Annotated in this window: 56 protein-coding genes and 1 pseudogene (2 of these 57 running past the window's edge); 32 read left to right on the top strand and 25 right to left on the bottom strand. The window is 68.5% G+C overall.

Annotated elements, in window-relative coordinates; all coding sequences use genetic code 11:
- Positions 1-123, bottom strand: partial view of a 1-phosphofructokinase family hexose kinase gene (locus tag QM721_RS03985; RefSeq protein WP_415119209.1) — the 5' portion only. The gene continues 837 nt to the left of window position 1, outside the view; only the first 123 of its 960 coding nucleotides appear in the window; the start codon lies at positions 121-123; the stop codon falls past the left edge of the window.
- Entirely contained in the window at positions 120-890 is a 771-nt protein-coding gene (locus QM721_RS03980) for a DeoR/GlpR family DNA-binding transcription regulator (protein WP_415120108.1), read from the bottom strand. Before QM721_RS03980 ends, QM721_RS03985 begins: the two co-directional genes overlap by 4 nt.
- A 224-nt stretch (positions 891-1114) precedes the next feature.
- Here QM721_RS03980 and QM721_RS03975 point away from each other — a divergent pair, with 224 nt between their 5' ends.
- Positions 1115-1612, top strand: a complete 498-nt coding sequence (locus QM721_RS03975; RefSeq protein WP_415119207.1) for a hypothetical protein — start codon at positions 1115-1117, stop codon at positions 1610-1612.
- A 6-nt stretch (positions 1613-1618) separates the two neighbouring features.
- Here QM721_RS03975 and QM721_RS03970 read toward each other — a convergent pair whose 3' ends face one another.
- Positions 1619-2296, bottom strand: a complete 678-nt coding sequence (locus QM721_RS03970) for a response regulator (protein WP_415119205.1) — start codon at positions 2294-2296, stop codon at positions 1619-1621.
- Positions 2293-3447, bottom strand: a complete 1155-nt coding sequence (locus tag QM721_RS03965; RefSeq protein ID WP_415119203.1) for a sensor histidine kinase — start codon at positions 3445-3447, stop codon at positions 2293-2295. Before QM721_RS03965 ends, QM721_RS03970 begins: the two co-directional genes overlap by 4 nt.
- A 176-nt stretch (positions 3448-3623) precedes the next feature.
- Between QM721_RS03965 and phoU the strand changes: the two genes are divergently transcribed.
- Positions 3624-4289, top strand: a complete 666-nt coding sequence (phoU, locus tag QM721_RS03960) for a phosphate signaling complex protein PhoU (RefSeq protein ID WP_415119201.1) — start codon at positions 3624-3626, stop codon at positions 4287-4289.
- Positions 4290-4470: 181 nt separating this feature from the next.
- On the opposite strand, the gene QM721_RS03955 is transcribed toward phoU, so the two are convergent.
- The 8 genes from QM721_RS03955 to QM721_RS03920 form a co-directional block, all read right to left on the bottom strand.
- Complete coding sequence (locus QM721_RS03955) at positions 4471-5223, bottom strand: phosphoglyceromutase (protein ID WP_415119199.1); 753 nt, start codon at positions 5221-5223, stop codon at positions 4471-4473.
- Positions 5224-5407: 184 nt separating this feature from the next.
- The gene (locus tag QM721_RS03950; protein ID WP_415119197.1) at positions 5408-5611 is read right to left on the bottom strand and encodes a hypothetical protein; all 204 of its coding nucleotides are present in this window, start codon (positions 5609-5611) and stop codon (positions 5408-5410) included.
- Positions 5612-5615: 4 nt separating this feature from the next.
- The gene (locus QM721_RS03945; RefSeq protein ID WP_415119195.1) at positions 5616-5975 is read right to left on the bottom strand and encodes a biotin/lipoyl-containing protein; all 360 of its coding nucleotides are present in this window, start codon (positions 5973-5975) and stop codon (positions 5616-5618) included.
- Positions 5976-5986: 11 nt separating this feature from the next.
- Positions 5987-6253, bottom strand: a complete 267-nt coding sequence (locus QM721_RS03940) for a hypothetical protein (RefSeq protein ID WP_415119193.1) — start codon at positions 6251-6253, stop codon at positions 5987-5989.
- Positions 6254-6263: 10 nt separating this feature from the next.
- Complete coding sequence (locus QM721_RS03935) at positions 6264-7820, bottom strand: acyl-CoA carboxylase subunit beta (RefSeq protein WP_415119191.1); 1557 nt, start codon at positions 7818-7820, stop codon at positions 6264-6266.
- A gap of 5 nt (positions 7821-7825) precedes the next feature.
- Positions 7826-9322 (bottom strand): methylmalonyl-CoA carboxytransferase subunit 5S, encoded by a 1497-nt coding sequence (locus QM721_RS03930; protein ID WP_415119189.1) that lies wholly within the window; start codon positions 9320-9322, stop codon positions 7826-7828.
- Between the two features lie 98 nt (positions 9323-9420).
- Positions 9421-10785, bottom strand: coding sequence for an L-serine ammonia-lyase (locus QM721_RS03925; RefSeq protein WP_415119187.1), 1365 nt, complete (start codon positions 10783-10785; stop codon positions 9421-9423).
- A gap of 34 nt (positions 10786-10819) precedes the next feature.
- Positions 10820-11947: a GTPase family protein gene (locus tag QM721_RS03920; RefSeq protein ID WP_415119185.1), complete on the bottom strand. Its 1128-nt coding sequence runs from the start codon at positions 11945-11947 to the stop codon at positions 10820-10822.
- 107 nt (positions 11948-12054) lie between these two features.
- Between QM721_RS03920 and QM721_RS03915 the strand changes: the two genes are divergently transcribed.
- Together QM721_RS03915 and QM721_RS03910 are read left to right on the top strand one after the other, a co-directional pair.
- Complete coding sequence (locus QM721_RS03915) at positions 12055-13578, top strand: amino acid permease (RefSeq protein WP_415119183.1); 1524 nt, start codon at positions 12055-12057, stop codon at positions 13576-13578.
- 7 nt (positions 13579-13585) lie between these two features.
- Positions 13586-14419 carry an EamA family transporter gene (locus tag QM721_RS03910; RefSeq protein ID WP_415120106.1) on the top strand — a complete coding sequence of 278 codons (834 nt, stop codon included), beginning with the start codon at positions 13586-13588 and terminating at the stop codon, positions 14417-14419.
- A gap of 3 nt (positions 14420-14422) precedes the next feature.
- Here the strand turns inward: QM721_RS03910 and QM721_RS03905 are convergent.
- From QM721_RS03905 to QM721_RS03885, 5 genes and pseudogenes are all read right to left on the bottom strand, one after another.
- Positions 14423-14767, bottom strand: a pseudogene (locus tag QM721_RS03905) (ATP-binding cassette domain-containing protein); the annotation flags it as partial.
- A 42-nt stretch (positions 14768-14809) separates the two neighbouring features.
- Positions 14810-16552, bottom strand: a complete 1743-nt coding sequence (locus QM721_RS03900; protein WP_415119181.1) for a DEAD/DEAH box helicase — start codon at positions 16550-16552, stop codon at positions 14810-14812.
- 602 nt (positions 16553-17154) lie between these two features.
- Positions 17155-17394: a hypothetical protein gene (locus QM721_RS03895; RefSeq protein ID WP_415119179.1), complete on the bottom strand. Its 240-nt coding sequence runs from the start codon at positions 17392-17394 to the stop codon at positions 17155-17157.
- A gap of 174 nt (positions 17395-17568) precedes the next feature.
- A complete protein-coding gene (locus QM721_RS03890) occupies positions 17569-17982 on the bottom strand; it encodes a type II toxin-antitoxin system VapC family toxin (protein WP_415119177.1) in 414 nt (137 codons plus the stop codon).
- The gene (locus tag QM721_RS03885) at positions 17979-18212 is read right to left on the bottom strand and encodes a type II toxin-antitoxin system Phd/YefM family antitoxin (protein WP_415119175.1); all 234 of its coding nucleotides are present in this window, start codon (positions 18210-18212) and stop codon (positions 17979-17981) included. Before QM721_RS03885 ends, QM721_RS03890 begins: the two co-directional genes overlap by 4 nt.
- Before the next feature lie 142 nt (positions 18213-18354).
- Here QM721_RS03885 and typA point away from each other — a divergent pair, with 142 nt between their 5' ends.
- From typA to QM721_RS03865, 4 genes are all read left to right on the top strand, one after another.
- Complete coding sequence (typA, locus tag QM721_RS03880; protein ID WP_415119173.1) at positions 18355-20217, top strand: translational GTPase TypA; 1863 nt, start codon at positions 18355-18357, stop codon at positions 20215-20217.
- Positions 20218-20609: 392 nt separating this feature from the next.
- Entirely contained in the window at positions 20610-20855 is a 246-nt protein-coding gene (locus tag QM721_RS03875) for a CopG family transcriptional regulator (RefSeq protein WP_415119171.1), read from the top strand.
- A complete protein-coding gene (locus QM721_RS03870) occupies positions 20845-21273 on the top strand; it encodes a TA system VapC family ribonuclease toxin (protein WP_415119169.1) in 429 nt (142 codons plus the stop codon). Before QM721_RS03875 ends, QM721_RS03870 begins: the two co-directional genes overlap by 11 nt.
- 73 nt (positions 21274-21346) lie before the next feature.
- Positions 21347-22549 (top strand): arginine deiminase, encoded by a 1203-nt coding sequence (locus QM721_RS03865; protein WP_415119167.1) that lies wholly within the window; start codon positions 21347-21349, stop codon positions 22547-22549.
- A gap of 224 nt (positions 22550-22773) precedes the next feature.
- Here the strand turns inward: QM721_RS03865 and QM721_RS03860 are convergent, their stop codons facing one another.
- A complete protein-coding gene (locus QM721_RS03860) occupies positions 22774-23862 on the bottom strand; it encodes a branched-chain amino acid aminotransferase (RefSeq protein WP_415119165.1) in 1089 nt (362 codons plus the stop codon).
- Positions 23863-24087: 225 nt separating this feature from the next.
- On the opposite strand from QM721_RS03860, the gene QM721_RS03855 reads away from it, so the two are divergent.
- The 7 genes from QM721_RS03855 to QM721_RS03825 all read left to right on the top strand — a co-directional run bounded on the left by QM721_RS03855 (position 24088) and on the right by QM721_RS03825 (position 32579).
- Positions 24088-26121, top strand: a complete 2034-nt coding sequence (locus tag QM721_RS03855; protein WP_415119163.1) for a CHAT domain-containing protein — start codon at positions 24088-24090, stop codon at positions 26119-26121.
- Positions 26121-27623, top strand: coding sequence for an esterase/lipase family protein (locus tag QM721_RS03850; protein WP_415119161.1), 1503 nt, complete (start codon positions 26121-26123; stop codon positions 27621-27623). The genes QM721_RS03855 and QM721_RS03850 overlap by 1 nt, the downstream gene beginning before the upstream one ends.
- An 8-nt stretch (positions 27624-27631) precedes the next feature.
- Positions 27632-29512 carry a CHAT domain-containing protein gene (locus QM721_RS03845; protein WP_415119159.1) on the top strand — a complete coding sequence of 627 codons (1881 nt, stop codon included), beginning with the start codon at positions 27632-27634 and terminating at the stop codon, positions 29510-29512.
- Positions 29457-29759 (top strand): hypothetical protein, encoded by a 303-nt coding sequence (locus QM721_RS03840; protein WP_415119157.1) that lies wholly within the window; start codon positions 29457-29459, stop codon positions 29757-29759. The genes QM721_RS03845 and QM721_RS03840 overlap by 56 nt, the downstream gene beginning before the upstream one ends.
- A 228-nt stretch (positions 29760-29987) precedes the next feature.
- Positions 29988-31193: a DUF480 domain-containing protein gene (locus QM721_RS03835; RefSeq protein ID WP_415119155.1), complete on the top strand. Its 1206-nt coding sequence runs from the start codon at positions 29988-29990 to the stop codon at positions 31191-31193.
- A 95-nt stretch (positions 31194-31288) separates the two neighbouring features.
- A complete protein-coding gene (locus QM721_RS03830) occupies positions 31289-32254 on the top strand; it encodes a hypothetical protein (protein WP_415119153.1) in 966 nt (321 codons plus the stop codon).
- A complete protein-coding gene (locus tag QM721_RS03825; protein ID WP_415119151.1) occupies positions 32247-32579 on the top strand; it encodes a hypothetical protein in 333 nt (110 codons plus the stop codon). The genes QM721_RS03830 and QM721_RS03825 overlap by 8 nt, the downstream gene beginning before the upstream one ends.
- Here the strand turns inward: QM721_RS03825 and QM721_RS03820 are convergent.
- From QM721_RS03820 to QM721_RS03810, 3 genes are read right to left on the bottom strand one after another with little or no spacing between them, the layout of a single operon-like run.
- The gene (locus QM721_RS03820; RefSeq protein ID WP_415119149.1) at positions 32529-33497 is read right to left on the bottom strand and encodes a YgfZ/GcvT domain-containing protein; all 969 of its coding nucleotides are present in this window, start codon (positions 33495-33497) and stop codon (positions 32529-32531) included. The genes QM721_RS03825 and QM721_RS03820 overlap by 51 nt on opposite strands.
- On the bottom strand, positions 33494-33991 hold the full coding sequence (locus QM721_RS03815) for an FABP family protein (protein WP_415119147.1): 498 nt from the start codon (positions 33989-33991) through the stop codon (positions 33494-33496). The genes QM721_RS03820 and QM721_RS03815 overlap by 4 nt, the downstream gene beginning before the upstream one ends.
- A complete protein-coding gene (locus QM721_RS03810) occupies positions 33988-34119 on the bottom strand; it encodes a hypothetical protein (protein ID WP_415119145.1) in 132 nt (43 codons plus the stop codon). The genes QM721_RS03815 and QM721_RS03810 overlap by 4 nt, the downstream gene beginning before the upstream one ends.
- A 63-nt stretch (positions 34120-34182) precedes the next feature.
- Here QM721_RS03810 and dtd point away from each other — a divergent pair, with 63 nt between their 5' ends.
- The 17 genes from dtd to QM721_RS03725 all read left to right on the top strand — a co-directional run bounded on the left by dtd (position 34183) and on the right by QM721_RS03725 (position 51869).
- Positions 34183-34608 carry a D-aminoacyl-tRNA deacylase gene (dtd, locus tag QM721_RS03805; protein ID WP_415119143.1) on the top strand — a complete coding sequence of 142 codons (426 nt, stop codon included), beginning with the start codon at positions 34183-34185 and terminating at the stop codon, positions 34606-34608.
- A 72-nt stretch (positions 34609-34680) separates the two neighbouring features.
- Positions 34681-35340: a winged helix-turn-helix transcriptional regulator gene (locus tag QM721_RS03800; RefSeq protein WP_415119141.1), complete on the top strand. Its 660-nt coding sequence runs from the start codon at positions 34681-34683 to the stop codon at positions 35338-35340.
- 23 nt (positions 35341-35363) lie between these two features.
- Positions 35364-36200: a mycothiol synthase gene (gene mshD, locus QM721_RS03795; protein WP_415119139.1), complete on the top strand. Its 837-nt coding sequence runs from the start codon at positions 35364-35366 to the stop codon at positions 36198-36200.
- Entirely contained in the window at positions 36197-38296 is a 2100-nt protein-coding gene (locus QM721_RS03790; protein ID WP_415119137.1) for an RNA degradosome polyphosphate kinase, read from the top strand. The genes mshD and QM721_RS03790 overlap by 4 nt, the downstream gene beginning before the upstream one ends.
- The gene (locus tag QM721_RS03785) at positions 38296-39180 is read left to right on the top strand and encodes an NUDIX hydrolase (protein ID WP_415119135.1); all 885 of its coding nucleotides are present in this window, start codon (positions 38296-38298) and stop codon (positions 39178-39180) included. The genes QM721_RS03790 and QM721_RS03785 overlap by 1 nt, the downstream gene beginning before the upstream one ends.
- Positions 39181-39584: 404 nt before the next feature.
- Positions 39585-40517 (top strand): extracellular solute-binding protein, encoded by a 933-nt coding sequence (locus tag QM721_RS03780; RefSeq protein ID WP_415119133.1) that lies wholly within the window; start codon positions 39585-39587, stop codon positions 40515-40517.
- Positions 40518-40577: 60 nt separating this feature from the next.
- Positions 40578-42296 (top strand): ABC transporter permease, encoded by a 1719-nt coding sequence (locus QM721_RS03775; protein ID WP_415119131.1) that lies wholly within the window; start codon positions 40578-40580, stop codon positions 42294-42296.
- Positions 42293-43438 carry an ABC transporter ATP-binding protein gene (locus QM721_RS03770; RefSeq protein WP_415119129.1) on the top strand — a complete coding sequence of 382 codons (1146 nt, stop codon included), beginning with the start codon at positions 42293-42295 and terminating at the stop codon, positions 43436-43438. Before QM721_RS03775 ends, QM721_RS03770 begins: the two co-directional genes overlap by 4 nt.
- On the top strand, positions 43439-44047 hold the full coding sequence (locus QM721_RS03765; RefSeq protein ID WP_415119127.1) for a 2'-5' RNA ligase family protein: 609 nt from the start codon (positions 43439-43441) through the stop codon (positions 44045-44047).
- A 38-nt stretch (positions 44048-44085) separates the two neighbouring features.
- Entirely contained in the window at positions 44086-45099 is a 1014-nt protein-coding gene (locus tag QM721_RS03760; protein WP_415119125.1) for a LacI family DNA-binding transcriptional regulator, read from the top strand.
- A gap of 182 nt (positions 45100-45281) precedes the next feature.
- A complete protein-coding gene (locus QM721_RS03755; protein ID WP_415119123.1) occupies positions 45282-46421 on the top strand; it encodes a C39 family peptidase in 1140 nt (379 codons plus the stop codon).
- Complete coding sequence (locus QM721_RS03750) at positions 46421-46849, top strand: hypothetical protein (RefSeq protein WP_415119121.1); 429 nt, start codon at positions 46421-46423, stop codon at positions 46847-46849. The genes QM721_RS03755 and QM721_RS03750 overlap by 1 nt, the downstream gene beginning before the upstream one ends.
- A 96-nt stretch (positions 46850-46945) precedes the next feature.
- Complete coding sequence (gene pstS / locus QM721_RS03745) at positions 46946-48037, top strand: phosphate ABC transporter substrate-binding protein PstS (RefSeq protein ID WP_415119119.1); 1092 nt, start codon at positions 46946-46948, stop codon at positions 48035-48037.
- A gap of 82 nt (positions 48038-48119) precedes the next feature.
- Positions 48120-49103 carry a phosphate ABC transporter permease subunit PstC gene (pstC, locus tag QM721_RS03740; RefSeq protein WP_415119117.1) on the top strand — a complete coding sequence of 328 codons (984 nt, stop codon included), beginning with the start codon at positions 48120-48122 and terminating at the stop codon, positions 49101-49103.
- Positions 49103-50161 carry a phosphate ABC transporter permease PstA gene (gene pstA / locus QM721_RS03735; protein ID WP_415119115.1) on the top strand — a complete coding sequence of 353 codons (1059 nt, stop codon included), beginning with the start codon at positions 49103-49105 and terminating at the stop codon, positions 50159-50161. The genes pstC and pstA overlap by 1 nt, the downstream gene beginning before the upstream one ends.
- A 15-nt stretch (positions 50162-50176) precedes the next feature.
- Complete coding sequence (pstB, locus tag QM721_RS03730; protein ID WP_415119113.1) at positions 50177-50956, top strand: phosphate ABC transporter ATP-binding protein PstB; 780 nt, start codon at positions 50177-50179, stop codon at positions 50954-50956.
- 31 nt (positions 50957-50987) lie between these two features.
- Positions 50988-51869 (top strand): DUF2510 domain-containing protein, encoded by an 882-nt coding sequence (locus tag QM721_RS03725; protein ID WP_415119111.1) that lies wholly within the window; start codon positions 50988-50990, stop codon positions 51867-51869.
- 7 nt (positions 51870-51876) lie between these two features.
- Here the strand turns inward: QM721_RS03725 and QM721_RS03720 are convergent, their stop codons facing one another.
- From QM721_RS03720 to QM721_RS03705, 4 genes are all read right to left on the bottom strand, one after another.
- Complete coding sequence (locus QM721_RS03720) at positions 51877-53052, bottom strand: glycoside hydrolase family 3 N-terminal domain-containing protein (RefSeq protein ID WP_415119109.1); 1176 nt, start codon at positions 53050-53052, stop codon at positions 51877-51879.
- Positions 53049-54434 (bottom strand): mycothione reductase, encoded by a 1386-nt coding sequence (locus tag QM721_RS03715; RefSeq protein WP_415119107.1) that lies wholly within the window; start codon positions 54432-54434, stop codon positions 53049-53051. The genes QM721_RS03720 and QM721_RS03715 overlap by 4 nt, the downstream gene beginning before the upstream one ends.
- A gap of 123 nt (positions 54435-54557) precedes the next feature.
- Entirely contained in the window at positions 54558-55547 is a 990-nt protein-coding gene (ccsB, locus tag QM721_RS03710; RefSeq protein WP_415120104.1) for a c-type cytochrome biogenesis protein CcsB, read from the bottom strand.
- Positions 55544-56826: the 3' portion of a cytochrome c biogenesis protein ResB gene (locus tag QM721_RS03705; RefSeq protein ID WP_415119105.1), read on the bottom strand. It continues 325 nt past the right edge of the window; 1283 of the gene's 1608 nt are visible here — the last part of the coding sequence; the start codon falls outside the window, past its right edge — the gene reads right to left on this strand; the stop codon is at positions 55544-55546. The genes ccsB and QM721_RS03705 overlap by 4 nt, the downstream gene beginning before the upstream one ends.

The raw sequence follows: 56826 nt of genomic DNA, 5'->3' as shown, positions 1-56826 counted from the left end.
GACCCCCTTGCCACCGGGCTCGACAGTGACCCCACTGACCCGCTGCACCTGGCCGCGCGCCAGGGGCGCGTCGAGGGTGGCAGTGCGGTCGAGGCTAGGGTTCGCGGTGAGCGTGATGATCATGCGACGACTACCTCCAATCCTGCATTGACAAGCTGTTGTCTGTCAGCTTCGGGCAAACCCGAGTCTGTGACCAGTACATCGACCTCATTGAGCGCGGCGAAGCTGATCAACAGCGTGGCGCCGACCTTCGACGAATCCGCCAGCACGACCTTGCGGCGGGCCGAGCGCACCATCGCTCGCTTCACCGCGGCCTCGTCGGGGTCGGGCGTCGAGAGCCCGTGCCGCGGGGTGATGCCATTGGTGCCCAGAAAGACCACGTCGCAGTGCAACCGGCCGAGCGCCTCGACGGTCTCGCCGCCGACGGTGGCCTGGGTGATGCCCCGGACCCGCCCACCGAGCAGGTGCACGGGGCTGTTCTGCAACTGGGCCAACTGCGACGCGATCGGCACCGAGTTGGTGACCACGGTGTGCTGCTGTGCGGCCCCCATCGCCGCGGCCAGGCGTGCGGTGGTGGTGCCGGAGTCGATCAGCACCGTCGAGCCGGAGCCTGCGGGCAGGAAGGCGAGTGCGGCCTGGCCGATACGGCTCTTCTGAGCTGAGAAGGCGGGTTCGCGTTCGGCCACCGCGGTCTCGACCAGCCGGACGTTCTCGGCCGGCACCGCACCGCCGTGTACCCGGCGCAGAATGCCCCGGCGGTTCAGCACGTCGAGATCGCGCCGAACGGTTTCGGTGGTGACGTCGAAGCGCTGGGCCAACTCGGTGACGGCGACCCGGTCGTGGCGCATCGCCAGGTTGACGATCGTCCGCTGGCGTTCTTCGGCGTACATCGGCGCGATCACCCTCTCCCTCGTTGGATTATGTGGAGTATTGCGCCACTCCAGAGCGCTGTCAACGCAAATCAACACATCTTCAACTGAATCCATATGTAGATGGCTGTCACTGGTTGTGCCGGTGCAGGGATGACGGCAACGGCAGGCAACGGGAGCGCGCCAAAACGAGGCACCATTCGTTAGGCTGACCACCACGAACCGGGCGACCACAAGGAGTTCAGATGGCCAGCACCCTGCAACGACTCGGAGCCACCCTGTGCGTGCCGTTGGCGCTGGCCATGAGTGGTTGCGTGGCGTCGTTCCAGACGACGCAGCCGTACACGCCCGCCGAAGGGGTTAACACCCAGGTCGACGCCATGAAGGTGCGCAATCTGCTGGTGATCGCCGACCCGACCGGCAAGGGGGTGATCAGCGCCTCGCTGGTGAGCTACGCCGACGACACCCTGACCGCCGTTGCGGGCACCCCGCTGAAGACCGACGGCACCCCCGGCAGTGCCCTGACGGTGACCTCGACCGGCCTGCCGCTGACCTTGCCGGCCAACACCCTGTTCGTGCTGACCGATCCGCCCACCCGCATCGCGGTGAGTTCGCCCGATCTCGAGGCGGGGCTGCTCGCCAAGCTGACGCTGACCTTCGCCAAGGCCGGCCCGGTCACGATCGTGGCGCCGGTGCGACCGTCGTCCGACCCCGAGTTCTCCGGCATCGTCGTGGGCGGCTGACCCGGCTCACGCCTCGAGCTTGTACCCCAGGCCGCGCACCGTGACCAGCAGGCGCGGCTCGGTCGGGTCGGTCTCGACCTTGGCCCGCAGCCGCTTCACGTGCACGTCGAGGGTTTTGGTGTCGCCTACGTAGTCGGCCCCCCAGATGCGGTCGATCAACTGTCCGCGAGTCATCACCCGGCCGGCGTTGCGTAGCAGGATCTCAAGAAGTTCGAATTCCTTCAGGGCCAGCTTGACCGGCACGCCCCGCACCCACACTTCGTGCCGCTCCACGTCCATCCGCACGTCATCGATCTCGAGCACGTCCGGTTCGAACTCGAAGTCCTGGCCGCGACGCAGCACGGCCCGAATCCGGGCCACCAGTTCACGGTGACTGAACGGCTTGGTCACGTAGTCGTCGGCGCCCAGTTCGAGGCCGACCACCTTGTCGATCTCGTCGTCGCGGGCGGTGACCATGATCACCGGCACCGAGCTGCGGGCCCGCAGCCGTCGGCACACCTCGGTACCGGGCAGCCCGGGCATCATCAGGTCGAGCAGCACGATGTCGGCGCCACCGCGGTCGAACTCGGCCAGGCCGATGGTGCCGTCGGCGGCCTCGACCACGTCGAAGCCCTCCTTGCGCAGCAGATAGCCGACGGTCTCGCGGTAGGCGTCCTCGTCTTCGATCAACAAAACCCGGGTCATCCGGCCGTCCCTTCGGATTGGTGGTCTGACAGTTGGGCGGGCAGCCGCAGGGTGAAGGTCGAGCCCTGACCCAACCGGCTCCACAAGGTGACTGTGCCGCCGTGGGCCGAGGCGACGTGCTTGACGATCGACAGCCCCAGACCGGTGCCGCCGTTGGCCCGGCTGCGCCCGTAGTCGACCCGAAAGAAGCGTTCGAAGACCCGCGGCTGGTCGGCCTCGGCGATGCCGATGCCGTTGTCTGACACGGCGATCTCAGCCCAGTCACCGGTGCTGTCGTGCAGCACCCTGGTGGTCACCACCACTCGCGCCCCGGCGTCGGAGTAGGCGATGGCGTTCTGAATCAGGTTGCGCAGGGCCGCCTCGATGTGGTTGCGGTCACCGCGTACCACCGCGGCCACGGACGGCTGGTGGGTCAGCGTGACCCGCCGGTTGTCGGCCTGGGCCCGGGCCTGGTCGAGCATGTCGTCGATCACGCTGTCGACCTCGATCGGCACCGCGGCCAGCAACGGGTCGGTGGACTGCAGCCGCGACAACGCGATGATCTGAGCGATCAGCTCGTTCAGCCTGGCCGCCTCGGTGGTCATTCGCCCGGCGAAGTGCCGGACCGCCGCGGCGTCGTCGGTCGAGTCGGCGATGGCCTCGGCGAGCAACGAGATGGCCCCGATCGGCGTCTTCAGCTCGTGGGTGATGTTGGCCACGAAGTCGCGCCGGGTCTCGTCCACCCGCAGCGCCTCGGACCGGTCGTCGGCCACCAACAGCACCAGGCCGTCACCGAGCGGGGCCACCCGCACCGCCAGCGGCCGGTTCGGCAAGCCCAGCGCGCCCGGCACCTCGATGTTCAGCACCCCCGGCTCGTCGTCGCGGCGGGCATCGCGCACCAGTTGCAGCACCTCGGGCTGGGCGATCCGGCTGCCGCGCAGCACCCCCGAGGCCGCGGCACTGATCGACTCGGCCAACAGCTCGTCGTGCGGCCCGAACACGGCGGCCGGGCCGCGCAGATGCTCCACCGTGGTGCGCAACTGGGAGGGCATTAGGGGAATGGGTTCGCCGCCCTGTGCCGGGGCGCTCCGGGCACGCACGACAGTGATCACGAGCAGTGTGATCAAGGCGCCGAGCGCGGCACCCAGAACACTGGCGACGAGCGGGCTCACCTCTCGGATCATAGGCGCAGCCGGTCGTTCGTTTCGGCACTCGGTGCTCCGAGCCGCGAGAGAGTTCACCGACTGTTCACCTCATCTTCGCCGGGTCGGGGCAATCGCTCACCGGCCCGGCATAGGGTGGACGCGCCGTCAGGACCGCCGCCGGGCGAGGCTGAAAGAAGGAGAGCATGCGCGAGAACTACCGCGAAGACCTGAACAGCGTTGTCGAAGACCTGGTGCTGATGACCGAACGGGTGGGTGCCGCCGTCCGGCTGAGCACCAAGGCGCTGCTGGAGGCCGACCTCTCGGTGGCCGAACGGGTGATCGGCGACGACGCCCAGCTCGATGCCCAGCACGACGAACTGGAGGCCCGCTGTTTCGTGCTGCTGGCGCGCCAGGCACCCGTGGCCGGCGAGTTGCGCACGATCGTTGCCGCCATGCGCATGGTCGCCGACCTGGTGCGCATGGGCGACCTGGCCTGCCACGTCGCCAAGATCGCCCGGCTGCGCTACCCCACCAAGGCCGTGCCCGAGGGCCTGGTGCCCAACTTCGAGTTGATGGCCCGGGTGGCCGAAGAGATGGTCGCCACCGCCGGACGAGCCCTCAATGACCGCAATGCTCACGACGCCGCGAAGCTGGCCGACAGCGACGAAGAGATGGACGAGCTGCGCAAGAGCCAGTTCCGCATTCTGCTCGGCAGCGAGTGGCCGTACTCGGTCGAGGCCGCCGTCGACGTGGCACTGCTGGGCCGCTACTACGAGCGCATCGCCGACCATGCGGTGATCATGGCCGGCCGGGTGATCTACGTGGTGACCGGCACCCACCCCGAGGGCGAGAACTGGACCTACGCCTGAGCGTCGACCTTCGTCGGTCGAGCGTGTCGAGACCTGGATCGGCACAAGGGTTTCGACAGGCTCAACCAGCGACAGGCTCAACCACCGCCAGGCTCAACCACCGGCGGGCGCGAGTCCCCGAAACGCCGAAACCCTCGCGGCAGTCCGATCGAATCGGACTGCCGCGAGGGAATGATCGGTGTTACTTCTTCTTACCCTGGTTCTTGACCGCCTCAATGGCCGCCTTGGCGGCGTCCGGATCGAGGTAGGTGCCGCCCGGGGTGACCGGACGCAGGTCGTCGTCCAGCTCGTAGTGCAGCGGAATGCCGGTGGGAATGTTCAGCCCGGCGATGGCCTCGTCAGAGATCGTGTCGAGGTGCTTCACCAGGGCGCGCAGCGAGTTGCCGTGAGCGGTCACCAGCACAGTCTTGCCGGCGCGCAGGTCGGGCACGATCGAGTCGTACCAGTAGGGCAGCATCCGGATCACCACGTCTTTGAGGCACTCGGTCTTGGGCCGGGCCTCCGGCGGCAGAAAAGCGTACCGCGGGTCGTCGAACTGGGTGTTGGGGTTGTCGTCGGCGATCGGCGGCGGCGGGGTGTCGTAGGAGCGGCGCCAGAGCATGAACATCTCCTCGCCGTACTGCTGCAGCGTCTCGGCCTTGTTCTTGCCCTGCAGGTCGCCGTAGTGGCGCTCGTTGAGCCGCCAACTACGCCGAACCGGAACCCAGGTACGGCCGCAGTTGTGCAGCGCCAACTCGGCGGTGTGGATGGCCCGCAACTGCAGCGAGGTGTGCAGCACATCCGGCAGCAGGCCGCTGCTCTTCAGCAGGGCACCGCCGCGCTTGGCCTCGCCGACCCCCTTTTCGTTGATGTCGACATCGACCCAACCGGTGAACTGGTTCAGGGCATTCCATTCGCTCTCGCCGTGGCGGAGCAGGATCAGGTTCGCACTCATGAGGGGAGCCTAGCGGCGGAAACCCTCGCCGGGCAGGCGTCGCGACGATTCGATCCGGTCATTGGGACGGGCGGTGAGCCGGCCCCGGACGCAGGCCCTGACCCAACCGTTCAGCGCCGAAGGGCCCCGAACCCACGACCGGTCTCGACACGCTCGACCGGCAGTGGTTGAGCGTGTCGAAACCTCAGCTCTTGTCGCTCGGCGGCAGCCGAAAGTTGAAGAAGGCCCGGCCGAAGGCCCAGACCGCCAGCAGCGCGATCGGAGCGAACAGCCAGCCGCCGGGCGGCCCCGACGCGCTCTGGGTGAAGTGACCCGACTGAATCAGCCAGAAGCAGGTGACCGCGGCGACCACCGCGACCATGAACCAGGGCCAGTTGGGTTTGGGCACGGGTTCAGGCTAGCTCGATCAGCGCCTCACCACCGGCCACCGCGTCGCGGGTGCCGACCAGAACTCTGGCCACCGTGCCGGCGTGCGGCGCGGTGATCTCGGTTTCCATCTTCATCGCCTCAAGCACCAGCAGCACTTGACCCTCGGTGATCTCGTCGCCCTCGGCGACCAGAATGCGAGCGACCGCCCCCGACAAGGGCGCTACCACGGCGTTGGCCGAGGCCGCCTGCACCGAGGCGGTGGTGGGGGCTGCGGTCGAGCTGCCGCCGCCGATGACCAGCGAGCCGAGCGTCGGACGCTCCCGCTCCTCGACCTCGACCTCGATGTCATAGGCAATGCCGTTGACGGTGACCTTCAGTTTCATGTTCGTGTTCCTCAGGCTTTGCGCAGGTGCAGCGGGTCGTGGGCGTGCTGCCGGCGGCGGGTGCCGCTCTGCCAGATCGCGGAGTTGGAGAAGGACGCCTGGCGCCGCTTCGCGCGGTGACCCAGGTAGGCGGCCACGGCGGCGGCAATGGCCACCATGGTCTCTTCGGGCACCTCGGCGTTGAGCAGCCGCAGGTGCGTGATCTCGACCTCCATGGCGGTGACCCGGTCGGTCAGCGCCTGCACCATCGAGAGCAGTTCGGCGTTCTGGTCGCTCATCGTGACTGCCTCACACCGGGCCGAGGCCGTGCTTCTTGGCCGGCCGCAATTGTCGCTTCGCGGTCAGCAGTTCGAGCGCCATGGCGACCTTGCGCCGGGTGTCGCCGGGGTCGATCACGTCGTCGACCAGGCCGCGGGCCGCGGCCACGAAGGGCGTCGAGAAGGTGTTGCGGTACTCCTCGACCAGCTCGGCGCGGCGGGCGTCCGGGTCGTCGGCTGCGGCGATCTCACGCCGGAACACCACCGACGCGGCACCCTCGGCACCCATCACCGCGATCTCGGCCGTGGGCCAGGCGAAGACCTGATCGGCACCCAGGTCTTTTGCCGACATGGCGATGTAGGCACCGCCGTAGGCCTTGCGCAGCACCACCGTGATCTTCGGCACGGTCGCCGCGGCGTAGGCGTAGAGCATCTTGGCGCCGTGCCTGATGATGCCGCCGTGCTCCTGGGCGACGCCGGGCAGAAAGCCGGGAACGTCGACGAAGGTGACGATCGGAATGTTGAAGGCGTTGCAGAACCGGACGAACTTCGACCCCTTGTCGCTGGCGTTGATGTCGAGCACCCCGGCCATCACACTGGGCTGGTTGGCGACGAACCCGACGCTGTGCCCGTTGACCCGGCCGAAGCCGACCACCAGGTTCTGCGCGTAGCCGGCCTGGACTTCGAGAAAGTCGGCGTGGTCGACCACCCGGCCGATCACCTCACGAATGTCGTAGCCCTTGGTGCCCTCGGCCGGAACGATGTCGTGCAACGACGGGTCGTACTCGACGTAGGGGTCGGGGTCGAGGACCGGCGGATCCTCGGTGTTGTTCTGCGGCAGAAAACTGAGCAGCTTCTTGGCGATCAGAATCGCCTGTTCGTCGTCGTCGGCCACGAAGTGGTTGACCCCCGACACGCCCATGTGCGCATCGGCGCCGCCCAGGGCGTCCTGGCTCACCTTCTCGCCGGTGACCTGCTCAATCACGTTGGGCCCGGTGATGAACATGTGCGCCTTGCGGGTCTGGATGACGAAGTCGGTCAGCGCCGGGCTGTAGGCCGCGCCGCCGGCGCACGGCCCGGCGATGATCGAGATCTGCGGCACTGCGCCCGACAGCAGCACGTTGGCGTAGAACACCTGGCCGTAGCCCGACAGCGAGTCGATGCCCTCTTGCACCCGGGCGCCGCCGGAGTCGTTGATGAAGACGAACGGGGTGCCGCACTTCAGCGCGGACTCCATCATCTCGACGACCTTCTTGCTGTGCGTCTCGCCCGCGGACCCACCGGCCACGGTGAAGTCCTGGCTGGCGATATGCACCGGACGCCCCAGCACCGTCCCGGTGCCGGTGACCACGCCGTCGGCCGGCATGTCGGCGACGTCCATGCCGAAGGCGACGGTGCGGTTGCGCCGAAACAGCCCGATCTCTTGAAAGCTGTCCTCGTCGATCAGGGCGTCGATCCGCTCACGGGCGCTGAGCTTGCCCTGCGCGTGCTGCTTCTCCAACCGCTTCTCGCCGCCGCCGGCCCGGGTGACGAGGCGCTTGTCGAGCAGTTCGTCGACCCGCTGCTTCATGTCCTTGGTTTTCGCCATGTCGTTCATGCCCTCTCGACGGTCACGCGGTGCTGGCGCCCGCCCATGCTGACCTGGTAGGTGATCGGCCCGGTGACCGCGTTGCCCGAATCGGACGTGGCCTCCGCCTCGGCCTTCAACTGGGCCTCGGTCTTGCCCACGTTCTTCGGACCCTCGGCCCGGGTGCTGAAGAAGCCCGGCGCCACGCCCGGGAACATGGCGTAGGTGAGCACATCGGTGTCGGTGCCGTCGAAGCCGTCGAGCGCGGCGGCGTCCGCGCTCAGCGTGCTCCACTCGGGTTGCAGCAGATCGGCCGGACGTACCGTGATCGGGTCCTTCTTGGCCTGCGCCTGAGCGATGGCGACCACCTCGGGGTTGCGCTCGCCCATGCATTCGCCGTAGTAGCCGAGCATCAGGTCGGCGAACTCGCCGGTCAGCACCTTGTAGCGGCCCATCAGCGTGTTGAACACGGCCTGGGTTCCGACGATCTGGCTGGAGGGCGTGACCAGCGGCGGGTGCCCGGCATCGGCCTTGACCAGCGGCACCTCGGCCATCACCTCTTTGATCCGGTCGCCGGCGCCCTGCGCCTTCAACTGGCTCTCCATATTCGACAGCATGCCGCCGGGAATCTGGCTGGCGAAGATGTCGGTGTCGACCAGCGTGGCCGACTCGAAGCCGGCGTATTTGGGCCGCACCGTGGCGAAGTGATCGCGAATTCGGATCAGCCGCTCGGCGTCGAGCTCGGTGGTGTAGGGCGTGCCCTCGAGCATGGCCACCAGCGACTCGGTCGGGTTGTGCCCGGGGCCCAGTGACATCGAACTGATCGCGGTGTCGACCACGTCGGCACCGGCCTCGATGGCCTTCATCAGGGTGACCAGGGTGACCCCGGTGGTGGCGTGGCAGTGCACGTTGACCTGGGTGTCTTCGCCGTAGGTCTGCTTGATCCCGCGAATGATGTCGTAGGCGGGCTGCGGTTGCAGCAGCGCGGCCATGTCTTTGAGTGCCAGCGACTGCGCGCCCATGTCGAGCAATTGGCCGGCGAGCTTCACGAAGCCATCAACGGTGTGCAGCGGCGAGATCGTGTAGCAGATGGTGCCCTGGGCGTGCTTGCCGGTGTCGTTCACCGCCTGCATCGCGACCGCCATGTTGCGGGGGTCGTTCAGGGCGTCGAACACCCGAAAGACGTCCATGCCGTTCTCGGCCGAAGCGTCGACGAACCGCCGCACGACGTCGTCTTCGTAGTGCCGGTAGCCGAGCAGGTTCTGGCCACGCAGCAGCATCTGCAGCCGGCTGTTGGGCAGCAGCTCGCGAAAGGTTCGCAGCCGGGCCCAGGGGTCTTCGTTCAGAAAGCGGATGCAGGCGTCGTAGGTGGCCCCGCCCCAGCACTCGACCGACCAGTAGCCGGCCGCGTCGATGTCGGCACAGGCATCCACCATGTCTTCGAGCGCCATGCGGGTGGCCATCAAAGACTGGTGGGCATCGCGCAGAGCGACCTCGGTCACCCCAACGGTTCGCTGACTCATGAGAGCAATCTTGTCACCCGACTACTACTCCATGTCGTAGTTCGGTGAAATCCTGCTGACTGAGATCGGTTTTCTTGCGACCTGGGACGACCTGCCGATCAGCACTCGATCACGTTGACCGCCAGGCCGCCGCGCGAGGTCTCTTTGTACTTGGTCATCATGTCGGCGCCGGTGTCACGCATGGTCTTGACCACCGTGTCGAGCGAGACCAGGTGGTTGCCGTCGAAGTGCAAAGCCGTACGGGCGGCCGCCACCGCCTTGACCGCGGCGATCGCGTTGCGTTCGATGCAGGGCACCTGCACCAGTCCGCCGACCGGGTCGCAGGTCAGCCCGAGGTTGTGCTCCATGCCGATCTCGGCCGCGTTCTCGATCTGCCGCGGCGTGCCGCCCATCACCGCGGCCATCCCGGCCGCGGCCATCGCGCAGGCCGAGCCGACCTCGCCCTGGCAGCCCACCTCGGCACCTGAGATCGACGCGGTGGTCTTGATGATCACGCCGATTGCGGTCGCGGTGAGCAGAAAGCGGACGATGCCGTCGTCGTCGGCGCCCGGCATGTGACTGCGGTAGTAGTGCAGCACGGCTGGAATGACCCCGGCGGCACCGTTGGTGGGGGCGGTCACCACCCGCCCGCCGGCGGCGTTCTCTTCGTTGACCGCCAGGGCGTAGGCGATGATCCAGTCCATGTCGGTGAGCGCGTCCGACGCAGCGACGGTCAGTTGCCGGTGCAGCAACGGTGCCCGGCGCAGCACGTTCAGCCCGCCGGGCAGGCGCCCGTTCGTACCAAAACCGTTGCGGACGCACTCCTGCATCACGCCCCATACCCGCAGCACCCCCGCGCGCACCTCGTCGGGGGTGCGGGTCGTGGACTCGTTCGCCCAGACCACCTGGTCGATGGTCAGCCCGTGCTCGGCGCAGACGGCCAGCAGTTCGTCGCCGGTGCTGAAGGGGTAGGGTTCCTCGGCCTCCGCGCGGGGAGTCCGCTCGCGTAGTTCGTCGGCGTCCACCACGAACCCGCCGCCGATCGAGAACATCACCCGGTCGGCGATCAGGTCACCGTCCGCACCCACGAAGCGAAAGCGCATGCCGTTGGGGTGCTCGGGCAAGGCGCGGCGGCGGTGCAAGATCAGGTCGCCTGCCGGGTCGAAGGCGATCTCGTGCCGGCCCAGCAGGCTGATCCGATGCTGCGTGAGCACCCGCTCGACGGTCGGCCCCACCTGGGTCGGCTCGACCGTTTCGGGAGCCTCACCGAGCAGGCCGAGGAGCACCGCCCGGTCGCTGTGGTGGCCGCGCCCAGTCGACCCGAGCGACCCGTACAGGTCGACCCGCACCCGCACGACGTCGGTCAGCCGACCCTGCGCCGACAGGTCGTGCAACACCCGGTTGGCGGCTCGCATCGGCCCAACCGTGTGCGACGACGACGGCCCGATGCCGATGCTGAACAGGTCGAAGAAGCTGAGCGTCACCCCTCAACTGTAAGCACTGCGCCCGAGCTCACGGTCAGTCGTCCTTCTTGCGAATGGTCGGCATGCGCTTGCGGAACTCCTCTTCGAACAGGTGCTTCACCGCCGAGGAGTCGATCACGCCCTCGACCGTGGTGGGCAGCTTGCCGGCGGCCGCCTTCTGGCACACGGTCAGCCAGGCCTGCCCCATGGCCAGGGTGAAGCCCGACGCCACGGAGGCATTGATCACACCGCCGGCGATGCTGCCGGCACCGGGAATGAATGTGAGCAGGTTGGCGGCCGCGCTGCGCCCCAGGGTGGTGGCGACGCCGGTGGAGGCCGCGGCCAACAGCGCGGCCCGGTCGAACGGCACCTGATAGAGGTGCGCGATCCGGCCCATCATGGCCAACTGCATGGGCACCAGCAGGGCCGCCGACGAGAACGGGATGGGTACCGCCGCGGCCCCGGCGGCCGCCGCTACGGTGCCGTTGATGTGCCGCTGCGCAGCCTTGTGCTTCGCCGCCAGATCGATCGTTTGGGCGGCTGTGAGAGCTGACTGAACAGCCTCAGGAACAACGTGAAAGGTGGCCTGTAGGACGTCCATCAAGCCGTAGGGCGGCTGACCGGTGAACTGGTCCCTCATCGCGTAGGTCATGAACGGACGCCCGCCGACGATCGGCAGCTTCTTGGCCTCGATCTGGCGGGCCAGCTCGACGGCGTCGGGGTGGTACTGGCCCTGGCGCATCGGCACCTGAGTGAACACCATCAGCACGGGAATGCCGAGCTCGTGCAACGTGCGGACGAACGTGGCCTCGACCTCTTCGAAACGGCGGTCCATGCCACGCACGCAATACCAGGCGACGTGGATCTGCTCGGCCACCGGCTTGCTGCGCATCTGCTTCACATACTTGGTGACCTCTTTGATCAGCTCGCCGTCGTCTCGTCCGATCTCGAGGCCCCGGGTGTCAACCAGGCCCAGCGTGCCGCGGGTGTCGAGGTACAGATGGGTGTCGAGGGTCACCGGGTCACCGATGCCGGTCGCCGCGACCGGCTCGCCGAAGATCGCGTTGATCAGGGTGGACTTGCCCACCCCGGTCTTGCCGAAGACGGCCAGGTTGAACCGCCCCAACTGGGCGGCCTGTTTCTCGAACTCGCTGCGGAATGCCTCGGTGAACCACTGTGTCACCCGACCAAGGGTAGGGGCGAGATCCGCGCCGAGACGGACCCCGCTACCCCCTGGCCGCGTAATAGCTTGTGAAAACCGCAATTCGATGACGAATCCTGGAGGCCACGATGAGCGTGCTGCGCACCAAGTCGATCGAACAATCCATCGCCGACACCGACGAGCCGGAGTACCAGCTCAAAAAGTCTCTGACCGCGCTCGACCTGACGGTGTTCGGGGTGGGCGTGGTGATCGGCGCCGGCATCTTCACCCTGACCGGACGCGTCGCCCACCAGATGACCGGCCCGGCGATCGTGATCAGCTTCATCGTCGCGGCCGTGTGCTGCGGGCTGGCCGCCATGTGTTACGCCGAGTTCGCCTCCACCGTGCCGGTGTCGGGGTCGGCCTACACCTTCAGCTACGCCTCGCTCGGCGAGGTGTTCGCCTGGATCATCGGCTGGGATCTGATTCTGGAGATGTTCCTCGGCGCCTCGGTGGTGGCCCAGGGCTGGAGTGCCTACTTCGGTGTGCTGCTCAAGAAGCTGGGGCTGTCCCTGCCCACAGCGGTCAGCTACGGCGGCGTCGTCGACCTGCCCGCGATCGTGCTGGTGCTGGTGCTCGGCCTGCTGATCACCATCGGCATCAAAGAGTCGATGCGGGTCAACCTGGTGCTGGTCGGGGTGAAGCTGTTCATCGTGCTGTTCGTCATCGTGGCCGGCCTGATGTTCATCAATCCGGCCAACTACAGCCCGTTCATTCCCGACCCGGCACCCTCGGCAGCCACGACCGGCTTCTCCTGGACGCAGCCGCTGCTGCAGTGGCTGACCGGCTCTGCCCCCAGTGTGTTCGGCTGGGGCGGAGTGTTCGCCGGGGCCGCCCTGGTGTTCTTCGCCTACATCGGCTTCGATGTGGTGGCGACCACTGCCGAAGAGGCCAAGAACCCGCAAAGGGACCTGCCGATCGGCATCATCGCCTCGCTGACGATCTGCACGATCCTGTACTGCGCCGTCGCGCTGGTTGTGGTCGGCATGGTCAACTACACCGAGATCGATCCCAGCGCGGCGCTGGCGAACGCGTTCGCCCATCACGGCCAGGACTGGATGGCGACGCTGATCTCGGCGGGCGCCGTGGCCGGCCTGACCACCGTGGTGCTGACCCTGATGATCGGCGCCACCCGGATCATCTTCGCCATGTCGCGCGACAACCTGCTGCCGATCAGCCTCGCCAAGGTGCATCCGAGGTTCAAGACGCCGTGGAAGATCTCGATGATCGTCACGGTCGTCTGCGCGATCACCGCCGGTTTCACCCCGATCGGGGTGCTGGAAGAAATGGTGAACATCGGCACCCTGACCGCGTTCATCCTGGTGTCGATCGCCGTGGTGGTGCTGCGCCGTAAGCGGCCCGACCTGCCGCGCGCGTTCACGGTGCCGCTGGTTCCGGCGCTGCCGATCACGTCGGCGCTGATCTGCTTCTACCTGACCCTGAACCTGTCGCTGGAGACCTGGGTGCGGTTCATCGTCTGGATGGCCCTGGGCTTCATCGTCTACTTCTCCTACGGCTACCGCAAGGCGAGGCTGGCGACCGGCGCGCCGCTGCCGCACGACGTCCAGGCCGCGATGGACGACGGGGTCGTGAAGCGCCCGGACGCCCAGTGAGACGGCCCTGATCGGGCCGCTGCTGGCGCTCGGGTCGGCACTCACCTGGGGCGTCGCCGACTTCGCCGGGGGCACGCTGAGCCGGCGGCTGCCGTCTGCTGCCGTGGTCGGGGTCTCGCAGGCGTGTTCGCTGGTGTTGCTGCTGGTGGTGCTGCCGTTCGTGCCCGCCGCGTCCGACTGGGGCTGGGCCGGCTGGTCGGTGCTGGCCGGCGCAGCAGGTTCGCTGGCGCTCGTCTGCTTCTACCGGGCCCTCGCCTTCGGCACGGTCGGGGTGGTGTCGCCGATCTCGGCGCTGGCGGTATCGATCCCGGTGGTGGCCGGACTGCTGGCGGGCGAGCAGCCACACGGCGTCCAGTTGGCCGGAATCCTGGTCGCCTTCGCGGGCGCCGTACTGGCCAGCGGCCCCGAATTGCGGGGCGAGCAGCACGTCAAGCAGCAGGCCGTCTGGTTCGCCCTGGCGGCCGCCGCCGGCTTCGGCGTGACGATGCTGGCGATCGCGCGGGGGGCGGCGTCCTCGACGATTTTCACGATGGTCGGCATGCGCACCACGTCGGTGATGGGCTTCGCGGTCGCCGCGGTGCTGGTGCGGAGCGTGGGCGGGGTGAAGGCGTCCGACCTGCCGAAACTGGCGCTGCTCGGCCTGGGCGACGTCGCGGCGAATGCGCTGCTCGGCTTCGCCAGCACCCTCGACCTGCTGTCGATCACGGCGGTGCTGTCGGCGCTGTACCCGGTGGTCACCGTCGGGCTCGCCGCGGTGCTGCTTCGGGAACGCCTGAAGCCGGTGCAGCTCGCCGGGGTGGCGCTGGCGTTCGCCGGCGTCGGGCTGATCGCGGCCGGATGAACCTCACGGATCGAAGAGCAGCCGGGGCCGCCCGCTGCGCGGATGCGTGACCGGGGTCACCCGGACGCCGAACACGGGCTCCAGGACGTCGGGCGTCAGCACCTCTTCGGGCACCCCCTCGGCGATCAACTGACCGCCCTCCAACACCGCGACGTGATCGGCGTAGTCGAGAGCCAGGTCGAGATCGTGCAAGGCGAGCACGACCGTGCGTCGGGCCCGCTTGATCACCTCGAGCAGTTGGTACTGGAAGCGGACGTCGAGGTGATTGGTCGGCTCATCGAGGATCACCAGCGGAGTTCGCTGCGCGAGCGCTCGGGCCAGCAGGACACGGCGGCGCTCACCACCGGAGAGTCCCGCCCTGCGGTGACAGCGCGATTCGAAAGACCGGGGTCAGCCCCAACGCCTGATCATCGCGATCCGCTGCTCGACTTGTTCGGTGCTGGCCCGGGCCAGTGGTGGGCCGCCACACTGCCGGCGCAGTTCGGCATGCACGTGGCTGTGCGGACGTCCGGTGGCCCGGGCGTGCTGCGCGACCAGCGTGTTCAGCTCCTTGCGGCGGGCCTCCAAGGCGCGGTGCAGGGCAACCTCGGGCGGCAGCTTCTCGCGACGTTCGGCCCTGTCGTGGCGACTCACCTGGCGACGTTGCCGTTCCCGCAACAGGTGACCGATCTGGTCGGTTTCGAGTAGGCCGGGCAAGCCCAGGTAGTCAGCCTCGTCATCGGAGGTCGGGACGGCATGCATGCCGAACTGCTGGGAGTCGAACAGCACGTGGTCAAAGGTGGCCTCCGAGGTCAGCGCCTCGAAGCTGCCCTCCAACTCGTCGGCCGCCTTTTCGGCGCGGTTCGCCGCAGCCAATTCGGCGTCGGTCTCGTCCCACACCTCTTTGGCAGCCGGAGCCCCCAGCACGTGGTCCCGCTGCCGCTCCAGGGTGGCCGCATGGGCCAGGATGATCGGAACCGTCGGCAGAAAGACGGTGGCCAGTTCGCCGCGTCGCCGGGCGCGCACAAAGCGTCCGACCGCCTGGGCGAAGAACAGCGGGGTCGAGGTCGCGGTGGCGTAGACCCCGACGGCCAGCCGGGGCACGTCCACCCCCTCCGACACCATGCGCACCGCCACCATCCAGCGCTCGTCGGACGCCTCGAACGCCTCGATCCGCTTGCTGGAGCCGGGGTCGTCCGACAACACCACGGTCGGCTTCTCGCCGGTCAGAGAGTCCAGCACCTTGGCGTAGGCCCGAGCCTGAGTCTGGTTGGTGGCGATCACCAGGCCACCGGCATCCGGCAGGTGGCGACGCACCTCGGTGAGCCGCCGGTCGGCGGCGGCCAGCACCGCCGAGATCCACTCCCCCTTCGGGTCGAGTGCGGTACGCCAGGCCTGCGCGCTGACGTCCTTGGTGAGCAGCTCGCCCAGGTTGGCGGCCACGGTCTCGCCCGCCTTGGTGCGCCAGCGCATCGGACCGCCGTAGTTCATGAACACCACCGGCCGCACCACATGGTCGCGCAGCGCCTCGGCGTAGCCGTAGGTGTAGTCGGCGCGCGACACTCGGGTGCCTCCCGGCTGCTCGTCGTAGGCGACGAACGGAATCGGGTTGGCGTCGGATCGAAACGGCGTGCCGGTCAACGCCAAGCGGCGCTTGGCAAGGCGGAAGGCTTCGGTGACCGCCTCGCCCCAGCTCAGCGAGTCGCCGGCATGGTGCACCTCGTCGAGAATCACCAGGGTGTCGTCGCGAGCCACCATCGCCTCGTAGCTGAGCATGCCGGCGGCCACCCCGGCGTAGGTGACGGCGACCCCGTCGAACTGTTTCGACCGGCCTTTGCGACGCCCGGCCAGACCGGGGTCGAGCTGAATGCCGGCCTTCGCGGCTGCGTCGGCCCATTGCACCTTGAGGTGTTCGGTGGGGGCGACCACGATGATCTTCTTGACGGTGCGCTCGTGCAGCAACTCGGAAGCCACCCGCAGCGCGAACGTGGTCTTGCCGGCGCCGGGGGTGGCGACGGCCAAGAAGTCGGTGGGCGCGGCCTGCTGGTAGCGCTGGAGCGCCTCGGCCTGCCAAGCCCGCAGCTTCGCCGAGGTGCCCCAAGGCGCCCGCTGCGGGAACGCCGGGGGGAGCCGCTCGATCGCGGAGTGACTCATCGACGGGCTCGCGGGTGGGGGTCGGGCAGGCACATAGGTAGGCGACCTTAGCCCAGATCCGGACGCCGCACTTCCTGGTGCGCGCCCGTCAGCAGGTCCGGGCTCCGTCGCAGGGCCGGAGCCACGCGCACCGACGCACTGAGGTCCACGAAACACGTTTCCCGAGCAGTCCGCGGAGATCTGCGCGTTATGAAAGCGCCGGTGCGTCGTCGAGGCCCCCGCCGCGGAGAAATGAGCGTTTTGCCCCGCCCGGGGCGGGGCCATAACTCGCGTTTCCGCGCGGACCCGCCCAGAGACCGCCGCAGCCCGCCTAGAAACGCACGTTTCGGCGCATCGGGCCCGGCGACCGGCCGACGCTCAGGCGACCACCCTCGGACCGCCGGCCGCCTCGAGGTGGCCGACACCATCGGGTCGCGGCGGGTCGTCGTCAACCTCGAGCCGGACCCGGACACACCGACGCGATCGCTCGCCCGTGGATCACGGTTCCCGGCGAAGAGGACGGCAACTGCCGGCCCGGCGAGCCTGCCGCCGGGGAGTTCTGGTTCGACTATGCGCTCCGGCTGATTCGCCAGCGGCACTGACCGCCTCCCACCATCCGTGGCTCACGCCTCGTTGAGTAAGCGCTGATCGTCGTTGGTCGAGCTTGTCGAGACCTTGCGGGGGATCCGGCGCTGGCAAGGGGTTTCGACACGCTCAACCAGCGGGTTGCGTTGATCGCGCTTCGTTGACGCGAAGCAGTCGCCGAAGTTGAGCCTGGCCAGCGAGCCGCGCCCACGTCCATAGCGTTCGAACGCCAGGCGCGCCCGGCGCGCCTGTTCAACAGTCACCGGCTCGATCTCCACTACAGCCTCTGCCACGAGTCGATCGACGAGTGTGGTCCCCACTGCTCTCGGCCACCTCGGGGCCGTCGCCATACTCCTTCAACAGGCGTTCCAACGCCTCTTCGTCGGGGGTTCGACCAGCGACCAGCGACCAGCTCGACGATGCCGAAGCCGACACCCTTGGCAGAACGCGGATCAGCGCCTGGTGTCGAGCGTCGCGACGACGCCCGCTCCGAGAATGAGCTCGTCCCGCGTGACGAGCGGAACGTTGTTCCGAGTCGCCTGCGCGACGAGCATCCGGTCGAAGGGATCGCGATGCGCCCAGGGCAGCCCACCGGCGCGGATCGCATCGTTATGGTCGATCCCGAGCGGGGTCGCCTGCAGATCGAGCAGTGCCCGATCCCAGGAGGCGAGTAGACGTTCACCGCCGGCCAGCTTCCCCTGCCTGGTCTTGATCGAGACCTCCCAGGCGGTCGCGGCGGAGACCAGCAGCTCCACCGACGGGTCGTTCAACTCCGCCATCGCGGCGCGTGCGATCCGTCCCGGCACGATCGTCATCTCGAGCAACGTGCAGGTGTCGAGCAGCAGCGTCCGAGCAGCCCCACTCACCCGACCTCTCCCCACTCGGCTAGTTCCTCCTCGGTCAGCGGCGCATCGAAGTCATCGCCGATCGTGATCAGCCCCGCGAACCGCCCGAAGGTGCGTGCCGGCGCCTCCACCTTCGAGAGCACCGCCACGGGACGTCCATGACTCGTGATCGTGAAGCTCTCGCCGCTCTCGACCTCGACCAGCAAAGCGTTGAGCCTGGCCTTGGCTTCCGTGGTGCTGACGGTCTTCACGCCTCTAGAATAGACCCTTCGGACCGGTTCGCTAGGTCTGTTTGGTCGCCGAGTTCGCTACGGTCTCGGCAGACTCCCGCCGCCAGGGTCGTCCGCTCGGACACCGTAGAATCATCCGGTTGCCCTATCGAAAGGTCCCCGTATGCCCGTCCGCGCTGACCTGCGCAATGTCGCGATCATCGCCCACGTCGACCACGGCAAGACCACCCTGGTCGACGCCATGCTGTGGCAGTCCGGCGCCTTCCGCGCCAACCAGGACGTCGAGAAGCGGGTGATGGACTCGATGGACCTGGAGCGCGAGAAGGGCATCACCATCCTCGCCAAGAACACCGCCGTCGACCACGTCCGGCCAGACGGCAGCTCGGTCACCATCAACATCATCGACACCCCCGGGCACGCCGACTTCGGCGGCGAGGTGGAGCGTGGCCTGGAGATGGTGGACGGCGTGCTGCTGCTGGTGGACGCCTCCGAGGGTCCGCTGCCGCAGACCCGGTTCGTGTTACGCAAGGCGCTGGCCAAACACCTGCCGATCGTCGTGGTGATCAACAAGGTCGACCGCGCCGACGCCCGGATCAGCGAGGTCACCGACGAGGTCTACGAACTCTTCCTGGACCTGCTCGACGACGACGAGGCCGACAAGCTCGACTTCCCGGTGGTCTACTGCGCCGCCAAGGCCGGACGTGCCTCGCTCACCCAACCCGAGGACGGAGGCCTGCCCGATTCGGAGAACCTGGAGCCCCTGTTCGGCGTGATCATGGACGCCATCCCGGCGCCGGTCTACACCGAGGACGCGCCGCTGCAGGCGCACGTGACCAACCTGGACGCCTCCCCCTACCTGGGCCGGCTGGCGTTATGCCGGGTGATCAACGGCACCCTGCGCCGGGGCCAGAACGTTGCTTGGTGCCGCACCGACGGCAGCGTGACGAACGTGAAGCTGTCCGAGTTGCTGATGACCCACGCGCTGGAGCGGCAGCCGGCGGAGGAAGCCGGGCCGGGCGACATCGTCGCGATCGCCGGCATTCCCGACATCATGATCGGCGAGACCCTCTCCGACCCGGAGAATCCCAAGCCGCTGCCGCTGATCCACGTCGACGAGCCGTCCATCTCGATGACCATCGGCATCAACACCTCGCCGCTGGCCGGCAAGTCCGGCACCAAGCTCACCGCCCGGCTGCTGAAGGCCCGGCTGGACGCCGAACTGATCGGCAACGTGTCGATTCGGGTGCTGCCGACCGAGCGTCCGGACACCTGGGAGGTGCAGGGCCGAGGCGAGCTGCAGCTGGCCGTCCTGGTCGAGATGATGCGCCGCGAGGGTTTCGAGCTGACCGTCGGCAAGCCGCAGGTGCTCACCCGGGTCGTCGACGGCAAGGTGCAGGAGCCGTTCGAGCGGCTCACCGTCGACATTCCCGAGGAGCACGTCGGCACCGTCGCCCAGTTGATGGGCACCCGGCGCTCGCGCATGGAGCAGATGATCAACCACGGCACCGGCTGGGTGCGCATGGAGTACGCCATTCCGGCCCGGGGCCTGATCGGCTTCCGCACCGAGTTTCTCACCCAGACCCGCGGCACCGGCATCATGCACCACGTCTTCGAGGGCTACGAGCCGTGGGCCGGCGAGATCGTCACCCGCTCGACCGGCTCGCTGGTGGCCGACCGCACCGGCGCGGTGACCTCCTACGCCTTGTTCAACCTGCAGGATCGCGGCGTGCTGTTCGTGGCGCCGACCGAAGAGGTCTACCAGGGCATGATCGTCGGCGAGAACCCGCGCAACGAAGACATGGACGTCAACCCCACCAAAGAGAAGAAACTCACCAACGTGCGCTCCTCCACCGGTGAAGAACTGGAGCGGCTGATCCCACCGCGGGTGCACTCGTTGGAGCAGGCGCTGGAGTTCTGCCGCGGCGACGAATGCCTCGAGGTGACCCCGTCCCACGTCCGGCTGCGCAAGGTCATCCTGGACGCCAACGAGCGGGCCAAGGCACGGAACCGGGCCAAGAAGGCGTAGACAGCCACACCCGTCCAGTGCCGCGGCGCCGGATGGGTGACGGTGGTGTCGCCGCCCCCTTTTGGTGCGCGCCGACCCGAGCCCCGCGCGGCAGACACCGATGGTGAGATCGGCGAACCAAATTGAGGAGAGCCGGGTCCGGAACGCTTCCTCCCTTGCGTTCCGACCCGGCTCGATCCTTCGCACCACCTCAGGCAGTCCCCCGACCGATTTTCGCGTCCCCCCGAATCGCGACTCCGGTCCTGCCCTGTGTAGTGGCCTTGCCCCCCAACACGAGGAACTCTGCCGCAGCAACCTCAACGTTTCGTAAACGCAGCCTCGGAACCTCGCCAAGGTTTCAGTGATTCATCATGATGCTTGTCATGGCGCATCACGATGCGTACGCTTCGGGCATGCGTACCACCGTGAACTTGGACGACGACGTGGCGGCTGCCGTCGCCCGGCTGCAACGCGAGCGCGGTCTCGGTTTCTCCGCCGCCGTCAACGAACTTGCTCGGGGCGGAATCGCGACACACCGCGTCGACTTCCGCTACGTCCACCCCTCCTACGACCTCGGCCTGCAGGTTGATCTGACAAGCGTGGCGGACACGCTCGAGTTGCTCGACGATCTGGAGCGGGCAGACGAGCATGCTTCTTGACGCCAACATCCTGCTCTATTCGATCGACAGCTCCAGCAGGCATCACGCTGCCTGCGCCACCTGGCTGTCGGACGCGTTCGCCGGTCTACGCCGGGTTGGCCTGCCCTGGCAGACCATCGGCGCCTTCCTCCGGATCTCCACCCACCCGAGGGTGTTCGCCAGGCCGCTTCGACCTGATCAGGCATGGGAGATCGTCGAGCAGTGGCTGAACGCGCCCAATAGCTGGATTCCGGAGACCTCGGACGCGACTGCGCGCATCCTCGGCGGTTTGATCGCCGATCTCGACCTGCACGGCAACCTGATCACGGACGCCCAACTGGCCGCGCTGGCGATCGAGCATGGCGTCGCCGTGGTGTCGGCCGACACAGACTTCGCCCGATTCCCTGGTCTGCGCTGGGTCAATCCGATGGCCGGCTGAAGCGCTCGCTCTCGACCCATTCCTCCACCGTGGTCGGGTCGACCACCGCGTCGCACGGGTAGGGTCTAGCACCATGGCTGAACACCCCGCGCACGGCGTCCGCTCAGAGGTCGGACGGCTGCGAACAGTGATGCTGCACCGTCCCGGCAACGAGTTGCGCCGGCTGACCCCGCGCAACAACGACGCGCTGCTGTTCGACGGCCTGCCCTGGGTCGATCGCGCCCAGGACGAGCATGACGCCTTTGCCGATGCGCTGCGCAGCCGCGGCGTCGAGGTGCTCTACCTGAGCGAGTTGCTGATCGAAACCCTCGCCGATGCGGACGCCCGCGAGACCGCCATCGCACACACCATGACCGACCTTCGGCTGGGCGACACGTTGCGCGCCTATCTCACCGCTCTGCTGCACGACAAGGGGCCGGACGAGCTGGCCGAGATTCTGATGGCCGGCCTACGCAACGACGAGGTGACGAACACCGGCAGCGTGGTGGCGGCCCTGCACGCTCCCGACGACTTTCTGATCGACCCGCTGCCCAATCTGCTGTTCACCCGTGACTCGAGCGTGTGGGTGGGCGACCGGGTGACGATCACGTCGCTGGCGATGCCGGCCCGGGTGCGCGAGACCCAGCTCACCGAGCTGATCTACCGATTCCATCCGCGATTCGCCGGCACCGAGCACATTCACGGCTGGGACAAGGAGTTTCTCGAGGGCGGCGACGTGCTGGCGCTGGCCGAGGGGGTGCTGGCGATCGGTGTCGGCGAGCGAACCCGGCCGGCCGGCGCCGAGCGGCTGGCCCGGACGGCCTTCGCCGAGGGCCTGGCCCACACCGTTCTCGCGGTGCCGATCGACCAAGACCGGGCGACCATGCACCTCGACACGATCTGCACCATGGTCGACACTGACGCGATGGTGATGTACCCCAACGTGGCCCATCGGCTGGCCGCGGCCACGATTCGCCCCGGTGACGACGACGACCTGGTGGTCGAGCCGCTGCGTCCGTTCCTGGACGCCGCCGCCAGCGCGATGGGCATCGACCGGCTACGGCTGATCGACACCGGCCTCGACCCGGTGACCGCCGAGCGCGAGCAGTGGGACGACGGCAACAACACTCTGGCCATCGAGCCCCGGGTGGCGATCGCCTATGAGCGCAACGTCGAGACCAACGAACGGCTCACCGCGGCCGGCATTGAGGTCGTCGCGATCTCCGGCTCGGAGTTGGGTTCGGGACGCGGCGGGCCGCGCTGCATGTCCTGCCCGATCAGCCGCGACGCGCTCTAGGAACGCACTGACTTTCGTCGGTCGAGCTTGTCGAGACTTCTCCGGCTTCACGGCCTGACAAGGGTTTTCGACCGGCTCAACCGACGGTGGACAGGCTCCGCGGCATTCCCCCAGGGAAGCGCTGGTCAACGCAGCCACCGCTGGTTGAGCTTGTCGAAACCTCTTGCCGACGCCAGATCGACGGGTCTCGACAAGCTCGACCAACGACAATCAGCGAGCCGCCCCTAGACCCGGCGCAGCCAGCCGTGCCGGTCCTCGGCGCGTCCGTACTGGATGTCGAGCAGGTGGGCCCGGATGGCCTGGCTGATCGTGCCCGGGGTTCCGTCGCCGACGGTGAAGCGGCGATCGCTGCCGTTCACGCCCGGGGCGGCGAAGCCGACGATCGGGGTGACCACGGCCGCCGTCCCACAGGCCAGCACCTCGGTGATCGCGCCGCTACCGACGCCGTCGAAGACCTCGTCGATGGCGATCCGGCGCTCGACCGGGCGCAGCCCGTGCTCGGGCGCCAGAGTGAGGAGCGAGTCGCGGGTGACGCCGTCCAAGATGGTGCCGGTAAGCGCGGGGGTGACCAGTTCGCCGGCGGCGGTGACGAACATGATGTTCATCGTGCCGCACTCCTCCACCCAGCGGTGCTCGGCGCCGTCCAGCCAGATCACCTGGCCGCAGCCGTGCTCGGCGGCCTCGTCGGCTGCGGCGAGGCTGGCGGCGTAGTTGCCGCCGCACTTGGCCGCGCCGGTGCCGCCCTCGGCGGCCCGGGTGTAGTTGGGGGTGGCCCACAGGGTCACCGGGTCGGGGTAGTAGGGGCCGACCGGTGTGGCGATCACGCAGAACGTGTACTCCTTGGCCGCCCGGACGCCGATCAGCGTCTCGCTGGCGATTTCGAACGGGCGGACGTACAGGCTCTGCTCGCCCTCCGGCGACGGAACCCAGTCGCGATCGAGGTCGACCAGTTCGGTGACCGCGGCGACGAAGTCGGCCTCGTCGACGGGCGCCATCGCCAGCCGCCGCGCCGAGGAAGCAAACCGGGCCGCGTTCTTGTCGGGACGGAACAAGGCCACCCCGCCGTCGGGCTGCCGGAACGCCTTCAGCCCCTCGAAGATCTCTTGGCCGTAGTGAAACGTCGCCGCACCCGGGTGCAGCTCGAACGGACGCCGCGCGACGATCTCGCGGCTGTGCCAGCCCTGACCCACAGCCCAGGTGGCCAGGGCCATGTGGTCGGTGAAGTTCGCCCCGAAGACCGGCTTCGCCACGATCGCGGCGCGCTCGTCGGCGGACGTCGGGTGATCGGTGCGGGTCAGGGCGAAAGTGGTCATTGGAGCAATGTAGCCGGGCCGCGGCGAAGCCGATGAGCAATTTCACGCCCTTACCAAGCGCGTCGAACCCCTCTAGGTTCGACGCCACATCGAAGGAGGTGGCGGTGCCCACAGTTGCCGCATTCGTGACGGCCCCGCGCTGCCTGTCACCGTGTCTATCACCGTGCTGTCACCGTGTGTATCACCGTGCCTGGGCCGTCCTCTTCGCCCTGAGAGGAGTCGTCGATGGATCCCGTCCTGGTGCTTGACGCCGACATGACCGTGGCAGCCGCGCGCGCCGCCATGGCCCTGATCACCCCCGGCACCGCCTTGGTGGTGCGCCGCCGCGACCCACGCACCGACTACGGCACTCTGCTGTGGTACCCCCTCGATCAAGACGACCGCGAGCAGGTGATGGGCACCGCCATCGACCCTGCCCTGCCGCTGGGCGTGTCGCTCGACCTGCACGAGCACGCAGCCTGTGCGGTGCGGCAGCTCACCCACCCCGACGTGGTCGGCGGGTTCTGGACCGGACTGGTGGTCGACGGCGCCCGAGCCGTCGGCTGGATGACCGCCAACCCGCACGACAATCGCGGCCCCGAGCGTGGCCTCGACTTTCCGATGGCCCCACCGACCGCCGGCGCCGCGGCCCCCGAGGCCGCGCCACCAGAGGCCGCACCCACCGACGTCACCGCCTACACGCGGGTGGACGTGCCCGAGGCGGTGCTGCCCGGGGCCCAGTTCGACGTGGTGGTCGGGTTGTCCCTGCACGCCCAGCCGGGCGTGCAGGGAGCCGTGATGCACATTGCGGCGCAGCCCGAACCGGGCCAGCCACAAGAACTCACCGTGCAGGTGAAGGCCGAGAACTTCACCCTGCCGAACGGGGTGCGCTACACCGTGGCCTTCGACCCGGCCGATCTGGCAGCGGGCGTGGTTCGCATTCCGGTCACCGCCCCGGCGGTGACCGAGCTGTGGCGCGGGCGGATCGAGGTCGAGTACAGCCGCAACGGACTGCTGATCGGCACCGCGTGGCGCGAGGTGCTGGTGAGCCAGCAGGCGCCCGTGGCCGCGCCGCTGTCGACCGCCGGCGGCGAACTGGCCGTCGAACTCGACCAGACCGTGCCGATCGACCTGACCGTGTCGATCAGCCGCGGCCAGACCGACGGCACCTTCTTGTGGACCTACACCACCCCGCACCCGGTGCCGCTGCCCGACGTGCAGGTGATCACCAAACTGGCCGACGAAACCGCCGAGACCCTGGCGCTGCGGCACGTGCGCGAGATGGCCCGGGTGGACGGCGACCCGAACGCCGAGTTGCGGGTGCTGGGCGTGGCCCGGGTGATCGCCGACCTGCTCACCCAGGCCAGCTTCTGGCCGGTGCTGACCGCGGTGTGGAAGATCGCCCACGACGCCGGACGGCTGCCCACCCTGCTGCTGGTGTCGCAGGAGTCGTTGATTCCCTGGGAGCTGGCCAGCACCGAGGCCGACTACGTGATCGACCCCGCCCTGCCCGATCCGTCCGTCCCGCTGCTGCTGGGCACCCAGTTGATCATCGGCCGCTGGCGTCCGGCCGGGCCCGAGACGCCGTCGGGGCTACGCCGTCCGAGCACCACGCCCGCCCAGGCGATGGCGGTCAAGGGCTTGGCCGTGGTGGTCGGCGAGTTCGGCCCCAGCTCGGGCTTTCGCAGTTTGAAGGAGGCCATCGAAGAGGGCCAGCAGCTCAAGAAGGACTATCAGGCGGCGTGGATCAAGGGCACCGCCGCCGAGGTCGCCACCCTGCTGAAGGGCCAGTCGACCGTCGACGGGGTACCGCTGGAGGCGCAGGTGCTGCACGTGGCCTCGCATGGCGAGGTCGACCCTGACTCGCCGCTGAACACCGGCGTGATCCTGTCCGACTCGGCGGTGCGCATCGACGAGACCATCGTGATCGGCTCCACGTTTGCCCGCAGCGCGGCCCCGCTGGTGTTCCTGAACTGCTGCCAGTTGGCCACCGACAGTGGCAGCTCGCTGATCGAGGGCGGCCTGGCCGCGGCCTTTCTGCAGGCCGGCGCCCGGGCCTTCATCGCGCCGCTCTGGTCGATCGACGACGCCATCGCCAAAGCCACGGCGCTCACCTTCTACGCCGAGGCCTTGGGCAAGGGCCGTCCGGTCGGTGAGGTGATGCGCGAACTGCGCGCCCGTTACACCACGGAGTTTCCCCAGCACGACCAGACCACTCCCCTGGCCTACGCCTACTACGGGCACCCGGCCCTCACTCTGACCCGGCAGGAGACGCACTGATGGCCAACCTTGACGGCACCGGACGGCAGGTCAGTCTCGGCCAGGGCATCAGCCTGCGCGCCCCGGGCCTGCGCGGCAGCGCCGAGGCGCACAACGTCGCCGCCGGCGGCGACACCCGCGCACCCGAAGCGGACGGGTCGGGCCCCGCTCTGGACGCCGCACTGACCCGGGAGGGGTTCCTGCGGCTGCGGGTGATCACCCTCGACGTGGCGCCGGTGCCGCACGCCCCCGCCGGCGATGGTCGCTCACCGGTCACCGACGTCGACGGCCTGGAGGTCACCGTTCCCGACCTGGGCGAGGACGTCGCCCAGGTGATGCTCGCGGTCGACGAGAACGGCGCGGTGAGCTGGAACTTCCCCATCGACTCCGGTGACCGGCCGGCGCCCACCACGCGCGGCTCGGGCGGCAGCGTGAGGTTCATCGTGCCGGCGTTCGCGGCCCAGCCCGACCCGGGTGCGGGCGGCGCCAACCGCAGCGTGTTCGGCCTGATCGGACGCAAGGTGCTGGAGCTGGTCGCCCTGCCGCTGGCCGGACTGGTGGTGCCGCCGCTGGCCGGCGCGGCGGCCCGGCTGTGGGAGTCGAAGTCACGTATCGCCCGGGCCCGCACCTTCACCCCGGCCAACTACACCAGCACCGACGTGCCGAGCCTTGGCGACGCCGACTGGCAGCGCCTGGCACAGGGCCGCAGCCTCTGGTTCGTGCACGGCACGTTCGTCAACACCCCGTCGGCGTTCCAGGCCTTTCCGCCCGACGTGCTGGCCTCGCTGAGCGCCGCCTACGGCGGACGGGTGGCGGCTCTCGACCATCACACGCTGGGAGCGTCGCCGGTTGAGAACGCCGACCTGGCGCGCGAGCTGATTCCGGACGGGCTCGAACTCGACGTCGACATCGTCTGCCACAGCCGCGGCGGGCTGGTCAGCCGGGCCTTGGCCGGCCAGGGCACCGACCCGGTGTTCAACGTGCGCCGCATCGTGCACGTGGCCAGCGCCAACCACGGCACCGCGCTCGCCACGCCGTCGAACCTGGTGCCGTTCATCGACCGGGTCACCACCATGGTGAACCTGCTGCCCGACGGGCCCGCCGGTGTCGTCGTCGAGGCCACCCTGACCTCGGTGCTGGTGGTGGTGAAGATCATCGCCACGTACGGGCTGACCGGCATTCCCGGGCTGGCCGCGATGGACAGCGCGGGCGACTTTCTGAGCGGGTTCAACTCGGTCGCACTGCCCGCCGAGCAGTTCGCGGTCGCGGCCGACTACAGCCCCTCGGGCGGCTGGCGCGCCATGGCGGTGAAGAATCTGGAGAACACCGTGGTCGATCGGGTATTCGGCACGGTGGCCAACGATCTGGTGGTGCCCACCGCCGGCGTGTACGAGGGCGACGACGCCATGGTGGTGCCCGAGAACCGCCGGCTGGTGCTGCCCCGGGAGCGTGGCGTCTACCACGGCAGCTTCTTCGGCCAGCCCGATGTCGCCCGGCAGATCGCCGGCTGGCTGACGGGCTAGGGGGCATCATGCCGGCGCTGGACTATCTGGACTTCGACCTGGAGGTCGAAGCCGAGGCGACGCCCGACAGCTACAAGGTGTCGGTACTTTCCTCGCCGCGCGGCGAGGCGTCCGGCCAGATGACGTTCCCGTTCAACTCCGACGCGCTCGAGAACGTCATTCTCAAATTGGGCCGCACCCGCTCGGGCGTCCGGGCCGTCGGATCGCCGACCCAAGACCTGGCACAGAAGTTCGGCGGCACCCTGTACGACGCGCTGTTCAGCGGCGAGGTGGGCACCTGTTTTCGGCGCAGCCTCGACGAGGCGGACAGCCAAGGCAAGGGCCTGCGGGTGCGGCTGCGGCTCGAGAACGCACCCCAGTTGGCGGACGTGCCGTGGGAATATCTCTACCCGACGGGGCTGCGGCAGTTCCTGGTGCTGTCGACCCGCACCCCGGTGGTGCGCTACCTGGAGCTGCCGCAGAAGGTGCCGCCGCTGCGGGTCGCGCCACCACTGCAGGTGCTGGTGGTGGTCTGTTCTCCGGCCCAACTGGCAACCCTGAACGTCGACGCTGAAGTGCAGCGCATCACCGACGCCCTGGCGGGCCTGGAGCAGGCTGGGCAGGTGCACGTCACCGTTGTCGCCCGGGCGACTTTGATGCAAGTGCGCCGGGCCCTGCGCACGGGCGGTTTTCACGTGCTGCACTTCATCGGCCACGGCGGCTTCGACGAGTCGTCGGCCGAGGGCATGCTGGCCTTCGAAGACGAGCAGCATCAGGTCACCATGGTCTCGGGCACCACGCTGGCCACCACCATCAGCGGCTTCGAGTCGCTGCGGCTGGTGGTGCTCAACGCCTGCGAGGGTGCCCGCCAGTCGCCGCTCGACCCGCTGGGCGGCGTGGCTCAGAGCCTGGTCAAGCTGGGCAACGTGCCGGCTGTGGTGGCGATGCAATTCGAGATCACCGACGAGGCGGCCACCGTGTTCTCGGCCGAGTTCTATGCGGCGATCGCCGACGGCTACCCGATCGATGCCGCGCTGGCCGAGGCCCGGGTGGCGGTGTTCAGCGACAACAACGACGTCGAGTGGGGCACGCCGGTGCTCTACCTGCGGGCCAGCGACGGCCGCATCTTCGACGTCGCCTCGGGGGCTGCACCGCCGCCGGCCGGGGCACCCGGCCCTCATCTGGTTCCGCTGGTGACGCCTCCACCGCCATCCGGCCCAGATCTCGGCGCGTCCGCAAAACACGAGCCAGTCAGCCCGTCGCACCCCGTCAACGCAACACCTCCGGCACGGAAACGCCGGATGCTACTCGGGTTCTCGCTCACGCTCGGTTCGCTGACGCTCAGCCTGGGGGCACTGGCCACGTTGACCAATGTGACCGCGATCGCCCCCAGCCAAGTCACGCCAATAGCTACGGCGACGGCGAACCCCACGAGCGAACAGCCACCCACCTCGGCTGCGCCCACCTCGACCGCAACCATTGCCACCTCGTTGCCCGCGGTGCGGGTTGTGCCGACACTCAGGGCGCCCCGTGGCTCGGTGACCATCGACGGCAACACCGACGACTGGCAATGGAAGCTGAGCGCCCGCGCCGACAACCCGATCACCGACACCCGCTCGTCGGCCACCGGCGATATTTACCTGATGTGGGACGACCAGGCGCTCTACCTGCTCGCCATGATCGACGACACCACTAAACGACTGCCCGACCCCAGCCAGCCGACCCGGGCCTGGCGAGGCAACTCGGTGATACTCGAACTGGGGCCCGACAAGAGCGGGCTGATCGACAGCGATCCGGTGCGGCCAGCTCGACGCCTACTACATCTTCGGTCTGTCCAAGACCGGCGCCACCCCGGTGATCGGCATCCTGGGCCCGAACGGCAAGCGCACCGACTTCAGCACCTCGCGTGACGCGAGCACGCTGAGCGCGGCCATCACGACCACCACGACCGGCTGGGTGCTCGAGGCCAGAATTCCTTGGGCCACCTCCGGGCTGAACGGGGTGCGGCAGGGGGCACTGTTCGCGGCGAACGTGAATGTCGCGCAGCGACAGGCGAAGAACCTCGGCAACCTGGGCATGATGAGCACCAACCCCCAGCGAGCACTGAATGTACGCATGCACCCGGCCTACTGGCAGGCCCTGCAACTCGACGGCTGAACGGTTCCGCTTGGTTCAGGGGACGGTTCCGCTTGGTTCAGGAGACGGTTCCGCTTGGTTCCGCAAGCCGTTGCCCACAGGGGCGACCGGCTCAACGGGCCACCAGGGAAACGCTGATTTTTCGCTGGTCGAGCTCGTCGAGACCTCAAGCAGACTGCCCTCACTAGGGGTTTTTACAAGCTCAATGAACGGTGGACGCACTGATCAGCGCTCCCCTAGGCTGCCACCATGGTGCTGCCCGTCCTCAGCCCCGAGGAACAACGCGTGCTCGGCAGCCTGCTCGAGAAGCAGCGCACCGTTGCGGCGACGTACCCGCTGAGCCTCAACTCGCTGCGGCTGGCTTGCAACCAGACGTCCAGCCGCGACCCGATCACCGAACTCGACGACGCCACCATAGAAGCGGTGGCCCGCGAGCTGAAGTCTCGTGGGCTGCTCCGCGTGGTGTGGGCGGGCAAGGGGTCGCGCGCGCTGAAGTACCACCAACTGCTCGACGAGGTGCTCAGCCTGCAGCCCGACGAGCGCGCATTGATCACCGTGCTGCTGCTGCGCGGCGCCCAGGCGCCGGGTGAACTGAAGACCCGCACCGAACGGCTGCACCCGTTCGCCGACCGGGAGCAGGTGGAACAGGTGCTGCAGCGACTGGCCGCCCTGCCGCAGCCACTGGTGCGCCAGCTGGAGCGGCGCCCCGGCCAGCAGGACCACCGCTGGGTGCACCTGCTGGGCCCGGTGGCCGAACCGCCGGGCCCGGTGACCGCGGCGTCCGTCGACCGCGAGGCAGTGCTCGCCGACGGCGCGGCGGCGCGCGATGCTCGGGTGCGCGACGCCTACGACGCGGTGGCCGAGTCGTACTTCGAGCAACTGGGCGACGAACTGGTCAGCAAGCCGTTCGACGTGTGGCTGCTCGAGCGGGTGACGAGCCTGGCCGGTTCGAACCCGATCGTCGACGTGGGCTGCGGACCCGGGCACCTCACGGCGTTCCTGGCCGACGCTGGGGCGCAAGTCAGCGGGGTCGACCTGTCGCCGGCCATGATCGACGTGGCGCGGCGCGAGTTCCCCGATCTCGACTTCTCGGTGGGCAGCCTGTTCACCCTGCTGCGACCCCGCACCGCCGCGGGCTGGGGTGGTGTGCTGGCCTGGTACTCGCTGGTGCACCTGGCCGCCTCCGAGCTCACTCCGGCGGTGGCGGCGCTGGCTCGCACACTGACCCCTGGTGGCGTGCTGGCGGTCGCGGTGCACGTGGGCGCCGAGGTGCGGCGCGCCGCCGAACTGGTCGGCGAGCCGGTAGACCTCGACTTCGTGCTGCACGACCAGGCGCAGTTGCTGGCGGCGTTCGACGCGGCCGGACTGACCCAGCTCGAGTGGTACCGACGAGGACCGGTTGCCGGCGAGGCGCCGACCGAGCGGCTGTACGTGCTCGGACGCGCTGCCGGCTGAGCAGCGCTCGACCCGCCCTCCAGCAACCGATCCTTTGTTCGATTCATATCGATTACACCCTTGTAGTAAACCTCTCCTGGAAGTATAATCGATGCATGCTCCAGCTTCCGCCACGCATCGATCGGGCCGCCTCTGCGGTCGACCGGTTGCATGCCGCGGGGCGGTTGCGCCGACTGGCCGAGGCTGAAGAGCTGCGGGCAATCGCTGACCTGGCAGCCGAGCACGAATGGACCACCGACGACGAGTTGGACGTGCTCGGCGAGCGGGCGGTGCGCATCGGCGCCACCGGCACGCCGCTGGTCGGCGAGTTCCTGCCCATGGAGGTCGCTGCGGCCACCGGAGTCTCGGTCGAGTCGGCCACCTGGTTGATCCGCGACGTCCTGAACCTGCACCACCGGCACCCGAGGCTGTGGCGCAGCGTGCTGCAGGGTCACGTCACAGCGCGGCAGGCGTTCCAGTTGACCCAGTTGACCAGCCGCTACGACCTGACCGTCGAACAGGCGGCCAGCGTCGATGACCGCCTGAGCCCGAAGTACGGCCGAATCGGCTGGCCTCGGTTGCTGCGGCTAGCCCGCGGGCTGATCGCCCTGGTGGCCGCCGACAAGGTTGCCGCAGCCGTCGAGCAGGCGCGCCGCAGCCGCTTCGTCCGAACATCCCGCACCAGCGAGCCGTTGGTCAGCGAGCTGTGGGCGAGGCTCGACTCCGCCGATGCGCAGCAACTGGAGGTCACCGTCCAACAGATCGCCACGACGCTGAAGAGGCTGGGCGACGGCAACGAGCTCGAGGTGCGGCGGGGCTCGCGCACTCGGCATTCTGGCCACCCCCAGCCGGGCTGTCGCGCTGCTGGAGGGTCGCGACGACGAGCGCTACCTGCCGCGCACCAGGGTGTACCTGCACCTGGGCGCCGAGAGCGCCGTGGCGCGCGGCGAGACCGTCGGCCCGGTCATCCGCGATCAGCTCGCCGCGCTCTTTGGCACCACCCGCATCACCGTCACCCCGGTCGTACACGCAGGCGACGAGGTGGCCGTCGACAGCTACGAGGTGCCGCCCTCGATGCGTGAGCGCATCGTGCTGCGCGACGTGGTCGAGCCGTTCCCCTATTCGTCGCGCAGCGCTCGCCGCCTCGACGCCGACCACACCGTCGCCTACGTGCCGGGCGCGAAGAGGCAGACCCGTCCAGCGAACCTCGGCCCGTTGCGGCGGCGCATTCACCGGGCCAAGACCGCTCGCCGCTGGCAGTTGCGACAACCCCGCTCAGGCACTTTCTGGTGGCACTCACCCACCGGCAACGAGTACCGGGTGACACCGAGCGACACCACCGACCTGCGCGATCACTCAGACCTGGAGCGCTCCGCTCTGTGGTGGTTGGACGCGCGCGCCGCCTGAGCGGACCACACCGGGCCGCACGTGCAGCCCCACCTCGGGATCGACGATGAGTTCTTGCGCCGCGTCGATGCCGTCGACCACCAGGGGCAGGTCGGCAGGCACCGAGCGTTTGATCAGGGCCAGCGCGATCGGCCCCAGCTCATGGTGGCGCGCCGACGACCCGACCCGGCCCACGCTGCGCCCATCGACCACGATCTCGCTGCCCACGGCGGGCAGCGCCTCGGCCGACCCGTCGAGGTGCAGCCGGGTAAGCCGGCGCGGTGGCCGGCCCAGGTTGTATACCCGTGCCACCGTCTCTTGCCCCGGGTAGCAGCCCTTGCGCAGGTGCACCGCCGGGCCGAGCGCCAGGCCCGCGGGGTTGGCCAGCTCGTTGGGGATCGTCTTGTCGTCGGTGTCGACGAAGACACGCGGCAAGCCCGCCTCGATGCGCAGCGCGTCGGCCGCCCAGGTGCCGGCCCGCTGCTCGCCCAGCGCTGCCCCCAGGTCTTCGCGCGCCACGATGCCCGGCCCCTCGGGCGTGATCAGCATGGCGTGGGAGTCGCTGCGCTCGGCGATCTCGACCCGGGCGGCGAACTGCATGCGCCCTAACCAGGCCAGCAATGCCGGCAGCCGGCCGGGTTCGGTCGAGACCCACAGGGTGCTGCCGTCGTCCACCCCGCCGAAGACATGCCCGATGCGTCCGTTGGGGTCGAGAATGTAGCTGGTGAACCAGTGCCCGGCGGGCAGGTCGTCGAGCTTCTGCGAGGTGATGCTGTTCAGCCAGCTCAACCGGTCGGGGCCGGCGACCGAGAACACCGGCCGGTGCGACACATCGACCGACGCCTCACCGCGAGCCAGCAGCCGCTGCTCGCGCAACGGGTCGCCGTAGTGCCACACCGCCCCGGCGTCGGGGCCGGACTCGTGCCGGACGGCGGTCATGCGCGCTGCAGCGTCGCCCACACGAACGGACGCAGCGGCTCGGTCTCGGTGGCCCGGTCGAAGGAGTACATCAGCTTGCCCTCGACGGTGCCGTACAGCCGTCGTCCGGCGGTGTAGGCCACCTTCGCGTCGGGGGTGCGCACCACCGCGTCGGTGACCAGGTCGAGCCGGCCCGGCTTGAGCTTGCCGTACCAGGCTTCGGCGTAGCCGTCCGGCGAGCACATCACCACATCGACCGTGCCGTCGGCCAGCGGCCGCCAAAAGCCCGTCTCCATGAACAGCGGGCTGGTCGGACGGCCCTGCTCGTCGACCTCGAAGGCCTGCGCCAGGTAGTGCAGGTAGTCGCCGCCGTTCTCGGCGAAGTCGATCTGCTGGGCGAACTGGATCGTCGGCTGACCAGGCCATTCGCAGTACCCGGAGCCTTCCCAGCGGCCCCGCAGCCAGGCCAGGCCGACCAGAGCGGGGTTGAGGTCGGACGGGATCTCGAACGTCATGAATCACTCCTGCGCTTCTCGGTGAAGATGCGTACCACCACGACCAGGGCCGCGAGCAGCACGGCCGCGGCGGCGACGATCAGGGCGATCGTGCCGGGCGTCATCACTGCACCTATCAACGCAGCCACCAGGGGATTCTAGTCCCGCCCGGTCCGGCGGCGTCGGCACCACCGGCCTGACAGGATGACCTCATGCGAGCGGTAGTGCAGCGGGTTACCCGCGCGTCAGTGACCGTCGAGGGTGAAGTGATCGGTGCCATCGACTCCCCCGGGCTGCTGGTGCTGCTCGGCGTCACCCACACCGACACCCCCGCGATCGCGGACGCGCTGGCCGACAAGACCTGGAACCTGCGCATTCTGGACGGCGAACGCAGTTGCGCCCAGAACGCGGCGCCGTTGCTGGTGGTGAGCCAGTTCACGCTGTACGCCGACACCCGCAAGGGCCGCCGTCCGTCGTGGAACGCGGCGGCACCCGGCCCGGTGAGCGAACCACTGGTCGACGCCTACGTCGCCGCGCTGCGCCGACGGGGCGCCCAGGTCGAGACCGGACGCTTCGGCGCACTCATGCAGGTGGCCCTGGTCAACGACGGGCCGATGACGATCTGCCTGGAACTCTGACCGGTCAGCGGATGGTTCACGGGGGCACTCGCCCAGGGTCACTATTCTGTAGCCGACCGGACGGGGGATGCGATGGCGTCACTGCTTGTGGTGAGCAACGAAGTCGCTGCGGGAGCGCGCCCCGAGGCGATGCTTCCGGCGATCGGCCTGCTCGCGCACGACCTGCGCAGCGTGCCGGCCGACACCAGCGCACTGACCGAGTCGGCCAAGGCCGACGTGATTGTGATCGACGGACGCAACGAACTGGCCAACGCGCGGATGATCTGCCGGCTGTTCATTTCGTCGGGTATCACCCTGCCGCTGCTACTGGTTGTCACCGAGGGCGGTCTGGCCGCCATCAACGGCGACTGGGGGGTCAACGACCTGATTCTCGACCGCGCCGGGCCGGCCGAGTTCGATGCGCGCATTCGGCTGCTGCTGAGCAGCAATGACGGTGAGGGGCTGATTCAGGCCGGCGGCGTGGTGATCGACGAGGCGGCCTACTCCGCGCGACTGGGCGACCAGCCGCTCGACCTCACCTACACCGAGTTCGAGCTCCTCAAGTACCTGGTGCTGCATCCCGGACGGGTGTTCAGCCGCGAGCACCTGCTGGCCGACGTGTGGGGCTACGACTATTTCGGCGGTACCCGCACCGTCGACGTCCACATTCGCCGGCTGCGGGCCAAGCTGGGCTCAGAGCACGAGTCGTTGATCGGTACCGTCCGCAACGTCGGGTATCGGTTCTCGCCGTAGCGCACGCTCGCTACCCTGAGCCCATGGTGAGCTCTGCCGATGTCGCCCAGGTGCAGGCGCTGCTGGCTGCCGCCCTGGCCGCCGATCACGAACAGCCGCTGAACGAAGCCGCCACGATCGCCCTGACCAGCGCCGATGCCGAGGTCGATCACCACGTCGAGTACGCCGGACAACTGGTCGGTTACGCCCAGGGCGACCGTCGGCACGGCACCGCCCAACTGGTCGTGCACCCACAGCACCGCCGCCGCGGCATCGGCACCCGGCTACTGCGGGCCACCGCCGGTCTGCCGGTCTGGGCCTTCGGCGATCTCGCCGCCGCGCACGGCTTCGCCACCGCCCAGGGCCTGACCGAACGACGCCGGCTGCTGATCATGCAGCGTCCGCTCGACCCTCCGACCAGCCTGGCCGACCCCGACATCAGGCCCTTCGACCTCGACACCGACGCCGATGAGTTGCTGGCGCTCAACGCCGCCGCCTTCGCCTGGCACCCCGAGCAGCGCCACTTCTCGCGCGCCGACCTTGAGGCACGAATGGCCGAGAGCTGGTACGACCCGCAGGGCCTGCTGGTGGCCACCGACCCGGCCGGGCTGACCGGCTTTCACTGGACCAAGCGTCACCCGGACGGTCGTGGCGAGGTCTACATACTGGCCACCCACCCCCGCGCGCAGGGCACCGGGCTGGGCCGCCGGCTGCTCGCCGCCGGACTGAATCACCTGGCCGCCGGGGGTAGCGCGACGGTACACCTCTACGTTGAAGCGTCGAACACCCGAGCGGTAGAACTGTACGACCGGGCCGGTTTCGCGGTGGTGCACAGCGACGTCCTCTACGGCACGGCAGAACCCTCCCAGGAGCCATCATGACCGCCGCCACCGACGACACCGTCGACTTGCCGCCGGATCGCTTCCCCGACCGCGAGCTGTCGTGGCTGGCGTTCAACAGCCGGGTGCTCGACCTGGCCCGCGACTCCAGCCGGGTGCCGCTGCTGGAGCGCGCCCGGTTTCTGGCCATCTTCACCTCGAACCTCGACGAGTTCTTCATGGTGCGCGTGGCTGGGCTGAAGCGTCGCATCGCCGCCGGCGTCGCCGTGCCGTCCGCCTCGGGCATTCTGCCCCGCGACCTGCACGAGGTGATCTTGGCTCGCTCGCGCGAACTGGTCAGCGAGCAGGCGCGGGTGTTCGCGCAGGATGTCCGCCCGGCGTTGGCCGAGCACGGCATCGAGGTGCTGCGCTGGGATCAGCTCACCGAAGCAGAGCGCGAGAAGATGACCACGCTCTTCGAGGAACGCATCTTTCCGGTGCTCACCCCGCTGGCGGTCGACCCGTCCCACCCGTTCCCCTATATCTCGGGCCTGAGCAACAACCTGGCCGTGTTGCTGAAGAACCCCAGCACCGGCGCCCGGCAGTTCGCCCGGGTGAAGGTGCCCACCCTGCTGAGCCGGTTTCTGCAACTCGGCGAGGGCCGCTTCATCGCCATCGAAGACGTGATCGCCCAGCACCTCGACCGACTCTTCTCGGGCATGCAGGTGCTCGACCATTCCACCTTCCGGGTGACCCGCAACGAAGACCTTGAGGTCGAGGAGGATGACGCCGAGAACCTGCTGTACGCCCTGGAACAGGAGCTGCTGCGGCGCAAGATCGGACGACCGCCGGTGCGCCTGGAGGTCGAGGACGACATCGACGAGGTGATGCTCGACCTGCTGGTGGGCGAACTCGACATCACCGAGAAGGAGGTCTTTCGGCTGCCACCGCCGCTCGACCTGCGCGGGCTGTTCTCGCTGGCCGACCTCGACCGCGAGTCGCTGCAGTACCCCGCCTTTCTGCCCCGAACCCACCCTGAGCTGTCTGAGGTCGAGACCGCGAAGCCGGCCGACCTGTTCGCCGCCTTGAAGCAGCGTGACGTGCTGTTGCACCACCCGTACCACTCGTTCGCCACCAGCGTGCAGCGCTTCATCGAACAGGCGGCCGCCGACCCGGCCGTGCTGGCGATCAAGCAGACCCTGTACCGCACCTCGGGCGACTCCCCGATCGTCGACGCCCTGATCGACGCCGCCCAGGCCGGCAAGCAGGTGCTGGCGCTGGTCGAGATCAAGGCCCGCTTCGACGAGCAGGCCAACATCGCCTGGGCCCGCAAGCTGGAGCGGGCCGGCTGCCACGTGGTGTACGGGCTGATCGGCCTGAAGACCCACTGCAAGCTGTCGCTGGTGGTGCGCGACGAGCCGGACGGGCTGCGCCGCTACTGCCACATCGGCACCGGCAACTACAACCCCAAGACGGCCCGCATGTACGAGGACGTCGGACTGCTGACCGCCAACCCGGTGGTCACCGACGACGTCGCCCGGCTGTTCAACCACTTGTCGGGCATGAGTCAGGAAACTCACTACAAGCGGCTGCTGGTGGCGCCGCACGGCATTCGTCACGGCCTGCTGGAGTTCATCGAGGACGAGATCGAGCACCAGCGTCAGGGACGTCCGGCGGGGATCAGAATCAAGGTCAACTCGATCGTCGACGAGACGATCGTCGACGCCCTCTACCGGGCCTCGCGGGCCGGGGTCCCGGTCGATCTATGGGTGCGCGGCATCTGCACGGTCAAGCCCGGCGTGCCCGGCCTGAGCGAGAACATCCGCATCCGCTCGACGCTGGGCCGCTTTCTCGAGCACAGCCGATTGTTCTGGTTCGCCAACGGCGGGGCACCACGGGTCGGCCTCGGCTCCACCGACCTGATGCACCGCAACCTCGACCGGCGCGTCGAGGTGCTGGTGTCGCTCACCAACCCCCGCCACATCGCACAGATCGAACAGTGGTTCGACCAGGCGTTCGACCCGGGCACCGCGTCGTGGTGGCTGGAGCCGGACGGCTGGGTGCAACGCACCTCCGACGCCGCCGGCGAGCCGCTGCTCGATATGCAGGAGTCGCTGATCCAGTCGGTCAGCCCGCGTCGCGCCGAGCGGGTGGCCTGATGCCCGGCGGACGACTGGTCGAGGCGGCCGGCGCGATCGTGCTGCGTCGCCCGGCGGGCAAGGCGGTACAGGTGCTGCTGATCCACCGGCCCAGCTACAACGACTGGTCGCTGCCCAAGGGCAAACTCGACCCCGACGAGTACCTGGCGGCTGCCGCGGTGCGCGAGACGGTCGAAGAGACCGCGGCGGTGATCCGGCTCGGGCACCCGGTCGACCGCATTCAGTACCCGATCCCGACCGGCACCAAACGGGTGGCGTACTGGCTGGGCATACTCAACTCCGAGGGCCGGTTCAAGCCGAACTCCGAGGTCGACCGGCGCACCTGGCTGACCATTGCTTCGGCGCTGCGCCGAATGACCTACGCCGACGAACGCCAGCTAGTGGAGCAGGCGATCACCCTGCCGCAGACCACGCCGCTGCTGATCGTGCGGCACGGCAAGGCGATGGATCGCAAGCACTGGTCGGGCAAGGACCAGTTGCGCCAGCTCAGCGCCCGCGGCCGCAAGCAGAGCCGCCAGTTGATTCCGCTGCTCGACGCCTACGGCGTGCGCGATCTCGACTCGTCGAGCTCGCTGCGCTGCACCAGCACCCTGGCGCCCTACGCCAAGGCCCAGCGGCTCGACGTGAAGGGCTGGTCGACGCTGTCGGAGGAGCAGGCCAAGGACAACCCCGACGCGGTACGCAAGCTGATGAAACGGCTGATCAAAGAGACCGCGGCCGGCGGCGTCCCCCGAGCGATCTGCGGCCATCGCCCGGTGCTGCCGGCGATGCTCGATGCCTTGGGGGTGCCGAATCGTCCGATGCTGACCGCCGCGGTGCTGGTGGCGCACCTGTCGGTCGATGGCGAGACCGTCTGCGTGGAGTGGCACAAGCCGCGGGTGTGACCGCGCCACCACCCCACTCACTGAGCCAAGCCCTCTCACTGAGCCAAGCAAAGGCAGCACGCAGCAGCATGGGAGCGCTTCCACCGAGAAATGCCGGGCCGACACCCAAGGCAGCGGCCAGAATTCGCAGGAGGAGCGCCGAGTGCCCCGCCCAACTGTGCCCACACTTTGGCTGTGCGGCATCTTGACAGCGAGTCGCCACACGCCGCACCCTTTGGTGAGAGCGCAACCACTGCGTTCCCGTAGTCACGAAAGGCTCAATGATGCGCAAGAAGATGGCTCCACTCGCATGCCTAGCTTCAATATCCCTAGTCGGAGTGCTTTCTGCGTGCTCGGCGCCGGAAAGTGCCCAAACGCAGTCAGCCGGCGCAAGCGCTCCCGCCAGTGGGCCAGATACGGTGGCCGTGGCCTGCTCGCAGCAGGAGGACTTCTGCCAGGCGATCACCCGAGCATTCGAGGAGCAGAGCGGGCTCAAGACCAGCTACGTGCGGCTCGGGGCCGGCGAAGTTCTCGCCCGGCTGCAGACCAACCCGGGCGAGTTCGATGTGTGGGCCGGCGGCCAGGCAGAGAACCACCTGATCGCCAACGACCGCAAGCACATCGAGCTCTACCAATCGCCCAACGCCGCCGCCCTCCCCAAGCAGTACAACGACACGACCGGCATCTGGTCGGGCTTCTACACCGACTCGGTCGCCTTCTGCTCCAACAAGACCGAATTGGAGCGCAAGGGCGTCAAGGCGCCGACCTCGTGGAACGACCTGCTCAACCCGGCGCTGAAGAGTGCCGTCGCGATGCCGCACCCCGCCACCGCCGGAGTCGGCTACATGGCAATGTTCACCGTCGCCACCCTGAACGGCGGCGACGAGGCGAAGACGATCAAGTACTTCCAGCAGCTCAACACCAACGTGATGCAGTACTCCAAGTCGGCCGCCACCGGAACCGAACAGGCCGGACGCGGTGAGGTCACGGTGGCCATCGCCCTCGACTCGGACTGCCAGAAGGCGAATCAGGCCGGCTTCTCCGATCTGGTCACCACCTACCCCGCCGAGGGCACCGGCTTCGAGGTCGGCGCCGTGTCTCTGCTCGCCGGCGCACGCAACGCGGCCGGTGGAAAGAAGTTCTTCGACTGGCTCCTCACCACCGACGCCCAGAACCTGTACGCCGGCATCCCGTCCTTCGCGGCCCCCACCAATCCAGAAGCCACGGTCGGCCCGAACGTGCCACCCCAGGACACCGTGAAGAAAGTGAAGTGGGACATCCGCGAGGCTGCCGACCGGCGCGAGGCCTTCACCAAGGCCTTCGAGACCGACATCGCCTCGGCGACCCAGGCCCAGTAGCGGATCGTCCGGCCGGCGATTCCCGTCCCGGCCGGACACCCACCTCACGAGGAGATCTCCGTGTCTGTCAGCACTCAAGCCCGCCCCGCGAGCCCGCGGCAAGGACGCCTGCCGCGTCCGCGCAAGGATCCCGCGGTCTGGGTCGTCATCGCTGTGGTTGCAGTCGCCATGCTGCTGCTGATCGGCCTGCCGGTCAGCAAGCTGCTCGCCGCCGGGCTCTCCCCCGACGGCCTGGACGCCATCATGAACACCTTCACCACCAACGCCGTGCCACTGCGGAACACCATCGCGCTGGGCTTTCTGGTCGGCATTCTCGGCACATTCGCCGGGTTCGTCTGCGCCTACGCCCAGGTGTTCCTCGACTTCAAGGGCAAGCAGGTTCTGCACTGGCTGACCCTGCTGCCCACGATCTCACCACCCTTCGCGGCGGCAACCGCGCTGATCACCCTGTTCGGCAAACGGGGCATGATCTCGTACCAGCTGTTCGGCCTCGAGTTCGACATCTACGGCCTGTCCGGCCTGACCATCGTCATCTCGATGACCTTCGCACCGGTCGCCTACATGAACATCAAGGGAATGTTCGAGAACCTCGACCCGTCACTGTTCGAGGCCGCCTCGACCCTGGGCGCCAGCCAATTGCGCACGCTGTTCAAGGTCACCATTCCAATGATCGTTCCCGCTCTGTTGGCGTCGTTCCTGGTGTTGTTCGTCGAGGGCATCGCCGACCTGGCCAATCCTCTGGTGCTCGGCGGCGACTTTCAGGTGCTGGCCAGCCAGATCTACTTCGCTGTCGCCGGCAACGGCGACGTGGCGCGCGCGGCCGGCATCGCGCTGGTGCTGTTGCTGCCGGCCCTGTCGGTGTTCGCCGTGCAGAAGTACTGGGCCGGAAAGAAGTCGGTGGTCACCGTGACCGGCAAGCCGACCGGTGCGCTCAAGCCGGTCACGTCGAAGCGGATCATCACCCCGATCGGCATCCTGGTCGGCGCCTGGGCGTTGCTGATCACCCTGGTCTACCTGACCATCGTGGTGGGCGGCTTCGTCACCATCCTGGGCGTCAACAACACCTTCACCCTGTCGCACTACGTGTTCGTGCAGCGGCTGGGGTCCGGCGCACTGATCACCACCTTGACCATGACGCTGATCGCGGCGCCGATCGCAGCACTGCTCGCCCTGGCCGTCGCCTGGCTGGTGGTGCGGCACCTGCCCCGAAGCGGTCGAGTACTGGATTTCGTCGGCATGCTCGGCTCCGCCGTTCCGGGCACCGTGCTCGGCCTCGGCTTCGCCCTGGCCTACTCGTCGCCCACCTGGCTGTTCGGGCACCAGGTCATCCCGGTCCTCGCCGGCGGGCTCGCGGCGGGCGGTGGCGCGATCGCGATCGTCATGGTGTACATCACCCGCGGCATCCCGACCGGGCAACAGGCCTCCATCGCGGCGCTACGTCAGATCAATCCCCAGGTGGAGGAGGCGGCCACCTCGCTGGGCGCGGGGGCTCTGACCACATTCGGCAAGGTGACGATCCCGCTGGTGCGCCCGGCCGTGATCACCGCGGTCACCTACGCGATCACCAAGTCGATGACGACGATCACCGCGATCATCTTCATCACCACCCCGCAGACGAAGGTGATGACCTCACAGATCCTCGACGAGGTGGACGCCGGACGCTTCGGCAACGCGTTCGCCTACTGCACGGTACTCATCGTGCTGGTGCTGGTCATTCTCGGCGTCGCCACTCTGCTCCTTCAACAACTCAACCGCTCGAACAGGACGGTCCGCGCATGACCACCGAAAACACAGCAACCCTCGACGCCGCCGTCCACTCCACCGCGGGAGCGGTGCGGCTGGTCTCGGTATCCAAGGCGTACGCCCCTGGACATCTGGCCGTGGACTCGATCAACCTCGACATCGCGGCCGGCACGTTCGTCACCCTGCTCGGCCCCTCCGGCTGCGGCAAGACCACCACCCTGCGGATGATCGCGGGCTTCGAGCAACCCACCGAGGGCGACGTCCTGCTCGATGAGGTGAGCCTGCTGAATGTCACCCCCGACAAGCGCCCGATGTCGATGGTGTTCCAGTCCTATGCCCTGTTCCCGCACCTCACGGTGCAGGACAACGTGGCCTTCGGCCTCAAACTCCGGCGATTGGACCGGCAGGTGCGCAACGCCAAGGTCGAGGCGGGGCTGCGCATGATGGGCATCGAGCAGTACGCCGATCGTTACCCACACCAACTCTCCGGCGGGCAGCAACAGCGCGTCGCGCTGGCCCGTGCCCTGGTCATGGAGCCGAAGATCGTCCTCTTCGACGAGCCCCTGTCGAACCTTGATGCCCGGCTCCGGGTGCGCATGCGGGAGGAGATCCGCTCGCTGCAGCAGCGCCTCGGGCTGACCGCGGTCTTCGTCACCCACGACCAGTCGGAGGCCCTGACGATGTCGGACACGATCGTGGTGATGAGCGCCGGGCGGATCGAGCAAGTCGGGTCACCCAGCGAGATCTACCGACACCCGGCGAACCACTTCGTGGCGGCGTTCCTGGGCACCAGTAACTTCGTCGAGGGAACGGTCACCGACCTGCTCGGCGGCCAGGGACGGCACGCCCGCTATCGCGTCCACACCCCCCTGGGCAGCTTCGAAGCACCGGGCATCCCGGGCCTGACGCCCGCCGGTGCGGCTTCGCTGGTCGTGCGGGCCGAGGACCTCCTGGTCGGCGTCGAGCCGGCCGACGGCGCCGGACAGATCGAGGCCGAGGTGCGCACGGTGGCCTTCGACGGCGGCATCATCAACTACGGCGTCGCGACCGAGGTGGGCGTGCTGGCCGGGCAGGCGCGGGGGGCCAGCGTGCTGCACAAGGTCGGCGCGCGCGTGACCTGCTCGATCACGCCCGGTTCGCTCTGGGTGATTCACGGCGCAGCCGACGAGGGGCGATGAATGCACAGGTTCTTCGATCGACCCGACACGCGCTGGCGGAGTCTGCACGGCGCGCTGCACTTTTATGTTCTCCCGCCGGCCGAGGGCAGCCTGCTCGCCACGCATGACCGGGTCGCCCGTGCGCTGCACGTGCACCCCGGGCTCGCCGTGCAACCGGCCGAGTACGTGCACATGACGCTGCAGCGGCTGGACGGCTACCGGCCCGAGATCGACGACGACACCTGGGCCGTCGCCGACCGTCGGATCTCCGAGGCGGTGAGCCGGACGCCACAGTTCTGCGTGGAATACGCGGCGCCACGTCCGAACGGCCATGCGGTGGAGGCGATCGGCTCGCCGAACCCCCAGTGGCAGCGCCTGGTCGAGGCGATCCGGAGCGCGGTGACGGCGTCCGGATTGGGCGGAATGTTGACCCCGGCTCCGTACGGCCCGCACTACACCTCGGCCTACTGCGTCGCCGACACCGACGACGCAGCCGTGGTCGACTCATTGCGGGGCGTGGGTCACCCAACCGACCTCGTCGTCGACGACGTGGCACTGGTGGCCGTAGATCAGTTCCCTGACGAGGGTGTATTCACCTTCGAAGTGCTGCGGACCTGGTCGCTCCCCTAGCATGGTCGGTCGACGATCGTCACGGCGGGAGGGTTGCCATGGAGCGCAGGAGCCGGGTGCGGATGCTTGATGTCGCCCGTGCCGCCGGGGTCTCGCACAGCACCGCCAGCCGCGCGCTGAACGGGCACCCGAAGGTCAGCGCCACGGCCCAGGCGGCGGTCGCCGACGCCGCGCGCGAGCTCGGGTACGTCCGCGACCTGCGTGCGGCCGACTTGGCGAGCTCGCGCGCGACCACGATCGGCCTGCTGATCCGCGCCGCCGAGCGTCCGTTCTACGGCGCGCTGGCAGCTCAGTTGCAGACCGAGACCGAAGGCCGCGATGTCGACTTGCTCACCGCCAGCGGCGGCGACGACGTGCCCCGCCAGACGCGTGCGGTGCAGACCCTGCTGGGGCACGGCGTCGGCGGCATTCTGATCGCCTCCGGTCGGGCCTCGGCCCAGGCCGTGGAGTACGCCGCGTCGTTCGTGCCCACGGTGACCATCGGGCTCGGCTTGGTCCGGCCCGGGGTAGACGCCGTGCACGTTGCAGCAGAGAGTGAGATCGGCCTGGCCGAGCAGGTGTCGCGGGCCGGGCACACCCATGTGGCGGTCACGGCCTCGAGCAACGAGCTGGCCCACGCGCTACACGCCCGCACCGCCAACTTTCTCACCAGCCTGGTGGTCTCTGAGGTACGCACGACGATCATCGCCAGCCGCACCGAAGACAGCAGGCAATTGCGCGACGGGCTCCGCGCCGCGATCGACGCAGGTGCCACCGCGGTGATGGCTGGTGAAGACATGGCGGCGGTTCGCATTCTGGAATACCTCGACGAATGGGGCGTCCGCTGCCCGGATGAGGTGTCGGTGACCGGCTTCGACGGGGTCGGCCCGTACCGGTCACCGCTGTTCGGCCTGACCACCGTCGCGCAGCCGGTCGAACATCTGGCCAAGGAGGCCCTCGACCTGATGGAGCGCCGGCTGCGCGGCGACCAGACCACCATCGCCGACATTCGCCTACCGGGTCGGCTCGTGCACGGCCGCACGTTGGGTCAGCCGCCCGGGGCGAGAACTTAGCCTCGATCGAGAGGCGCCCGTCGGCCGACGACGAGACGGTCTGCGTGGAGTGGCACAAGCCGCGGGTGTGACCGCGCCCGACTGCGTGCGGTGGTACTAGTGCCACCCTTGGTGCCGCGGTGTACCTGGGCCGTTGCGGAAGCGCTCCTACCCATCGCAAACCCAAGCGAAGGAGGAGCCCCATGGCACCGACGATTGACCGAGAGCGGGCGCTCACGCTCGCCGCACACCAGGCGAGCCTGCTGGTCTCGGCACAGGCATTGCCGGCGGAGCTGGCAGACAGCGAGATCGATCCCGAACCGACCGAGGTCTTCGACGTGAACGGCGAGGTGCTGTTGTGGCGTGCCCGGCTGCGTGGCGAGCGGACATCGGGCTGGCTGGACGTCGCCGCCGACTCCCGGGTGGGCGCGCTGACGATGGCGGCCGTCCAGGGGGCCGAGTGGCAACCGGAGCGACTGCTCGAACAGGCCCACGAGGCACTGCGCGAGCAGGGTCTCGACGAGGGCTTCGACCAGGTTCGGTTCGTCGCGTACAGCTATCCGAAGCTGGCCATCCAGTTTCTGGCCGGTGACCGGGAGGTGGCGATGCTCGAGCTGTTCACCTGGCTGCCGATACCCGACGAGCCGCAACGGGACGCCGAGAACTTCAGCCGCTGGTCGTACTTCGACTCGCTGCGCCGAAGCGCCGAGAAGCGGGCCGTTCGGTTCGAGGCCGAGATCGAGACGATCAGCAGCCTGGCCGACCAGTTGGGTCTGACCCCGCTGCGGATCTCGGTGTTCGACATCAGCAAGTACCTGCGGCTGTCTATCAGCCGCGGACTGCACTACAGCACCAGGCTGACCGACCACGAGACCTGCTTCGAACTGCGCGGTCAGCAGACCAACGTGTGGTGTGTCGGGGCCAGCGTGCAGATGCTGCTCGACTTCTACCGCTACGAGTACAGCCAGGTGCGGCTCGCAGACGAACTCGGGCTGGGCACTGTGGACAACCCCAACGGGCTGCCCTACGCCAACGACAGCCTCGTGGTGACGGTTATCGAGAAGCTGACCGGCAACGCGTTGAACGCGACGATGTACACGTCCAATCCGTTCAGCAGGTTCCGCAGCGAGATCAACGCCAACCGTCCGCTGATCTCGTTCATTCCGGGACACTCCCGGGCGGTGGCCGGCTACACCGACACCCGGTGGCTGCTCGGCACCGGATTCCAAGGCCTGCTGGTCTACGACCCCTGGCCGCCGAACTCCGGCGTGATCACCCGGTGGGAGAACTACAACGCCAGCACGTATCGACGAACCTTCACCGCACAGGTCACCCTGGTGTGATGGACGTCGCAGCAGCAGCCGGGGAGCGGGCCGCGCGCCTGCTCCCCGGCCTCGGGTTCCCCGCCGACACCACCGCCGGCGGGGCGATTGCCATCGAGTCGGACGCCGCCGCGAGCCACCGCTGGTTCGTCCCGGCGGTCCGCGGCGACGACCTGCTCGGGTTCCTGGTCTTCGACGGCGACGTGCTGCTGCGCAGCTCGTCCTTCCCGTCTCCGGTGCCGGCCGGTGACTGGCTCGACGCCGAACGCATCCGGGAACGGGCGGAACGGTTCAGCGGCGACCGGGCGGTCGGGGAGCCGGTGCTCAGCCACGATGGTGCGCCCGACCACCACCTCGCCTGGCGGGTGCCGATGCCGTCCGGCTTCGTCTTCGTGGCCGGCACGGCGGCGTGGTGGTCGCGGCCGCGTCCCGACCAGGTCACCGGCTGAGTTCACCCGGTGTTCACCCGCAACCAACCATTGCGTCGTCTCGGCTGCCTACCGTGCGTTGCGGAGCGTTTCGCTCCCACTCGCGAAAGGAAAGCCGTGAAGATCTCCACGCTCGGCGCTCCGGTGGCCCTGTTGGCCGCCGGAGCGCTGGCCCTGTCTGCCTGCGCCACCAACGAGACCGCCAACCCGGGCACCGGTTCCACCGGCAGCACCACCACCAGCACGCTGGCCGGCAAGGGCGCGTCTTCGATGTCGGCGGCGCAGCAGAAGTGGATCGCCGACTACCAGTCGGCCCACTCGGGCGTGACTATCAACTATTCACCGGACGGCTCCGGCGCGGGCCGCGAGGCGTTCATCTCGGGCGCCGTGCAGTACGCCGGCTCGGATCGTCCGTTCAAGGACGAGGAACTCGGCGCCGGGAAATTCGCCGGCTGCACGACCGAATCCAGCGCGCTCAACCTGCCGGTCTACGTGTCGCCCATCGCGGTGATCTTCAACGTCGAGGGCGTGGAGGAACTCAAGCTCGACCCCGAGACCCTGGCCGGCATCTTCGCCGGCACGATCACCAAGTGGAACGACGCCAAGATCGCCGCCACGAACCCCGACGCGAAGTTGCCCGACGCGAACATCACCGCGGTGCACCGCTCCGACGACTCGGGCACCACCAACAACTTCACCGACTACCTCAATCAGGCGGCGCCCTCGGTGTGGACCGAGGCTGCCTCGGACACCTTCCCCACCACTTTCGGCGGCGAGGCCGCCAAGGGCACCTCGGCCGTGGTCGACGCCGTCACCACCGGTACGAACACCATCGGCTACGCCGACGCCTCGGCCGCCAAGGAGCTCAGCCACGCTCAGCTCAAGGTGGGCACCAAGTGGCTGAGCCCGACCGCCGAGGCCACCGCGAAGATCCTCGACGAGTCGAGCCTGGTGGCCGGCCGGCCCGAGAACGATCTGGCGCTGAAGCTGAACCGCCTGTCGAAGGACGCCTACCCGGCCGTGCTGGTCAGCTATGCGCTGGTCTGCCAGACCTACAAAGATTCGGCCGCCGCCGACTTGGTCAAGGGCTTCATCGGCTATGCGGCTTCGGCCGAGGGCCAGAAGGCGGCCGCCGAGGCCGCGGGCAGCGCACCGCTGAGCACCGCGTGGCAGGCCAAGGTCGCCACGGCGGTCGCCTCGATCAAGTGACCCCGACGGGTGTCCGTCCGGTGACCCCGGGCGGGCGCCCGCGGCACGAGCCCCTATCGTCCCTGCAGATTCGAGCGAAAGAATGACCAGCGTGACGCAGTCCACCCGGGAGGTGACCCCCACCCCGACCCCCGAACCAGCCCAGGCAAAGCCACGTCGCCGCATCGGCGACCGGGTGTTCAGCGGCCTGTCCACTGGCTCGGGCGTGACGATCCTGGTGATCTTGGCCATGGTCGCCGGCTTTCTGTTGATGCAGGCCTTCCCGGCCTTGACCACACCCCCGGCCGAGCTTGAGGCGAAGGGCTACGGACAATTCTGGTCGTGGATCCTGCCCTTCGCCTGGGGCACCGTCTGGGCGTCGTTTTGGGCGTTGCTGCTGGCCGTGCCGACCTCGATCGGCATCGCACTGTTCATCTCGCACTACGCCCCGCGCCGGTTCGCTTCGGGCTTGGGGTACGTGATCGACCTGCTCGCCGCCGTGCCGTCGGTGGTGTTCGGGCTGTGGGGCTCGATCGTGCTCGCACCTGCCGTCCAGCCCCTGTACCTGTGGCTGAACACCAACCTGGGCTGGATTCCGTTCTTCGGCGGTCAGGCCTCGGGCACCGGACGCACCCTGCTCACCGCCGCGATCGTGCTGGCGGTGATGATTCTGCCGATCATCACCTCACTGTCGCGCGAGGTGTTCTTGCAGACCCCGGTGCTGCATCAGGAGGCCGCGCTGGCCCTGGGCGCGACCCGGTGGGAGATGATCACCATGACCGTGCTGCCGTTCGGGCGCGCCGGCGTGGTGAGCTCCGTGATGCTCGGCCTGGGCCGGGCGCTGGGCGAGACCATGGCGGTGGCCATGGTGCTCTCGGGCGCCCCGGTGATCACCCTGGAGATTCTCACCTCGCAGAACCCCAACACCATCGCCGCCGTGATCGCCCAGAACTTCCCCGAGGCGTACGGCCTGAAGACCAACCAATTGATCGCCGGCGGCCTGGTGCTGTTCGTGATCACCCTGATAGTCAATTCGATCGCCCGGCTGATCGTGAGCCGCTACAAGGAATTCTCGGGGGCCAACTGATGACCTCGACCACCGTCACCACCAATCCGCTCACCGCCGGGCAATTGCCTCGCTTCGCCACCGCCGCGACACTGGCCGGCTCGCTGCTGGCCGCCGGCACGATCGACTCGCTGGCGCTGGGCGGCTTCGACTTCGGCAGCACTGTGGTGCTTGCCGCAGTGATCTTTCTGCCGGTGAGCTATCTGCTCTCGCGCAGCGTCGAGGGCCGACGCCGGGCGGCCGACCGCATGGCCACCAGCCTGGTCACCGGTGCCTTTCTGCTGGCCCTGTTGCCGCTGGTGTCGCTGTTGTGGGAAACGCTGTCGAGCGGCCTGCCGCGCTTCGACGCCCAATTCTTCACCTGGTCGATGCGCAATGTGATCGGGGCCGGCGGCGGTGCCGTGCACGCGCTCTACGGCACGCTGATCATCACCGGCATCGCGACGGTGATCTCGGTGCCGATCGGCCTGATGACCGCCATCTACCTGGTCGAGTACGGCCGGGGAGCCCTCGCCAGCGGCATCACCTTCTTCGTCGACGTGATGACCGGCATTCCTTCGATCGTGGCCGGGCTGTTCGCCTACGCGCTGATGGCGATCGTGTTCGGGCCGGGCACCATCAACGGTTTTGCCGGCTCGATGGCGCTGTCGGTGCTGATGATCCCGATCGTGGTGCGCGCCACCGAGGAGCTGCTGCGCATCGTGCCCAACGAGCTGCGCGAGGCTGCCTATGCGCTGGGGGTTCCGAAATGGCGCACGATCATTGCGGTGGTGCTGCCCACGGCACTGTCGGGCATCGTCTCGGGCGTCATCTTGGCCATCGCCCGAATCATCGGCGAGACCGCACCACTGATGATCGCCGCCGGATTCACTAACTCGATCAACACCAACCCGTTCGCCAACCCGATGATGACCCTGCCGGTGTTCGTCTACGACCAGTACGCCCACCCCGGCGTGCAGCGCGCGTTCTACAACGAACGCGCCTGGGCAGGGGCACTCACCCTGATCGTGCTGGTCATGGTGCTCAACCTGATCGGACGCTTCATCGCCAAACGCTTCGCCCCTCGCACCGGGCGCTGACCAGAGAGTTCACCCATGTCGAAACGTATCGAGGTCAACGACCTGAACTGCTACTACGGCAAATTCAAGGCCGTGGAAGACGTCAGCATGACCATTCAGCCACGCTCGGTGACGGCCTTCATCGGGCCGTCCGGCTGCGGAAAGTCGACCTTTCTGCGCACCCTGAACCGCATGCACGAGGTGATTCCCGGCGCCTACGTCGAGGGTGAGGTGCTGGTCGACGGCAACAATCTGTACGGGCCCGGGGTCGACCCGGTGAACGTGAGGCGCCAGGTGGGCATGGTGTTCCAGCGGCCCAACCCGTTCCCCACCATGTCGATCAAAGACAACGTGCTGGCCGGCTACCGGCTGAACGCCGAGCGCCTGAAGTCGAAAGACGCCGACGAGCTGCTGGAGAAGTCATTGCGCGGCGCCAACCTGTGGGAAGAGGTGAAGAACCGGCTCGACAAGCCCGGCTCCGGCCTCTCGGGCGGGCAGCAGCAGCGGCTGTGCATCGCTCGCGCCATCGCCATGCAGCCCGAGGTGCTGCTGATGGACGAGCCGTGCTCGGCCCTCGACCCGATCTCGACCCTGGCCGTCGAAGACCTGGTGCAGGAACTGAAAGAGACCTACACGATCGTGATCGTCACCCACAACATGCAGCAGGCGGCGCGGGTGTCGGACGAGACCGCATTCTTCAACATCGCCGGCACCGGGGCGCCCGGCAAGCTGATCGAGATGGGCCCGACCGAGAAGATTTTCTCCACCCCCGACGAACAGGCCACCGAGGACTACATCACCGGACGCTTCGGCTGAGCACTCAGCGGCGCTGGCTAGAATCGGCGGAGTGAGCAGCGCAGGATGGTATCCCGACCCGGGCGGCCAGCCTGGCATGTACCGCTACTGGACCGGATCGTCGTGGTCTGCCGCGATCACCAACAACCCGACGCAGGCGCCGCCGGTCGGCGGCATCGGCGGCATCGGCGGCCCGGGGCATTCCACCGGCCAGCAGCAGCACAATCCCGACCAGCGCCGTTCGCAGACCGGCTGGTGGTTGGTGGTCGGCGTGATCGTCATGGTGCTGGCCGTGCTGGCCTGGTTCGCCTTTCGCAATCTGGGGGGCCTGCTGGGCGGCAGCTCCTCCGCCGGGTCGAACCCCACTCAGAACGTGTGCCCCAAACAGGTGGCCACCACGGCGACCTCGGCGGCGACCTCGGCGGACGGCCGGGTGCATGGCGGTGCGCTGTCGTACCCGCAACTCGGCAGCCCGTGGTCGGAACCCGCCCCCGAGATCCGGGTGCCGTTCGGGCGTGACGTGCTGGTGCAGGCCGTCACCATCGAGCCCAACTACAAGGACAACAACAGTTGGGTGGCCTCGGTGCTGGTCGGCGAACTGGTCGCCGGAGACGGCTTCTTCAGCCCTCAGCAGGGCTCCGAGATCGTGGTCAAGTGCATCATGGGCGTCTTCTACGACGACGCCGAGGTGGTGCGCGACGACAAGGTGAACAAGGCCACCAAGGTCGACGGCAAGGACGCCTGGCTGGTCGAGACGCACCTGAGCTTCGACATTCCCAACCTGCAGGCCAAGGGCGAGCTGGCGATCATTCTTATCGTCGCCACCAAGGCCGAGTCGTCGAGCATCTTCTACGCCTCGATTCCCGACAACGCCGACCCGCAACTGGTCACCGACGCCAGAGCGGCCATGGCCGACCTGAAGGTCGAGAGCTGACGGCTGGTCAGCGACAGGGCACGAGCCCCTGCTCGATCTTCATGGTGAGCACCCTGATCGCCGCCTGACGCACCTGGCCGGCCACAACCTCACTGCCTTTCGCGGCGGTCACGATGCCGCCCACGAAGGCCGTGGCCCGGGCGGGCGCCACGGTGATGGCAATGTCACCGCCGGCCTTCACGAATCCGATGCCCCGCTGCCTGGCGGGTACTGCCGCCATCGACCGGGCCGCCCCGAGGTCGTCCGAGATCACCACACCGTCGAAGTGCAGCGTGCTGCGCAGCAGTCCGACGACGGCGGCTGAGAACACGGCCGGCTTCTTGGCGTCGATCCTGGTGTAGGTGACCGTCGACACCATGATGCTCGGCACGTTCGCCTCGACCGCGCCTTCGAACGGCAGCAGGTAGGGGTCGTCGGCGGTGGTGAGGGTGTCTTTCACGCCCGCGGTGAAGTCGGTGTTGCCGACCACACGGCCGATGCCCGGAAAATGCTTGGCCGAAGTGGCCACTCCCGCCTCGCTCATGCCGCGGATGAACGCCGTCACCTTGCCGCGCACCGTCGCCGGCGACGACCCGTAGCCGCGGTTGAGCGCCCCGATCGGACGGTTGCGCGCGGCCATGGTGCCGGGCACCACGTCGGCCACCGGGGCGAGCGTCCAGGTGACGCCGGCCGCGGCCAACTGACGCCCCCAGCGGGTCGCCTTCGCCCGCAGGACGGCGTTGCTCCAGCCGGCCTGCACCTCGGCCGACGGCATGGTGTCGAACCCCTTGCCCTTGAGCCGTTGCACCAGCCCACCCTCTTGATCGACGGCGACCAGCAACGGCAGTTTCTGGCCCTTCCAGGCGAGCCGGGCGGTGAGCTTGCGCACGCCGCTGACGCCGTCGGCGTGCTGGCCCAGCAGAATCACCGAGCCGATCTTGTGCGCCTTCAGCACGGCCAGCTCGGACGGCGACGCGCTGCTGACCCCGACCATCACCAACTGCCCGGCCCGCTCGGCCAGCGACAGGTCGTCCACGATCGCGGTGGCGCAGGAGCGCGAGGACGGCGCGGACGCGCTCGAGGTCGACGTCGGGCTGGGCGCCATGGCGGTGGGTGACGTGATGGGTGCCGGGGCGGTGGGGCTCGGTGCCGGCGTGCACGCGGCCAGCAGGCCGATCGCCACCAGCGCGGCGGCCCGCCTCACAGCTTCAGCGCCAGCAGCGCGTTCTCGACCACCTCGGTGAGGGCGGGGTGAATCCAGTACTGGCCGCGGGCCATGCTGGGCACGTCCAGGTCGAACGACATGGCCTGAATCAGCGGCTGAATCATGGTGGCCGCCTGCGGCCCCAGCAGATGTGCACCGAGCAGCTTCTTGCTGCGCGGGTCGGCGATCAGCTTCACGAAGTGGGCGTCGTCCTCCATCGCCCAGCCGTAGGCGACGTCGCCGTAGCGCTGGGTGGCGGTCACGAAAGGGCGTCCGGACTGCTCGGCCTGCTGCTCGGTCAGCCCCACCGAGGCGACCTGCGGGTCGCTGAACACCGCGTGCGGAATGAACCGGTGGTCGGCGCTGCGCATCCGCCGCGGGTGCAGCAGGTTGTGCTGCACCACCCGGGCCTCGTGGTTGGCCACGTGCTTGAGCTGGCTGGGCGAGCAGATGTCGCCGAGGGCGAAGATGCCCTTCACCGAGGTCTGCTGGTGGTCGTCGACGACCACCAGCCCGTCGGGGTGGGTGGCCACCCCGGTGGCGGGCAGGTCGAGCAGGTCGGAGTTCGGCACCCGGCCCCGGGCGATCAGCACCCGCTCGGTCTCGAAGTCGTAGTGAATGCCGTCGGGGTCGACGCTCTCGACCATCACGGTGCCACGTTCGGTGCGTTCCAGCCCCACCACGCTCTGCTTCAGCCGCACGTTGACCCGCTGGGCGAGCTGGTCGGTGAACGCCTGGGCGATGTCGGCGTCCTCGTTGCGCAGCAGCACTTCCGATCGCTGCAGCAGCGTGACCTCGGTGCCGAAGCTGGCGAAGACATGGGCGAACTCGGCCGCAACGAATCCGCCGCCGATGATCACCAGCGATCGGGGCAGGGCGTCCAGCCGCATGATGTCGTCGGAGGTGTGCACCCGCTCGGCGACGCCCGGGTCGTCCAGGCCCGGCAGTTGCGGCAACTGGGGCCGCGAGCCGGCCGCCAGCACGATCGTGTCGGCGGTGATCGTCTCGTCGCCGATCAGCAGTTGCTTGGGGCCGGTGAACTGCGCCGCCTCGCGATACAGCGTGACGTTGGGGCTGTCGCGCCGCCAGGCCTCGCCGCCCGCGCTGATCGGGTCGATGCGGCCGAAGACGCGGTCGCGCATGGCGGGCCAGTCGACCGCGCCCAGGCTGAGCCCCACACCGAGCTGCCGGGCATGGTCGACCGACGCCGCCAGATCGGCGGGGTGGACGTACATCTTGGTCGGTATGCAGCCCGCGTTGAGGCAGGTGCCGCCGAAGCGTGCCCCCGCGTCGACCAGCGCGACCTGCTGATCGCCGAACTGGTCGTCGATGATGCTGTTGCCCGAGCCCGAGCCGATCACACACAGATCGAAGTGGCGCATGCAGCGATTGTGTCACCACCGTGTGACACGCGGGCCACAGCAGCGCCACCTCGGGCTTCGTCGGCCGCGCAAGACGCATATGCGCGGTCTCGGCACGCTCGACCGGCGAAAATCAGCGCTTCGCTAGATGCCCGCGTAGGAGTGCAGACCCGAGACCAGCAGGTTGATGCCCACGAAGTTGAACCAGAAGCAGACCAGACCGACGATCGCCACCACGGCCGCCCGCTTGCCGCGCCAGCCCGCGGTTGCCCGGGCGTGCAGGTAGCCGGCGTAGACCACCCAGGTGACCAGCGACCAGGTCTCTTTCGGGTCCCAGCCCCAGAACCGTCCCCAGGCGTACTCGGCCCACACTGCGCCGGCGGCGATGGCGAAGGTCCACAGCGGAAAAGCGAACGCGTGAAACCTGTACGCGAGTTCGTCGATCCGCTCGGGCGAAGGCAGCTTGGCCAGGTAGCCCCGCACCTTGTCGCGACGCACGGCCCGGGCCTTCATCAGGTAGAGGATCGAGAACAGCCCGCCCAGGTTGAAGGCGGCACCGGCCACCGCCGCGGCCACGATGTGAACCACGAACCACACCGAGTGCAGGGCCGGCACCAGCGGCGCCACCGCCACGTACAGCACCGTGACGGCCAGCCCCTGGCCGATCACCACCAACAGGGTCACCGGCAGCCCGAGCCAGCGCACGCCGCGAAACGCCAGCACCAGAAATCCGGTGACGATGAACAGCATCGCGGCGGTGACGAACTCGTACATATTGCCCCAGGGCATCCGCTGCGCGGCGATGCCCCGGCAGATCACGCCGGTCAGATGCAGCACCCAGGCGACCAGCACCAGGCCCAACCCCATGCGTCCGAACATGTCGATCCGAATGCGAGCGGCGGTGTCACCGGCAGACGCCGTGTCACCGGCAGACGCCGTGTCACCGGCAGACGCGGTTGCGGTCACCTCGCCGGCCGGCGACGCGGCCCCGCTGCCCACCAACACCGCGGCCGGAGCCGCCTCGGGCTGCAGCGTGCGCGCGGCCGCCCACTCGGCGGCGAAGGCGGCCAGGGCCAGCAGGTAGACCACCACCGAAGTCACCATCGCCAGGTTCGACCAGTACTCGGCCATCAGTTCTCCTCGTCGCTTTGCGGTGAGCCTGCGCCGTCGGGGGGCACCTGCGCAAGCCCCAGTCCGTCGGCGATCAGGGTGATTTCGTCGTGCAGCCCGCCCCGGCCCTCGGTGCGGTCGAGCCCGGCCACCTCGACCCCCTGCTCGGTCACCTTGACCCACACCCGGCGAGGGCGGACGAACAGCGACAGGCACAGCCCCGCCACTGCCACCAGCACCGAACCGAACACCAGCCACAGCCCCGGCGTGCTCGACACCTGCAGGCTCACCCAGCGCTTCCAGTCGTTGAACTGAATCGTCGAGCCGTCCGGCAGCTTGTAGCTCTGACCGGGCTCGAGGGTGAACCGCAACGGCTTGCCGTCGACGGTGAACTGGGTCAGGCCGGTGGTGTCGAGGGAGTAGACGTTCTCGGGCACGCCGGTCGCCTCTTTGGGCAGCCCGTGCCAGGCGTTCAGCAGTAGCAGCGGGTTCAGCGCGTCGGGAAAGGCGGAGGCCCCGCCATTATCGGTGTCGACCGCGGTGGGCAGGAACAACGCCTCGAACGCCAGCCGCTCCGGACGGGCGAACGGCGCCTTGACCACCCCGACGGACTGGAAATTGCCGTCCTGCGGCAGCAGGATCACCGGCCCCTCGAACGCGACCCGGCCCTGGGCGTCCTTCACCGTGACGTCGACGGCGTAGCCGTGCCCGACCAGGTGGACGGTGCTGCCGCCCAGCACCAGTGGATGGTTCACCTCCAGCGTCTGATCGGTGCTGACCCCGTTCAGGGTCGTGGTGGTGTTGGCCCGGAACAAGCGTGCCGCGCCCCGCTGCACCGGGCCGGTCTCGAATTTGGCCTCGAACGAGTCGAGCTTCACGGTGAACGGCACCAGTTGCGAGGCCCGGAACATGCCGCCCGCGGTGAAATCGTCGAACTGGGTCAGGGTGTTGCTGAACGATTGCCCCTCGACCACGGCCACGGTGCCCTTGTAGCCGAACAGAGCGCCCCAGGCCACCCCACACAGCAGAAACACCAGCGAGACGTGAAACACCAGGTTGCCCAGTTCGCGCAGGTAGCCGCGCTCGGCACTGACCGAATCGTCGAACCGGCGCACCCGAAAGCGTCGCCCCCGCAGCACCCGCTCGGCCCGGTCGAGCGCGTCGTCGCCCGCCGCCGCGAAGGCCAGGTGCGCGGGCAGCCGGCCCAGATTGCGCGGCGTGCGCGGCGGCTCGGCGCGCAACCCGCGCAGGTAGACGGCGATGCGGGGAATGATGCAGCCCACTAGCGACACGAACAACAGCA

It is taken from the genome of Micropruina sp. (assembly GCF_047602085.1).
Lineage (GTDB): Bacteria > Actinomycetota > Actinomycetes > Propionibacteriales > Propionibacteriaceae > Micropruina.
The sequence above is the reverse complement of the archived record's forward strand: the minus strand, read 5'-3'. Positions and strand labels throughout refer to the sequence as shown.

Bases quoted from the DNA above. Each gene is read 5' to 3' on its own strand.
- QM721_RS03980 (WP_415120108.1), bottom strand. From the start codon at position 890: ATGTACGCCGAAGAACGCCAGCGGACGATCGTCAACCTGGCGATGCGC.
- QM721_RS03975 (WP_415119207.1), top strand. From the start codon at position 1,115: ATGGCCAGCACCCTGCAACGACTCGGAGCCACCCTGTGCGTGCCGTTG.
- QM721_RS03970 (WP_415119205.1), bottom strand. From the start codon at position 2,296: ATGACCCGGGTTTTGTTGATCGAAGACGAGGACGCCTACCGCGAGACC.
- phoU (WP_415119201.1), top strand. From the start codon at position 3,624: ATGCGCGAGAACTACCGCGAAGACCTGAACAGCGTTGTCGAAGACCTG.
- QM721_RS03955 (WP_415119199.1), bottom strand. From the start codon at position 5,223: ATGAGTGCGAACCTGATCCTGCTCCGCCACGGCGAGAGCGAATGGAAT.
- QM721_RS03945 (WP_415119195.1), bottom strand. From the start codon at position 5,975: ATGAAACTGAAGGTCACCGTCAACGGCATTGCCTATGACATCGAGGTC.
- QM721_RS03940 (WP_415119193.1), bottom strand. From the start codon at position 6,253: ATGAGCGACCAGAACGCCGAACTGCTCTCGATGGTGCAGGCGCTGACC.
- QM721_RS03935 (WP_415119191.1), bottom strand. From the start codon at position 7,820: ATGGCGAAAACCAAGGACATGAAGCAGCGGGTCGACGAACTGCTCGAC.
- QM721_RS03930 (WP_415119189.1), bottom strand. From the start codon at position 9,322: ATGAGTCAGCGAACCGTTGGGGTGACCGAGGTCGCTCTGCGCGATGCC.
- QM721_RS03915 (WP_415119183.1), top strand. From the start codon at position 12,055: ATGAGCGTGCTGCGCACCAAGTCGATCGAACAATCCATCGCCGACACC.
- QM721_RS03900 (WP_415119181.1), bottom strand. From the start codon at position 16,552: ATGAGTCACTCCGCGATCGAGCGGCTCCCCCCGGCGTTCCCGCAGCGG.
- typA (WP_415119173.1), top strand. From the start codon at position 18,355: ATGCCCGTCCGCGCTGACCTGCGCAATGTCGCGATCATCGCCCACGTC.
- QM721_RS03875 (WP_415119171.1), top strand. From the start codon at position 20,610: ATGCGTACCACCGTGAACTTGGACGACGACGTGGCGGCTGCCGTCGCC.
- QM721_RS03870 (WP_415119169.1), top strand. From the start codon at position 20,845: ATGCTTCTTGACGCCAACATCCTGCTCTATTCGATCGACAGCTCCAGC.
- QM721_RS03865 (WP_415119167.1), top strand. From the start codon at position 21,347: ATGGCTGAACACCCCGCGCACGGCGTCCGCTCAGAGGTCGGACGGCTG.
- QM721_RS03860 (WP_415119165.1), bottom strand. From the start codon at position 23,862: ATGACCACTTTCGCCCTGACCCGCACCGATCACCCGACGTCCGCCGAC.
- QM721_RS03855 (WP_415119163.1), top strand. From the start codon at position 24,088: ATGGATCCCGTCCTGGTGCTTGACGCCGACATGACCGTGGCAGCCGCG.
- QM721_RS03850 (WP_415119161.1), top strand. From the start codon at position 26,121: ATGGCCAACCTTGACGGCACCGGACGGCAGGTCAGTCTCGGCCAGGGC.
- QM721_RS03845 (WP_415119159.1), top strand. From the start codon at position 27,632: ATGCCGGCGCTGGACTATCTGGACTTCGACCTGGAGGTCGAAGCCGAG.
- QM721_RS03835 (WP_415119155.1), top strand. From the start codon at position 29,988: ATGGTGCTGCCCGTCCTCAGCCCCGAGGAACAACGCGTGCTCGGCAGC.
- QM721_RS03830 (WP_415119153.1), top strand. From the start codon at position 31,289: ATGCTCCAGCTTCCGCCACGCATCGATCGGGCCGCCTCTGCGGTCGAC.
- QM721_RS03825 (WP_415119151.1), top strand. From the start codon at position 32,247: ATGCGTGAGCGCATCGTGCTGCGCGACGTGGTCGAGCCGTTCCCCTAT.
- QM721_RS03820 (WP_415119149.1), bottom strand. From the start codon at position 33,497: ATGACCGCCGTCCGGCACGAGTCCGGCCCCGACGCCGGGGCGGTGTGG.
- QM721_RS03815 (WP_415119147.1), bottom strand. From the start codon at position 33,991: ATGACGTTCGAGATCCCGTCCGACCTCAACCCCGCTCTGGTCGGCCTG.
- dtd (WP_415119143.1), top strand. From the start codon at position 34,183: ATGCGAGCGGTAGTGCAGCGGGTTACCCGCGCGTCAGTGACCGTCGAG.
- QM721_RS03800 (WP_415119141.1), top strand. From the start codon at position 34,681: ATGGCGTCACTGCTTGTGGTGAGCAACGAAGTCGCTGCGGGAGCGCGC.
- mshD (WP_415119139.1), top strand. From the start codon at position 35,364: ATGGTGAGCTCTGCCGATGTCGCCCAGGTGCAGGCGCTGCTGGCTGCC.
- QM721_RS03790 (WP_415119137.1), top strand. From the start codon at position 36,197: ATGACCGCCGCCACCGACGACACCGTCGACTTGCCGCCGGATCGCTTC.
- QM721_RS03785 (WP_415119135.1), top strand. From the start codon at position 38,296: ATGCCCGGCGGACGACTGGTCGAGGCGGCCGGCGCGATCGTGCTGCGT.
- QM721_RS03770 (WP_415119129.1), top strand. From the start codon at position 42,293: ATGACCACCGAAAACACAGCAACCCTCGACGCCGCCGTCCACTCCACC.
- QM721_RS03765 (WP_415119127.1), top strand. From the start codon at position 43,439: ATGCACAGGTTCTTCGATCGACCCGACACGCGCTGGCGGAGTCTGCAC.
- QM721_RS03760 (WP_415119125.1), top strand. From the start codon at position 44,086: ATGGAGCGCAGGAGCCGGGTGCGGATGCTTGATGTCGCCCGTGCCGCC.
- QM721_RS03755 (WP_415119123.1), top strand. From the start codon at position 45,282: ATGGCACCGACGATTGACCGAGAGCGGGCGCTCACGCTCGCCGCACAC.
- QM721_RS03750 (WP_415119121.1), top strand. From the start codon at position 46,421: ATGGACGTCGCAGCAGCAGCCGGGGAGCGGGCCGCGCGCCTGCTCCCC.
- pstC (WP_415119117.1), top strand. From the start codon at position 48,120: ATGACCAGCGTGACGCAGTCCACCCGGGAGGTGACCCCCACCCCGACC.
- pstA (WP_415119115.1), top strand. From the start codon at position 49,103: ATGACCTCGACCACCGTCACCACCAATCCGCTCACCGCCGGGCAATTG.
- pstB (WP_415119113.1), top strand. From the start codon at position 50,177: ATGTCGAAACGTATCGAGGTCAACGACCTGAACTGCTACTACGGCAAA.
- QM721_RS03715 (WP_415119107.1), bottom strand. From the start codon at position 54,434: ATGCGCCACTTCGATCTGTGTGTGATCGGCTCGGGCTCGGGCAACAGC.